The sequence below is a fragment of the Williamsia sp. D3 genome (genome assembly GCF_000506245.1).
Classification (GTDB): domain Bacteria; phylum Actinomycetota; class Actinomycetes; order Mycobacteriales; family Mycobacteriaceae; genus Williamsia; species Williamsia muralis.
Window position 1 is genome coordinate 1 of the sequence record NZ_AYTE01000032.1, and the last position, 57671, is coordinate 57671.

General features: G+C 64.6%; 51 protein-coding genes and 10 pseudogenes (1 of these 61 running past the window's edge). 38 read left to right on the plus strand and 23 right to left on the minus strand.

Translation table 11 applies throughout. The features are described 5' to 3' along the window. The first annotated feature begins 101 nt into the window (after positions 1–101). The 12 genes and pseudogenes from folB to W823_RS50310 all read left to right on the plus strand — a co-directional run bounded on the left by folB (position 102) and on the right by W823_RS50310 (position 8767). Positions 102–476 (plus strand): dihydroneopterin aldolase, encoded by a 375-nt coding sequence (folB, locus tag W823_RS50260; protein ID WP_023961129.1) that lies wholly within the window; start codon positions 102–104, stop codon positions 474–476. Continuing rightward, entirely contained in the window at positions 473–1015 is a 543-nt protein-coding gene (folK, locus tag W823_RS50265; RefSeq protein WP_023961132.1) for a 2-amino-4-hydroxy-6-hydroxymethyldihydropteridine diphosphokinase, read from the plus strand. Before folB ends, folK begins: the two co-directional genes overlap by 4 nt. A 101-nt stretch (positions 1016–1116) precedes the next feature. Then, positions 1117–1517: pseudogene (locus tag W823_RS50270) on the plus strand (DUF3180 domain-containing protein). A gap of 113 nt (positions 1518–1630) precedes the next feature. Further along, positions 1631–2395: a DUF6779 domain-containing protein gene (locus W823_RS59020; protein WP_235189629.1), complete on the plus strand. Its 765-nt coding sequence runs from the start codon at positions 1631–1633 to the stop codon at positions 2393–2395. Further along, the gene (locus W823_RS59025) at positions 2392–2811 is read left to right on the plus strand and encodes a hypothetical protein (RefSeq protein WP_235189630.1); all 420 of its coding nucleotides are present in this window, start codon (positions 2392–2394) and stop codon (positions 2809–2811) included. The genes W823_RS59020 and W823_RS59025 overlap by 4 nt, the downstream gene beginning before the upstream one ends. A gap of 170 nt (positions 2812–2981) precedes the next feature. Further along, the gene (locus W823_RS50280) at positions 2982–3905 is read left to right on the plus strand and encodes a Rossmann-like and DUF2520 domain-containing protein (protein WP_023961134.1); all 924 of its coding nucleotides are present in this window, start codon (positions 2982–2984) and stop codon (positions 3903–3905) included. Next, a complete protein-coding gene (panC, locus tag W823_RS50285) occupies positions 3902–4819 on the plus strand; it encodes a pantoate--beta-alanine ligase (protein ID WP_023961136.1) in 918 nt (305 codons plus the stop codon). The genes W823_RS50280 and panC overlap by 4 nt, the downstream gene beginning before the upstream one ends. Beyond that, a complete protein-coding gene (gene panD, locus W823_RS50290) occupies positions 4816–5247 on the plus strand; it encodes an aspartate 1-decarboxylase (RefSeq protein WP_023961138.1) in 432 nt (143 codons plus the stop codon). The genes panC and panD overlap by 4 nt, the downstream gene beginning before the upstream one ends. 1 nt (position 5248) lies before the next feature. Further along, positions 5249–6073, plus strand: a complete 825-nt coding sequence (locus W823_RS50295; RefSeq protein WP_023961140.1) for a type III pantothenate kinase — start codon at positions 5249–5251, stop codon at positions 6071–6073. Positions 6074–6243: 170 nt separating this feature from the next. Beyond that, a complete protein-coding gene (locus tag W823_RS50300; RefSeq protein WP_023961142.1) occupies positions 6244–6684 on the plus strand; it encodes a hypothetical protein in 441 nt (146 codons plus the stop codon). Between the two features lie 29 nt (positions 6685–6713). Then, the gene (lysS, locus tag W823_RS50305; RefSeq protein WP_023961144.1) at positions 6714–8285 is read left to right on the plus strand and encodes a lysine--tRNA ligase; all 1572 of its coding nucleotides are present in this window, start codon (positions 6714–6716) and stop codon (positions 8283–8285) included. 149 nt (positions 8286–8434) lie between these two features. After that, positions 8435–8767, plus strand: coding sequence for an Lsr2 family protein (locus W823_RS50310; RefSeq protein ID WP_023961146.1), 333 nt, complete (start codon positions 8435–8437; stop codon positions 8765–8767). A 256-nt stretch (positions 8768–9023) separates the two neighbouring features. Here W823_RS50310 and W823_RS50315 read toward each other — a convergent pair whose 3' ends face one another. Continuing rightward, the gene (locus W823_RS50315; RefSeq protein ID WP_023961148.1) at positions 9024–10628 is read right to left on the minus strand and encodes a FadD3 family acyl-CoA ligase; all 1605 of its coding nucleotides are present in this window, start codon (positions 10626–10628) and stop codon (positions 9024–9026) included. Between the two features lie 131 nt (positions 10629–10759). On the opposite strand from W823_RS50315, the gene W823_RS50320 reads away from it, so the two are divergent. The 6 genes and pseudogenes from W823_RS50320 to W823_RS59030 all read left to right on the plus strand — a co-directional run bounded on the left by W823_RS50320 (position 10760) and on the right by W823_RS59030 (position 17393). After that, positions 10760–12013, plus strand: coding sequence for an acyl-CoA dehydrogenase family protein (locus W823_RS50320; protein WP_023961150.1), 1254 nt, complete (start codon positions 10760–10762; stop codon positions 12011–12013). Then, a complete protein-coding gene (locus tag W823_RS50325) occupies positions 12010–12822 on the plus strand; it encodes an SDR family oxidoreductase (RefSeq protein ID WP_023961152.1) in 813 nt (270 codons plus the stop codon). The genes W823_RS50320 and W823_RS50325 overlap by 4 nt, the downstream gene beginning before the upstream one ends. Before the next feature lie 45 nt (positions 12823–12867). Beyond that, positions 12868–14022 (plus strand): acetyl-CoA C-acetyltransferase, encoded by a 1155-nt coding sequence (locus tag W823_RS50330; protein WP_023961154.1) that lies wholly within the window; start codon positions 12868–12870, stop codon positions 14020–14022. 137 nt (positions 14023–14159) lie between these two features. After that, complete coding sequence (locus W823_RS50335) at positions 14160–15668, plus strand: aldehyde dehydrogenase family protein (RefSeq protein ID WP_023961156.1); 1509 nt, start codon at positions 14160–14162, stop codon at positions 15666–15668. Positions 15669–15762: 94 nt separating this feature from the next. Then, positions 15763–16395, plus strand: a complete 633-nt coding sequence (locus W823_RS50340; protein WP_051406656.1) for a TetR/AcrR family transcriptional regulator — start codon at positions 15763–15765, stop codon at positions 16393–16395. A gap of 450 nt (positions 16396–16845) precedes the next feature. After that, positions 16846–17393, plus strand: a pseudogene (locus tag W823_RS59030) (DUF389 domain-containing protein). On the opposite strand, the gene W823_RS57850 reads toward W823_RS59030, so the two are convergent. From W823_RS57850 to echA20, 6 genes and pseudogenes are all read right to left on the minus strand, one after another. Continuing rightward, positions 17365–17958 (minus strand): HNH endonuclease signature motif containing protein, encoded by a 594-nt coding sequence (locus tag W823_RS57850; RefSeq protein ID WP_023961160.1) that lies wholly within the window; start codon positions 17956–17958, stop codon positions 17365–17367. The pseudogene W823_RS59030 and the gene W823_RS57850 sit on opposite strands and share 29 nt — an antisense overlap. A gap of 88 nt (positions 17959–18046) precedes the next feature. Continuing rightward, a pseudogene (locus W823_RS59710) lies at positions 18047–18721 on the minus strand (DUF222 domain-containing protein); the annotation flags it as partial. 140 nt (positions 18722–18861) lie between these two features. After that, positions 18862–19950, minus strand: coding sequence for a nitronate monooxygenase family protein (locus tag W823_RS50360; RefSeq protein ID WP_023961164.1), 1089 nt, complete (start codon positions 19948–19950; stop codon positions 18862–18864). Continuing rightward, a complete protein-coding gene (locus tag W823_RS50365; RefSeq protein ID WP_023961166.1) occupies positions 19947–20771 on the minus strand; it encodes a CoA-transferase in 825 nt (274 codons plus the stop codon). The genes W823_RS50360 and W823_RS50365 overlap by 4 nt, the downstream gene beginning before the upstream one ends. Further along, on the minus strand, positions 20768–21658 hold the full coding sequence (locus tag W823_RS50370; protein ID WP_023961168.1) for a CoA transferase subunit A: 891 nt from the start codon (positions 21656–21658) through the stop codon (positions 20768–20770). Before W823_RS50370 ends, W823_RS50365 begins: the two co-directional genes overlap by 4 nt. 5 nt (positions 21659–21663) lie before the next feature. Then, a pseudogene (gene echA20, locus W823_RS50375) lies at positions 21664–22436 on the minus strand ((7aS)-7a-methyl-1,5-dioxo-2,3,5,6,7,7a-hexahydro-1H-indene-carboxyl-CoA hydrolase). A gap of 91 nt (positions 22437–22527) precedes the next feature. Here echA20 and W823_RS50380 point away from each other — a divergent pair. The 3 genes from W823_RS50380 to W823_RS50390 are packed head-to-tail and all read left to right on the plus strand — an operon-like array spanning position 22528 to position 24650. Next, positions 22528–23313, plus strand: coding sequence for an SDR family oxidoreductase (locus W823_RS50380; RefSeq protein ID WP_023961170.1), 786 nt, complete (start codon positions 22528–22530; stop codon positions 23311–23313). A gap of 40 nt (positions 23314–23353) precedes the next feature. Continuing rightward, on the plus strand, positions 23354–24274 hold the full coding sequence (locus W823_RS50385; RefSeq protein ID WP_023961172.1) for an SDR family oxidoreductase: 921 nt from the start codon (positions 23354–23356) through the stop codon (positions 24272–24274). Between the two features lie 16 nt (positions 24275–24290). Further along, positions 24291–24650, plus strand: a complete 360-nt coding sequence (locus W823_RS50390) for a nuclear transport factor 2 family protein (protein WP_023961174.1) — start codon at positions 24291–24293, stop codon at positions 24648–24650. A gap of 15 nt (positions 24651–24665) precedes the next feature. Here W823_RS50390 and W823_RS50395 read toward each other — a convergent pair whose 3' ends face one another. The 5 genes and pseudogenes from W823_RS50395 to W823_RS50415 form a co-directional block, all read right to left on the minus strand. After that, positions 24666–25319 (minus strand): GNAT family N-acetyltransferase, encoded by a 654-nt coding sequence (locus W823_RS50395; protein ID WP_023961176.1) that lies wholly within the window; start codon positions 25317–25319, stop codon positions 24666–24668. 32 nt (positions 25320–25351) lie between these two features. Continuing rightward, a pseudogene (locus tag W823_RS50400) lies at positions 25352–26430 on the minus strand (metallophosphoesterase). Between the two features lie 25 nt (positions 26431–26455). Beyond that, positions 26456–28191: pseudogene (locus W823_RS50405) on the minus strand (alkaline phosphatase). 136 nt (positions 28192–28327) lie between these two features. Continuing rightward, positions 28328–28807, minus strand: coding sequence for a nitroreductase family deazaflavin-dependent oxidoreductase (locus W823_RS50410; RefSeq protein ID WP_023961178.1), 480 nt, complete (start codon positions 28805–28807; stop codon positions 28328–28330). Between the two features lie 6 nt (positions 28808–28813). Then, entirely contained in the window at positions 28814–29980 is a 1167-nt protein-coding gene (locus W823_RS50415) for a steroid 3-ketoacyl-CoA thiolase (protein WP_023961180.1), read from the minus strand. Between the two features lie 153 nt (positions 29981–30133). Between W823_RS50415 and W823_RS50420 the strand changes: the two genes are divergently transcribed. Further along, positions 30134–31405, plus strand: a complete 1272-nt coding sequence (locus W823_RS50420; protein WP_023961182.1) for a cytochrome P450 — start codon at positions 30134–30136, stop codon at positions 31403–31405. A 69-nt stretch (positions 31406–31474) separates the two neighbouring features. Here the strand turns inward: W823_RS50420 and W823_RS50425 are convergent, their stop codons facing one another. The 5 genes from W823_RS50425 to W823_RS50445 all read right to left on the minus strand — a co-directional run bounded on the left by W823_RS50425 (position 31475) and on the right by W823_RS50445 (position 36087). Continuing rightward, positions 31475–32305, minus strand: coding sequence for a class I SAM-dependent methyltransferase (locus W823_RS50425; RefSeq protein ID WP_023961184.1), 831 nt, complete (start codon positions 32303–32305; stop codon positions 31475–31477). A gap of 71 nt (positions 32306–32376) precedes the next feature. Then, the gene (locus W823_RS50430) at positions 32377–32820 is read right to left on the minus strand and encodes a nuclear transport factor 2 family protein (protein ID WP_023961186.1); all 444 of its coding nucleotides are present in this window, start codon (positions 32818–32820) and stop codon (positions 32377–32379) included. Positions 32821–32855: 35 nt separating this feature from the next. Continuing rightward, positions 32856–34031, minus strand: a complete 1176-nt coding sequence (locus W823_RS50435) for a thiolase domain-containing protein (RefSeq protein ID WP_023961188.1) — start codon at positions 34029–34031, stop codon at positions 32856–32858. Further along, entirely contained in the window at positions 34031–35053 is a 1023-nt protein-coding gene (locus tag W823_RS50440; protein ID WP_031333025.1) for a thiolase domain-containing protein, read from the minus strand. Before W823_RS50440 ends, W823_RS50435 begins: the two co-directional genes overlap by 1 nt. Before the next feature lie 17 nt (positions 35054–35070). Beyond that, positions 35071–36087 carry a Zn-ribbon domain-containing OB-fold protein gene (locus tag W823_RS50445; RefSeq protein WP_081729878.1) on the minus strand — a complete coding sequence of 339 codons (1017 nt, stop codon included), beginning with the start codon at positions 36085–36087 and terminating at the stop codon, positions 35071–35073. 64 nt (positions 36088–36151) lie between these two features. Here W823_RS50445 and W823_RS50450 point away from each other — a divergent pair, with 64 nt between their 5' ends. Then, complete coding sequence (locus tag W823_RS50450) at positions 36152–37189, plus strand: LLM class F420-dependent oxidoreductase (RefSeq protein WP_031333028.1); 1038 nt, start codon at positions 36152–36154, stop codon at positions 37187–37189. 89 nt (positions 37190–37278) lie between these two features. On the opposite strand, the gene W823_RS50455 is transcribed toward W823_RS50450, so the two are convergent. Together W823_RS50455 and W823_RS50460 are read right to left on the minus strand one after the other, a co-directional pair. Continuing rightward, positions 37279–38199: a type IV toxin-antitoxin system AbiEi family antitoxin gene (locus W823_RS50455; protein ID WP_023961196.1), complete on the minus strand. Its 921-nt coding sequence runs from the start codon at positions 38197–38199 to the stop codon at positions 37279–37281. Positions 38200–38344: 145 nt separating this feature from the next. Then, positions 38345–39772 carry a cytochrome P450 gene (locus W823_RS50460; protein WP_023961198.1) on the minus strand — a complete coding sequence of 476 codons (1428 nt, stop codon included), beginning with the start codon at positions 39770–39772 and terminating at the stop codon, positions 38345–38347. Positions 39773–39849: 77 nt separating this feature from the next. Between W823_RS50460 and W823_RS50465 the strand changes: the two genes are divergently transcribed. The 4 genes from W823_RS50465 (at position 39850) to W823_RS58215 (ending at position 42424) form a co-directional block, all read left to right on the plus strand. Beyond that, on the plus strand, positions 39850–40479 hold the full coding sequence (locus W823_RS50465; protein ID WP_023961200.1) for a TetR/AcrR family transcriptional regulator: 630 nt from the start codon (positions 39850–39852) through the stop codon (positions 40477–40479). Positions 40480–40706: 227 nt separating this feature from the next. Further along, on the plus strand, positions 40707–41081 hold the full coding sequence (locus W823_RS0130280; RefSeq protein ID WP_369792656.1) for a hypothetical protein: 375 nt from the start codon (positions 40707–40709) through the stop codon (positions 41079–41081). A gap of 9 nt (positions 41082–41090) precedes the next feature. Further along, entirely contained in the window at positions 41091–41747 is a 657-nt protein-coding gene (locus W823_RS0130285; protein ID WP_031333036.1) for a TetR/AcrR family transcriptional regulator, read from the plus strand. 17 nt (positions 41748–41764) lie between these two features. Next, positions 41765–42424, plus strand: coding sequence for a TetR/AcrR family transcriptional regulator (locus W823_RS58215; RefSeq protein WP_235189632.1), 660 nt, complete (start codon positions 41765–41767; stop codon positions 42422–42424). On the opposite strand, the gene W823_RS50475 is transcribed toward W823_RS58215, so the two are convergent. After that, entirely contained in the window at positions 42411–43205 is a 795-nt protein-coding gene (locus W823_RS50475) for a crotonase/enoyl-CoA hydratase family protein (RefSeq protein WP_023961206.1), read from the minus strand. The two genes, W823_RS58215 and W823_RS50475, sit on opposite strands and share 14 nt — an antisense overlap. A gap of 102 nt (positions 43206–43307) precedes the next feature. Here W823_RS50475 and W823_RS50480 point away from each other — a divergent pair. The 5 genes and pseudogenes from W823_RS50480 (at position 43308) to W823_RS50495 (ending at position 48443) form a co-directional block, all read left to right on the plus strand. Further along, positions 43308–44944: pseudogene (locus tag W823_RS50480) on the plus strand (acyl-CoA synthetase). A gap of 3 nt (positions 44945–44947) precedes the next feature. After that, on the plus strand, positions 44948–46078 hold the full coding sequence (locus tag W823_RS0130295) for a nitronate monooxygenase family protein (RefSeq protein WP_031333038.1): 1131 nt from the start codon (positions 44948–44950) through the stop codon (positions 46076–46078). Between the two features lie 91 nt (positions 46079–46169). Continuing rightward, complete coding sequence (locus W823_RS50485) at positions 46170–46598, plus strand: DUF1810 domain-containing protein (RefSeq protein WP_023961208.1); 429 nt, start codon at positions 46170–46172, stop codon at positions 46596–46598. Positions 46599–46768: 170 nt separating this feature from the next. Next, a complete protein-coding gene (locus tag W823_RS50490; RefSeq protein WP_023961210.1) occupies positions 46769–47566 on the plus strand; it encodes an enoyl-CoA hydratase in 798 nt (265 codons plus the stop codon). A 7-nt stretch (positions 47567–47573) separates the two neighbouring features. Next, complete coding sequence (locus W823_RS50495) at positions 47574–48443, plus strand: SDR family oxidoreductase (protein WP_235189633.1); 870 nt, start codon at positions 47574–47576, stop codon at positions 48441–48443. A 58-nt stretch (positions 48444–48501) separates the two neighbouring features. On the opposite strand, the pseudogene W823_RS50500 reads toward W823_RS50495, so the two are convergent. From W823_RS50500 to W823_RS50510, 3 genes and pseudogenes are all read right to left on the minus strand, one after another. Then, positions 48502–50076 (minus strand): annotated as a pseudogene (locus W823_RS50500) (long-chain-fatty-acid--CoA ligase). 4 nt (positions 50077–50080) lie between these two features. Beyond that, complete coding sequence (locus W823_RS50505; RefSeq protein WP_023961214.1) at positions 50081–51214, minus strand: acyl-CoA dehydrogenase family protein; 1134 nt, start codon at positions 51212–51214, stop codon at positions 50081–50083. Between the two features lie 85 nt (positions 51215–51299). Next, positions 51300–52487, minus strand: a complete 1188-nt coding sequence (locus W823_RS50510) for an acyl-CoA dehydrogenase family protein (RefSeq protein ID WP_023961216.1) — start codon at positions 52485–52487, stop codon at positions 51300–51302. 141 nt (positions 52488–52628) lie between these two features. Here W823_RS50510 and W823_RS50515 point away from each other — a divergent pair. The 6 genes and pseudogenes from W823_RS50515 to W823_RS50540 form a co-directional block, all read left to right on the plus strand. Further along, positions 52629–52821 (plus strand): annotated as a pseudogene (locus W823_RS50515) (ferredoxin). A 160-nt stretch (positions 52822–52981) separates the two neighbouring features. Continuing rightward, the gene (locus W823_RS50520; RefSeq protein WP_023961220.1) at positions 52982–53872 is read left to right on the plus strand and encodes a 3-oxoacyl-ACP reductase; all 891 of its coding nucleotides are present in this window, start codon (positions 52982–52984) and stop codon (positions 53870–53872) included. A gap of 291 nt (positions 53873–54163) precedes the next feature. After that, a complete protein-coding gene (locus W823_RS50525; RefSeq protein WP_031333039.1) occupies positions 54164–54928 on the plus strand; it encodes an ABC transporter permease in 765 nt (254 codons plus the stop codon). Between the two features lie 5 nt (positions 54929–54933). Beyond that, positions 54934–55785, plus strand: coding sequence for an ABC transporter permease (locus tag W823_RS50530; RefSeq protein ID WP_030172703.1), 852 nt, complete (start codon positions 54934–54936; stop codon positions 55783–55785). Positions 55786–55787: 2 nt separating this feature from the next. After that, complete coding sequence (locus tag W823_RS50535; protein WP_023961226.1) at positions 55788–56966, plus strand: MCE family protein; 1179 nt, start codon at positions 55788–55790, stop codon at positions 56964–56966. Between the two features lie 47 nt (positions 56967–57013). Further along, positions 57014–57671, plus strand: a pseudogene (locus W823_RS50540) (MCE family protein); it runs 403 nt beyond the window's last position.

The following is a 57671-nucleotide window of genomic DNA, read 5'->3' on the forward strand; positions in this document are numbered from 1 at the left end:
TGCGGTGCTGGTCGCCGACGCCTGGCAGGCGGGCGGGCCGCGCGGCGCCGACACCGGTCCGACCACGTTCTCCGCTGGGGGCGCTGTAACGAAAGGGCACGATGGCTGATCGAATCGAGTTGCGCGGACTGAAGGTTCGGGGCAATCACGGGGTGTTCGACCACGAGCGGCAGGACGGCCAGGACTTCATCGTCGACATCATCCTGTGGGCCGACCTGCGGGTGGCCGCGGCGACGGACGACCTCGCCGACACCATCGACTACGGGGGACTGGCCCACACCGCCCACGACATCATCGCCGGCACACCGCGCAACCTCATCGAGACGGTCTCGGCCGAGATAGCCGACAAGATCTTGCTCGATCTCGACGCCGTACTGGCGTGTGAGGTGACTTTGCACAAGCCCTCTGCGCCAATCGATCTGGAGTTCGACGACGTGTCGGTCGTCGCTCGCCGATCCCGCAAGGGGATGCAGTGAGCAGTGCGGTGCTCTCGATAGGCTCCAACATCGGAGACCGGCTCGCCCATCTGCAGTCGGTCTGCGACGGTCTCGGTGACCGGGTGGTGGCGGCCTCACGGGTCTACGCCACCGAACCGTGGGGCGGGGTGGAGCAGCAGGATTTTCTGAACGCCACCCTGCTGGTCGACGACGACACCCGGACCGCACGCGATTGGCTGGACGTGGGTCAGCATCTCGAGAACGAGGCGAGGCGGGTACGCGACCAGAGGTGGGGGCCACGAACTCTCGACGTCGACGTGATCTCGGTGTCGGACCACGGGGCAGTTGTCGAGTCGACGGATCCGGTGTTGACCTTGCCCCACCCGCGTGCCGCTGAGCGGGCGTTTGTCCTGATTCCCTGGCTGGACGCCGATCCCGGAGCGGTGCTCCGTCATCGCGGTTCCGACGTTTCGGTGTCGGATCTGCTGGCCGCATTGACGCCGGCCGACCGCGACGGGGTTCGACTCACCGAACACACGCTGACCACCGCCGGTACCGACGCAGGGAAACACACGTGACGAGCCGCAAGCCCGATCCCGGCAGCGACAACGCGATGGGCCCGACCCGTGTCCGGGATCTCGCCATGCTCGCGGTTGTGGTGGCGGTTGTGGTGTTCCTGGTGGTCCGGGTCAGCTACGGATCGCTGCCGCCGCTGCCCCTGTTGGCCGGCATCGTGCTGTATGTGCTTGCCGCACTTGAGGTTGTGATCGCGTTTGTGGTGCGTGCCCGGGTGAATGACCGGCAAATCGGCTCGCACAGCGGCCAATTGCATCCGATCACGCGGCGCGCGTGCTGGCGCTGGCCAAGGCGTCGGCCATTCTCGGTGCTCTCGCCGTCGGCGTGTGGACCGGAACGCTGGCGTATCTGCTCACCCGGCAAGACGATCTCGCGGCGGCAGATCATGATCGCCCGGGCACGATCGTCGGCCTGATCGGTGGCGTGCTGCTTGTCGGTGCGGCACTCTGGCTCGAATACTGCTGCCGCACGCCGGACGATCCCTCAGACGACCTGGCCACCTGAGTAGCCACACATCTCTCGCGAGATGTGCAGATCTCTCGACAAACACGATCGATAACTGGACTTGCCGCACCAGATGGCAAACGCGACACAGTCGGGCAGGTAAGTTTGCCACCATGACCACCTCTGCCGGCCGATCGGCTGATGCCAGAAGAGCCCGCCGTGGTCCTGGTCAGTGGTTGCTCGGTGTGCTGCTGTTGTTTGCGCTCAGCTCCAGCATCTTCATGATCTTCACCTCGGAGATGAGCATCGCCGCCTCGCTGGCCGTCATCACCGCGTTGTGGGCTGCTGTCATCGGCGCCATCCTGGTGACGAAGTATCGCCGGCAGGCCGATTCCGCGGACGCCAAGGCCCGTGACCTCCGACTGGTCTACGAATTGCAGCTCGAGCGTGAGATCTCCGCTCGCCGTCAGTACGAACTGGGCGTCGAGACACAGGTTCGCAAGGAGATCGGCGAACAGTCGGGTGAAGAACTGTCCGCGCTCAAGGCGGAGCTGCAGTCCTTGCGGTCGAGCCTCGAGCAGCTGCTCGGCGAGCTCCCGGACGAACGGATCGCCCTGGTCCGCGAACGTCTGCCGGAACTGGAGAACCGCGCGAACCGCCATGAGGGGTCGGGCAATCCGTACACCCCGGCCGCTTCGCCGATCAGCATTTCCCGCCGGCGCCGCTGGTCCCGGATGATGGAACCGTGGCCGAACGCGATTTTGCGTCCACGGCACCCCCGGCTGATCGCCGGCGCGACGACAACCCGAACGAGAGCACCCAGGTCATCCCGGTGGTGTCCGACGAGGATCCGGTGCCCGTGGAGCCTGCCGAAACACCGGCAGACGACGCGGCCGACACCGAAGAGTCGTCGGACGCCGGTGAGCAGGATGCGGTGACGTCGGACCACTCCGGCGACACCACCAACGCGCAGACACCGTCCGGCCGCCATGCGGGTAGCCGGCGTCGCGCCGATGACGCAGCACCGGAAGTCGTCGCGGCCGGGGACGTGGCCCGTACCGCTGAGCCGCAGGTGGCCGGCGCGCACGAAAAGCGTGCTGAGGAGGCGGACGGAACGCCCGAGGCGCAGGTCGAGTCGTCGGCTCCCGGGCCGTTCGTGGACGAAACCCCCACCGACGAGTGGGAGGTGGCTGTCCCCGCAGAAGGTGGAATCCCCAACGCGCTGCTGGCCGATGACGGCGAGCAGTCCGCGGACCATCCAGGCGCACATGCGTCGGGACGGTCGGTCTCGGAGTTGCTCACCCGATTCGAATCATCGGCACCTGCCGGTGGACGCCGCCGCCGTCGTAGCTGATCGCCCACGTCCTATCGGGTGAGCCCGATCACAGGCATTGGCAATATGTGTCCGCCTGGTTCTATTCTCGCTGCGAGACGTCTGGTACCCGTGCCTGACACATCCCCGGTCGCGTTCGACTCAACGGCCAGGGGAGAAGTCAGAGGGACTGGAACGAATGGAGGACGACGGTGACCTCGACGGGGATTACCAATTGGCCCGCGCCTGCCCGCCTGACGGTGGGCGTCGTGTCGGCGGGTCGAGTGGGAACCACCATCGGTCAGGCCCTCGAACGTGCCGAACACGTGGTCGGCGCCGTCGCCGCATCGTCCCCGGCCTCGCGCGCACGTGCGGCACAGCGGCTCCCCGAGTCCGAGATCCGCGCCGTGGCCGACGTCGCCTCACAGTGCGAGCTCCTTGTTATCGCGGTCCCGGACGACCGATTAGCGTCTGTCATCTCCGATCTGGCGGAGTCGGGATCGGTGCGGCCGGGAACCATCGTCGCCCACACCGCGGGCGCACACGGTGTACGCGTGCTAGATCCGCTCACCGACATCGGAGCGCTCCCGCTGGCGTTGCATCCGGCCATGACGTTCATCGGGACGGAAGAGGACACGGACCGGATCCGCAACTGCTGCTTCGGTGTCACTGCAGCGGACGAGGTGGGTCTGGCCATCGGACAATCGCTGGTACTGGAGATGGGCGCCGAACCGGTCCGCATCGACGAGAAGGACCGCACCCTCTATCACGCTGCCCTGGCTCATGGTGCGAATCATCTTGTCGCGCTTGTGTGTGACGCCGTGGCAGCGCTGCGCAAGGTGGTCGACGGCCAAGACGTGCGGCCGGAACGGATCCTGGGGCCTCTGCTCACCGCGGCGCTCGACAACAGTCTGCAGATCGGCCCGAAGGCGTTGACCGGCCCGGTGGCTCGCGGCGACGCGGCGGCGGTGGCCCGGCATCTGCAGGCGCTGACGGCCGCTGATCCGGGCATCTCGGAGGGATATCGTGCGCTCGCCCGCCGCGCCGCCACGTACACCGATCCACCACCGGACCTGGTCGAGTTGCTCAGGGACGACGACTTGGGAAATGACAGCAGACGGGACGAACATCGATGACCACTGGTGACCTCACGGGCCAGAAACCTTTCACCGCTGGGCAATTGACGGTCCATCATGATCCAGTGCTGCTGAACAAGGTCAGCCGTGCCCTGCGTTCGACGGGTAAGCGGGTGGTGCTGGTTCCCACCATGGGCGCGCTGCACGCGGGCCATCTCGAACTGGTTCGTGCCGCCAAACGCAAGGGCGACGCGGTGGTGATCGCGTCCATCTTCGTCAACCCGTTGCAGTTCGCCGCGGGTGAAGACCTCGACGCCTACCCCCGGACATTCGATGAGGACTGCGATCTCCTGCGGGCGGCCGGCGTCGAATTGGTCTTCGCCCCGAAGGTCTCCGACATGTACCCGACGGGACCGCGCACCACCGTGCACCCGGGACCGCTCGGTGGAGAGCTCGAAGGTGCTTCTCGACCAACGCATTTCGCAGGCATGCTGACCGTGGTGCTCAAGTTGCTGAACATTGCCGCGCCGATGGAGGCCTACTTCGGGGAGAAGGATTACCAGCAGTTGGTGTTGATCCGGCAGATGGTCACCGACCTGAACCTCGACGTACAGATCGTCGGCGTTCCCACCGTGCGCGAAGCCGACGGATTGGCCATGTCGTCGCGCAATCGGTACCTCGATCCCGCTCAGCGTGAGCTGGCGACGACCCTGTCGGCAGCGCTGATCGCGGGCGCCTATGCGGCCGCCGGGGGAGAGCAGGCCATCCTCGACGCGGCCCGCGGCGTTTTCGACCTGCACCCGGACGTCTCGGTCGACTACCTCGAACTGCGCGGCCCCAATCTCGAGGAACCGCCGGCCCGCGGCGACGGCAGGCTGCTCGTCGCCGCGCGAATCGGCTCCACCCGGCTCATTGACAACGTGGGTGTCGCGATCGGCACCGGTTTCGTCGAAAGAGGAGAGAACCCAGCATGATCCGCACCATGATGACCTCGAAGATCCACCGCGCCACGGTGACCCAGGCCGATCTGCACTACGTCGGATCGGTGACGGTCGACCAGGACCTGCTCGACGCCGCCGGTCTGCTCGAGGGTGAGCAGGTGACCATCGTCGACATCAACAACGGCGCCCGGTTGGTCACCTACGCGATCTCGGGTCCCCGCGGGTCCGGGATCATCGGTATCAACGGCGCCGCAGCACATCTGGTGCACCCGGGCGACCTTGTCATCCTGATCGCCTACGGCGGACTCGATGACCGCGAGATCCTCGAGTATCAGCCCAAGGTGGTGTTCGTCGACGAATCGAACCGCATCGTCGAACAGGGTGCCGACCCAGCACACGCACCGGAAGGCTCGGATCTGCTCGACCCCCGCCACCCGGTGCTGTCGAGCAGCCCCGCCTGACATGTTGCTCGCGCTGGACGTCGGCAACACGAACATCCACCTGGGTGTCTATGCCGGCATCGGGACCAATTCGCGGCTGCTGCGCGACTGGCGGATGAGGACCGAGTCGCGCATGACCGCCGACGAGTTGGCGCTGACCATCCGTGGCCTGCTGGGGCCGGACGTGGAACAGGTCACGGCCGTTGTCGGGCTGTCGACGGTGCCGTCTCTGCTGCGCGAGATGCGGGTGATGGTCGGGAAGTACTTCGGGGCCGGACCGCACGTGCTGCTCGAACCCGGTGTGCGAACCGGGGTTCCGCTGTTGGTCGACAACCCCAAAGAGGTCGGGACCGACCGCGTCGCCAATGCGCTCGCCGCCTACTCGGCCTACGGTCGCGGCTGCATCGTCGTCGATTTCGGAACCACCACCCTCGTCGACGTGGTGTCGGCGAAGGGCGAGTTCCTCGGTGGGGCGATCGCCCCGGGTATCGATCTGGCGGTCGAGGCCCTCGCCGTCCGGACGGTGACGCTACGCAAGGTCGAGCTGTTGCCGCCGCGCTCTGTGGTGGGCAAGAACACCGTCGAAGCACTGCAGTCGGGCATCCTGTACGGATTCGCAGGTCAGGTGGACGGGCTCGTGTCCCGGGTACGGCGTGAAGTGCCGGGTTTCGACGGCGACGACATCGCGGTGATCGCCACCGGCTACCTCGCCCCGCTGGTCTTCGATGAGTGTGTGACGTTGCAGCACCACGAGCCAACTCTGACGCTCGACGGGTTGCGGCTGGTGTACGAGCGGCAACGCGATGCCCGGGCAAAGGGGCGTTCGGCGGGCTCGCGTCCGGACTGAGGTGTTGCCGCGGTCGGGTGACGGTGGTGCGATCGTGATCGCTGTGGCACAATCTCCACCGTGATCACGCGGAGCTGTCAGGAGTGTTGTCGGGGCTGAAACGCCTCTTGATGACCCCTACGCCCGTTCTTCGGCCGATCTGCTGCCGATCATTCACGAAAGCGCCAGCCATGTCTGTGCTCATCGCACCCGCACCTTCTCTGTCCAGTCGGCCCACGTCGGCATACCCCGTTGCTCCGCTGTCCGTCGCGGCGCACGACGTCGATTCCCTGCTCCGCAGCGGTGCTGTGGCCATCGACATCCGTAGCCAGCAGGAACGTGATCGGGACGGAATCGTCCTCGGCGCGTTGGCAATTCCCGCCGAACAGATTCTCGACCGCCTGATCCCGGGCTCGGGGGAGACACTGCGTCGCGCTGACGCCTCCAGCCGTTGGCTTCTCATCGGGGTGGACGGTCACGACGCCGAGATGCTCACCTGGCACCTGCAGGCCGCGGGGGTGCCCGGCGCCCGGTTTGTTGCCGGTGGCCAGATGGCGCTCGCCCGTTCGGCCGACCGGCGTCCGGTCGCCGGTCACACCGAGCGCGAGTGGAGCATGTTCTCCGCGCACTGATCACGCGCCGACCTGGCGACCCGTCGAATATGGCCAACCCAGGTTCGGCCGCTAGGGTCGTTGGCGTGAATGAAGCCCGTGGCCAAGGCCGGAAAAATGCAGCAGACGACAACACCGAGGATCAGACCCCGGAGCAGTTGCGAGTTCGGCGCGAGAAGCGCGATCGCATCCTCGCCGAGGGTGGTCAGGCCTATCCCGTGTCGGTTCCGCGCACCCATTCACTGGCCGAGCTCCGCGCGAAGTACCCAGACCTCGAGCCCGACACCCAGACAGGTGAGGTCGTCGGCATCGCCGGCCGGGTGATCTTCATCCGCAACACCGGGAAGCTGTGCTTCGCAACACTTCAAGAAGGCGATGGCACGCAGCTGCAGGCCATGATCAGCCTGAACGGCGTGGGTGAGGAGTCGCTGGCCGCCTGGAAGTCCGACGTGGACCTCGGTGACTTCGTGTTCGTACACGGCGAGGTGATCAGCTCGCGACGCGGAGAACTGAGCGTGCTCGCCGACACGTGGCAGATGGCGAGCAAGGCGCTGCGCCCACTTCCGGTGGCGCACAAGGAGATGAACGAGGAAACGCGTGTCCGCCAGCGGTACGTCGACCTCATCGTGCGACCCCAGGCCCGCGAGATGGCGCGAACACGCGTCGCGGTCCTGCGGGAACTGCGCGCGGCGCTGGAGCGGCGGGGATTCCTGGAGATCGAGACACCGATGCTGCAGACGCTGCACGGTGGTGCGGCCGCCAGGCCGTTCGTCACCCATTCCAACGCCCTCGACATCGACCTCTACCTGCGCATCGCCCCAGAGCTGTTCCTCAAGCGGGCTGTGGTCGGCGGTATCGAGCGGGTCTTCGAGATCAACCGCAACTTCCGCAACGAGGGCGCCGACAGCACCCATTCGCCCGAGTTCGCGATGCTCGAGACGTACCAGGCGTACGGCACCTACGACGACTCGGCGACGATGACCCGTGAGGTGATTCAGGAAGTGGCGATGGCCGCCCTCGGCACCCTGACCCCGGAGATGGCCGACGGATCGATCAACGATCTGAGCGGGGAATGGAAGTCGGTGGAGATGTATCCCTCGCTCTCCGAGTCGCTCGGGATCGAGATCACGCCGGCCACGACGGTCGAGAAACTGCTCTCCATCAGCGCCGATGTGGGGCTCGAGATCCCGGCAGGCAAGGGCTACGGCCACGGCAAGCTCGTCGAGGAACTCTGGGAACACCAGGTGGGCGACGGGTTGTCGGGGCCGGTATTCGTCCGCGATTTCCCGGTCGAGACATCACCCCTGGTGCGTGAGCACCGCGACAAGCCGGGTGTGAGTGAAAAGTGGGATCTCTATGTCCGCGGGTTCGAATTGGCTACCGGTTATTCCGAATTGGTCGATCCGGTGATTCAGCGGGAGCGGTTCGTCGACCAGGCCCGTTTGGCTCGTGCCGGTGATGATGAGGCAATGGTGCTCGATGAAGAGTTTCTTGCGGCCATGGAGCAGGGCATGCCGCCGACGACCGGTACCGGAATGGGCATTGACCGACTTCTGATGGCTCTTACGGGTCTCGGCATTCGCGAAACCATCCTCTTTCCACTCGTCAAGCCGCAGCAATGACGTTACTGGAAAACGCTTCCTCTTATTAGCGTTGACGGTTCATTCGCGCTATGCTGGCGGCCGATAGGCGGCCACCATGAATATTGTTCGTTTGCGTTGTGTGCCGGAACTGTCAAAGTTGGATCCGGGAGCCATCAGAATGGAGCATTATGGCTAAGAAGGTAACCGTCACACTCGTAGATGATGTTGATGACAGCAAGACAGCGGACGAGACCGTGGAGTTCGGCGTCGATGGCGTCACCTACGAGATCGACCTGTCCAGCAAGAACGCTGACAAGCTGCGTGACGACGTGGCGAAATGGGCTGAGCATGCCCGACGTGTGAGTGGCCGTAAGCGCGCGAAAGGGATCGCCACCAAGGCATCTGTGGATCGCGAGCAGACCGCGGCAATCCGTGACTGGGCCCGTCGTAACGGCCACCAGGTGTCATCGCGCGGGCGTATTGCCGCGGATGTCGTCGAGGCTTACAACGAGGCGCACTGACGCATTGAACTGACCACAACTGTAGTCAAAATGACGGGCGGCCCGAGGAATCGGGCCGCCCGTCATTTGTTTCTCCGGCGGTTCTCTTCGAATTGTATTAGTGCGCATTCAGAAAAGAATCGAAAACATTTATGACCGTCGCGATCATTTGTGAACTTGTGTGACAAACCGTTGTCCCTTTCGAGTTGCGGATAGTCGAAGTGAGACAAACTGTTCATCAGCGGAACAAAGCTCGCGAAGACAGGCATGGCCGGGTTCAGTGCAGTTCGCGCTTGAGGATCTTGCCGCCGGCATTGCGTGGGAACTCGTCGATGATGATGACCGAACGCGGGGTCTTGAAGTTCGCGAGTTTCTGACGGCAGTACTCGATGACCGACTTTTCGTCAACGGACGCGCCCGGTGACAACGTGAGGTAAGCGCGCCCCACTTCTCCCAATCGCTCATCAGGTACCCCGACGACGGCAGCCTCGGCCACCCCTTCGATTCTGGCGAGAACCTGCTCGACTTCTGCGGGGTACACATTGAATCCGCCGCTGATGTACATGTCTTTCAGGCGGTCCGTGATGGAGAGATTTCCGCGCTCGTCAATAGTTCCGATGTCGCCGGTGTGCAGCCAGCCGTCGGCGTCGATCGCCTCTGCGGTGGCCTTGGGGTCGTCGAGATAACCGCGCATGACCATCTTGCCGCGGGCCAGCACCTCGCCGTTCTCCGAGAGCTTGATCTCCATGCCCGTGAACGGGCGGCCGCACGTGTTGGCCACGGTCTGATCGTCGTCGTCGGGTGTGCAGGTGGTGACGAAGCCGCTCGCCTCGGTCAGGCCGTAGGCGGTGATGACGGTCTCGATGCCGAGGTCGCGTTGCATCCGCTCGACGAGCACCACGGGCACGATCGCGGCGCCGGTGACTGCCAGCCGCAGTGACGAGAGGTCGAACTCGGGGCGCTGCGGAGCGTCGAGGATCGTCTGGAAGATGGTCGGGGCGCCGGGGAACACGGTGGCCCTGCGTTGCTCGATCAGCCGCATCGCGGCATCGGTGGAGTACACCGCCAGAGGGATCATCGTGGTGCCCATCAGGGTGCACACGAGGATTCCGGCCTTGTATCCAAAGGTGTGGAAGTAGGGATTCACCATCAGGTAGCGGTCGTCGGTCCCCAGTTTCCCGTTGGTGGCCCACGCTCGAGCGCCGGCGACCGTCTGCTGATGCTCGGCGAGGGCTCCCTTTGACCTGCCGGTGGTCCCCGAGGTGAACAGCACGTCGGAGATGTCGGTGGGTGCGACCGCAGATGCACGTGCGTCGGCTTCGGCCCTCCCCTCGTCGGTTGCTGCACAGAGGAAGTCGTTCCAGTCGACAGCGACCGCACCCCGATGGTCATCCGCCTCGAGGCGTACGCGGATGGCCACGGCCAGGTCCGATGCTGCAGCGAGGTCACCGCCTGCCTCGGCGCACAATTGTTCGACCCGGTCGGTGCCGAGGAATCGGCCGACCACGACGATCGCCCGGGCCTTGGTGCGCTGAACGATCTCCAGCGCCTCCGCCGCGGTGTAACGGGTGTTGAGTGGGACGAGGGTGGCGCCGGCGAAATGGGCGCCGAGCGCAGCGATGGGCCAGTGAAAGCTGTTCGGTGCCCAGATGGCGACCCGGTCGCCGGCCTCGATGCCCTCCGCGATCAGGCCGGCCGCGAAAGTACGCACGGCGCCGAGGAGGTCGGACCAGGTCAGTTCGACCGTCTCGCCCCACTGGTCGTCGATGATCGCCAGACCGTCCGGCCACAATTCCGCGGCTCGGCGCAAGGCCTGCGGTGTGGTGATGACGGCGTCGACGTCGAGCCGGTCTGGGGTGGGCTGATCTGCTGAAATGGACACGATTCCTCCCGGAGCTCACACCTGCGTAAAAGGCTAGTACCACCTGGTACAGCGCAGGTTCCGAAGCCAAAACCTAGCACTTGCTTGGGTGCGCTAACCGAGCAAGTGCTTGGTCGGTTACGCTGGTTCACATGACGGCGATCAACCTCGCTGACCGAGGCGTGGACCTGGGTGAATGGGATGGTTCGGCGGCCGATTTCGCGGCTGCCGTACGACAGTGGCTCGACGACAATCTGACCGGCGAGTTCGCGGATCTGAAGTCACGCGGCGGCCCGGGCAGCGAACACGAGTTCTACGGGCCGCGGCTCGCGTGGGACCGGCTGCTGGCCGCCTCGGGGTGGACGTGCCTCGGTTGGCCTGTGGAACACGGCGGCCGAGGCGCGTCCATCGAGCAGCGCATCATCTTTCATCAGGAGTACGCCCGGGCAGGCGCGCCGGCCCGGGTCAGCCACGTGGGCGAGGAACTGCTCGGCCCGACGCTGATCGCCTTCGGGACCGAGGAACAGAAGAAGCGTTTCCTGCCGGGCATCACCACGGTCGACGAGTTGTGGGCGCAGGGTTACTCCGAACCGGGCGCGGGGTCGGACCTGGCGAACATCTCCACCACCGCCACACTCGACGGCGACAAGTGGGTCATCAACGGCCAGAAGATCTGGACGTCGCTGGCACACGTCGCCCAATGGGCATTTGTGCTGTGCCGCACCGAGCCGGGGTCCTCGCGTCACAAGGGACTGAGTTTTCTCCTCGTGCCGCTCGATCAACCCGGCGTCACCGTCCGGCCGATCCAGCAGCTCACCGGTACCTCCGAGTTCAACGAGGTGTTCTTCGACGACGCCACCACCGAGGCCGGCCTTGTCGTCGGCGAACCCGGTGAGGGCTGGAAAGTGGCGATGGGTCTGCTCGAGTTCGAGCGGGGTGTGTCCACGCTCGGTCAGCAGGTGGGCTTCTCGCGCGAACTCGAACACATCGTGGAGATGGCAAAGGCCAACGGGTCGTCGAACAGCCCGGTGATCCGGGAGCGGATCGCCCGGGCATGGCTCGAGCTCCGGGTGATGCGTGCCCACGCACAACGCACACTTGCCGTGGTGGACACCGGCGGCGCCGGGGGAGCGGCCTCGGTGTCGAAGTTGTTGTGGGCCAACTGGCATCGTGACCTCGGCGAGCTCGCAATGGCGGTCCAGGGGGCCCCGTCGCTCATCGCACCCGATCGCACCAGCGAGGGTGAACCCAACAACATCTTCGAGCCGGACAAGGTGGAACTCGATCAGTGGCAGCGGCTGTTCTTGTTCACCCGCGCCGACACGATCTATGGCGGCTCGAATGAAGTGCAGCGCAACATCATTGCCGAGCGGGTGCTCGGACTACCTCGAGAGGCACGACCGTGACAGTTCAGCAAGGTTCCAGTCCGCTGGCGACGCCGCCTGAAGAGATCCCAGGTCACGGCCTGCTCGCCGGCCGCAAGGTCGTGGTGACGGCCGCCGCGGGCACCGGGATCGGGTTCGCCTCCGCGCGCAGGGCTTTGGCCGAAGGCGCCGATGTGCTGGTCAGCGATTGGCACGAACGCAGGCTCGGCGAGACCGTGGACAAACTCAAGGGTGAGTTCGCCGATCAGACCGTGGCGTCCGTGGTGTGCAACGTGCAGAAGACCTCAGAGGTCAATGCCCTGATCGAGTCCGCGGCCTCCGAACTCGGCCGTATCGACGTGCTGATCAACAATGCCGGACTCGGTGGTGAGACCCCGGTCGTCGACATGGACGACGACGAGTGGGACCGCGTCATCGACATCACGTTGAACGGTACCTTCCGCGCGACTCGCGCGGCGTTGCGTTACTTCCGCGACGCCCCCCACGGCGGCGTGATCGTGAACAATGCGTCGGTTCTGGGCTGGCGTGCACAGCACAGCCAATCCCATTACGCCGCAGCAAAAGCCGGGGTGATGGCCCTGACCCGGTGTGCGGCGATCGAAGCCGCCGAGTACGGCGTGCGAATCAACGCGGTGGCTCCCTCCATCGCCCGCCATCCCTTCCTCGCGAAGGTCACCAGCGAAGAGCTGCTCGCCGACCTCGCCTCGCGCGAGGCCTACGGACGCGCCGCCGAGGTCTGGGAGATCGCGGCGACCATCGCAATGCTCGCCAGCGACTACACCACCTACCTCACCGGTGAAGTGGTCTCCATCTCCAGCCAGCGGGCCTGACCCACCAGATCGAACCGCCACGTTTTTTGATCGAAGGAGCACACAATGTCCAAACCTCAGGCGTACATCGTCGATGCCGTACGCACGCCGGTCGGCAAGCGCAACGGCTCACTGGCCAAGGTGCACCCTGCCGATCTCGGCGCGCACGTCATCAAGGCGACGCTCGAACGCACCGGTATCGACCCGATGGTCGTCGACGACGTCATCTTCGGGTGCGTGGACACCATCGGGCCGCAGGCCGGCAACATCGCCCGAACCGCCTGGCTCACAGCCGGTCTGCCCCTCGACATCCCCGGCACCACCATCGACCGCCAGTGCGGGTCGTCGCAGCAGGCCATCCATTTCGCCGCGCAGGCCGTGATGAGTGGCACGCAGGACGTGGTGCTCGCCGGCGGCGTCCAGAACATGAGCGCCATCCCCATCTCGGCCGCCATGCTGGCCGGCGTCCAGTACGGATTCGAAGGGCCGTTCAAGGGATCGGTCGGCTGGGACGAGCGGTTCGGCGATGCCGAGATCTCTCAGTTCGCCGGCGCCGACATGATGGCCAAGAAGTGGGACATCAGCCGCGAAGACATGGAGCAGTGGGCTCTGCAGTCGCACCAGCGTGCGCGCCGCGCCATCGATGAGGGCCACTTCGCTGCGGAGACCGTGGCGCTCGGCGACTGTGTCGTCGACGAATGCCCTCGCGAGACATCGCTGGAGAAGATGGCCGGACTTCCGGTACTGGCCGAGGGCTCGTCGCTGACGGCTGCTGTCGCCTCCCAGATCTGCGACGGCGCTTCGGCTGCCCTCGTGGTGTCCGAGGATGCACTCAAGCAGTACAACCTCACGCCCCGCGCGCGCATCCACCACATCTCGGTGCGCGGCGACGACCCCGTGATGATGCTGTCTGCGCCGATTCCCGCCACCAAGTACGCACTCGAGAAGAGCGGCCTGAGCATCGATGACATCGACGTCATCGAGATCAACGAAGCATTCGCCCCGGTGGTGCTCGCGTGGCTCAAGGAGACCGGTGCCGACCCGGCCCGGGTCAACCCGAACGGCGGCGGCATCGCCCTCGGACATCCCCTCGGAGCCACCGGCGCCAAGCTGTTCGCCACGTTGCTGCACGAACTCGAGCGCACCGGGGGCCGCTACGGCCTGCAAACGATGTGTGAGGGTGGCGGCACCGCCAACGTCACGATCATCGAGCGGCTGTAGTCGAGCTCGCGTACCTCCTCTTTGCCCCCGGGTCACTGGCGCCCCCGGTGTGAGTTGGCGCATACTGGTTTGCGACATACTTGGAAAATCGTTCCAACGTTTCGTGTGTAACCAAGGGCAATTTGGAGGTCCGCGTTATGACCAAACCGGCAGACGTAGCTAAAAAGCAGGTCACAGAGCACAAATCAGCCGACACGTTGTCGCTGCAGGAGTTGCTCGAGCTGCAGCGGGCCGCGTTCCTGCGTGACGGAATCCCCGACGCGCAGACTCGCATCGACCGGATCGTTCGCCTCCAGGCCCTGTTGCTCGACAACGCCGAAGAGCTTGCCGAGGCGTTGAATGCCGACTTCGGGACTCGACCACGCGAGTTGTCGATGGCCGCCGACATCGCCGGATGCATGATCGACCTCTCGCATCAGAAGAGGTATGTCACCAAGTGGATGGAGACGTCCACGCCGGGCAAGTTGATGGCCCGGGCGGGATTCCGCCAGGAGGTCCGCCACGACCCCAAGGGTGTCGTCGGCATCATGGGCCCCTGGAACTTTCCTCTCAACCTGACTATCGTGCCGGCGGGCTCGGCATTCGCTGCGGGCAATCGAGTGCTGGTGCGTCCGTCGTCCGTCACCGCCAAGACCACCGCGGTCCTCGCCAAGCACGCGCCGAGGTACTTCAGCCTCGAGGAGTTCGCTGTGCTGACCAGCGCTCACGGCGGCGGTTCAGATTTTGCCAAGCTCGAGGTCGACCACATGTTCTTCACCGGCTCGCCGGATGTGGGTCGATCGGTGGCCGCTGAGGCCGGCAAGAACCTTGTGCCCGTCACGCTCGAGCTCGGCGGCAAGAACCCGGTGATCGTCGACATCGACGCCGACATCGATCAGGCGGCCCAGCGCATCGCCGACGCCCGCCTGGTCAACGGCGGTCAGGTCTGCCTGTGCCCCGACTACGTGTGGGTGCCCGAAGCCAAGCTGGGAGAGTTCACCGACAAGGTGCTGGCCCGCTGGCGCAGCAACCTCCCGTCGATCAAGGACAATCCGCAGTACACCTCGACCATCAACGAGAAGAACTTCAACCGGATCGTCGACCTCATCGACGATGCCGTCTCACTCGGTGCCACCAAGCACCAGGTGATCCCGGCAGGCGAAAGTCTTCCGGACGCGGAAGCTCGGAAGATTCCGCCAACCCTGCTCACCGGAGTGAAGGCCGGGATGAAGATCGAAGAGGACGAGGTCTTCGGCCCCGTGCTCACTGTCTATCCCTACCGCGATCTCGGCGAGGTGATCGCCCACGTCACAAGTCATCCGAACCCGTTGACCATGTACTGGCACGGTGACCGCAATGAGCGATTCGCGAAGATAGCCGACGCCACCCGGTCGGGTTCGATCAACGGAAACGACTTCGCCATCAACATGTTCGGGCCAGACCTGCCGTTCGGCGGCTCCGGCCAGAGTGGCATGGGCAGCTATCACGGCAAGTATGGTTTTGACACCTTCTCCCATACCCGGGCGGTGGCATTCTCGACGTTGAAGATCGCGGTGTCCGAGATGATGTCGGCGCCGTTCACGGCCAAAGACACCAAGAACGCCAACACGCAGTTGAAGTTGTGGAAGTTCTTCAACGCGCGGGCCCGTAAGAAGCTGGGACACTAGCTCTACCGACGGATCGCATGCCACCCGCTTCGTGCAGGTGGGACGCCTGAACAACCAAGCGCTTGCTAGGCTTGAGCTCTTGGAGGTGAGGCGGGTGGCTGCGACCCGAAAGCGGATTGAATCAGACTCAGGCCTGGCGGACAGCCGGACCAGAACGTCGCGGCGCGACGAGTTGCTGACGGTGGCAAGTTCGTTGTTCGCCGAGCGCGGGCTGCGCACAACCACAGTGCGCGACATCGCCGACAGCGCGGGCATCCTCTCCGGCAGTCTGTACCACCACTTCGATTCCAAGGAATCGATGGTCGACGAGATCCTGCGTAGTTTCCTGGACTCGCTCTTCGACACCTACCACGAGGTTGTCGCGGCGGGCATGCCCGCGCGAGAGACGCTGCGCGCGTTGGTTGTTGCCTCGTTCGAGAGCATCGACCGCGACCATTACGCCGTCGCCATCTATCAAGACGAAGCCAAGCGATTGTCCACGCAGGACCGCTTCGCCTACATACGCGACCGCAATGTCGAGTTCCGCACCCTCTGGAAAGACGTTCTCAATCGTGGTGTCGCCGACGGTAGTTTCCGCAGCGATCTCGACGTCGAGCTGGTCTACCGGTTCATGCGTGACACCGTGTGGGTTGCGGTGCGCTGGTATCGGCCCGGTGGCGAGCTGACCGCGCATCAGGTGGCCGAGCAGTACCTCAGTGTGGTGCTCGATGGGATCATTCCCCGCTGACGTGGCACTCTTGTTGCGATGCTGCACATGCGGGTGGTCACGCCGACCGAGCTCACCGAGCAGATCGTGGAGATGCTTGTCCATGACTCGGCGGTCAGCAACGTCGCCGTGTTCGCCGGTTCGTCGGTCAAACCGGCGGGCGATGTGCTCGAGGTCGAAGTAGCCCGCGAGGGCGTGAACGAGATCATCAACGAACTGCGGGATCTGGGAGTGCATCGGGTCGGTTCGGTGCAGATCGCTCGAGTGCCCACTTGGATGTCGCAGAAGGCTTTCGACGCGGAGCGCGTCACCCCTGGCGCGAGTGCGGACGCGGTGGTCTGGACTGAGGTCACCCAGCAGGCGTACGAGGATTCCGAGTTCAACTGGACGTTCTCGATGTTCATGTTTCTCGCGACGCTGCTGTGCGCGATTGCGATTGTGCTGAACTCGACGATTCTCCTAATCGGCGCGATGGTGCTCGGCCCCGAGTTCGGTGCGGTTGCTGCTTTGGGAGTTGCGCTGGTGCGCCGGAGGTTCGGGTTGCTGCGGCGCGCGGTGGCCACGTTGAGTGGCGGCTTTGTGATCGCGATCGTGGCCACCACCGTCTTTGCGTTGATCGCCCGCGCACTGGGGTGGATCACGGTGATCGACGTGGTGGAGGCGCGGCCGGACACCGAGTTCATCTACTCGCCTGACAAGTGGTCGTTCATAGTGGCGATGCTCGCGGGCGCGCTGGTGTGCTGTCGCTGACGTCGGCAAGGCTTGGTGGCTTGTCGGGGGTGTTCATCTCGGTCACCACGATTCCGGCCGCCGGCAACATGGCGTTGGGTATTACGTTCGGTCTCGGCGGCACCGTGGTGGGCAGTCTGGCGCAGTTGCTGATCAACTTGGCGGGGATGGCCGTTGCGGGGTGGCTCACCTTGGCGCTGCAGCAGGCGAGTTGGCAGAGGTTGTCGGCCTACCGCGCGAGGGTGTTGAAGAACCGGTCACTCAGGCAGCCTCGACCGCCGGAGATGTGACCGTTCTTGCGTCGTCGAATCCGTGGGGCCGTGTGGTGAATGTTTGCCCGTATTGGGTTGTCCAGGTGATGGTTCCGTCGGTGTGCATACGCGTCATCCAGTAGCCGAGTGTTTTGCGTTTGTGGTCGGGGCGGCAGATGGCGCCGAGGTTTTGTTCGATGGTCCAGCCGCCTGATCGGGGGTCGGCGTGGTTGAACGGGATGATGTGGTCGATCTCGCATTCGGATGCCGGGGTGGAGCATCCTGGGGTGCGGCAGGTGCCGTCGCGGGCGATGATCGCTTCGCGTAGTGCTTGTGATGGTTGGTAGGTGAGTGCGCCTGGTGGTGGTTCGGGGAATCCGCCGTGGCCGTCGGGTGGCAGCAGCCCCGGTGGTGGAGCGGTGACGCCTGGTTGCCGATGACGACCTCGGGCGAATTGGTCGGCTTCTTTGTAGAGGCCTTGCCAGGTGGCGTCGGCGGCGAGTTCGCGTGCGAGTGCGGGGTCGATGACGCCGTATCCGTCGATGGTGGGGACTTGTCCGGTCAGGCCGGCCAGGGTTGCTGCGTCGGTGTGGATTTTGACCATTGGCTTGGGTGGGGCGGGTAGGGGTTCGCGGTGCTTTTCGGGGCATTGGTCGCGTTTTGCAGGTGCAGTCGAGGTGCGTGTGTCCGCGCATGACGGCGACGAAGGCGTCGGCGCGTTGTTGGTGGGGTTGGCGGCGGTCGCGGGTGCATACGGTGCCGGTGACTGCGGTGATTTGTGCGTCGAGTTCGGCGGCTTCGGCTGCGGTGATGGTCGCGGAGATGTGGGCGAGGCCGTTGAGGTCGCGGGAGGAGCGGTAGTCGCGGTGCGGTTGCATTGCTGTGCGTCGTTCTGCTGCCCCGTCGGGGTCGGCGGCGATGACCATGCGGTCGAGTTCGTTGCGCAGGGTTGAGCGTGAGAGGCCCTGTTGGGCAATCAGTAGGGCTTCGGTTTCGACGCGGTCGAGTAGCTCGTCGTCGAGACCCTGCAGTGCGGTGACGATCTCGCGGACATGGGTGAATCCGATGTCGCCGGCTTCGAACGCTGCACGTGTCTGATGGAATCGGTCGCGCAGTTGTAGGCCGTTGTCGATGTAGATGCCGGCCATCGTGCGTGAAACATTCAGCAGCATAGACACTTCGACGACTGGGATGCGTGCGCCCTTGTCCAGATCACCGGAGATGGCCAGTTCTTCCTGGACTCGCAGTGTCGCCAGTTCGACGACGTCGGCGATCGTCTGCGCGAACCGGCGGTTCTCCTCGCGCGGAACAGTTCTCAATCCCTCGGCCAACTGTGTGACTCGAGTTCCCCCCTCGATCAACAACATACGACTACTTTAGCGACGGGGTCTGACATCGCCTGAGGCGTTCCCTTGCGACCCTAAAAACCGCCAAATACAAAGCCGCCGAGGGAACATGCCCCTCGGCGGCCCGCTACCCGACAGTTCTCAGGGTGATAGTGCCTCACTCAGACCCCCGGAGTGAACTTCCCCAGACGTTCAAGATTGGTCCACGCCGACAACATGATCGACTGAACCAACTCGTCGCAGCTGGGGAGGTCGTCGATCATCCCGACCACCTGACCCGACGCCAGCACACCGGCTTCGGTGTTGCCCTCGACGAGCCCGGCGCGCAACAACATCGGGGTATTGCCGGCCATGATGATCTGCTGCCAGGTGCGTTCGCCCGACTTGCGCATGGTGCGCCCGTCTTTGAGCATCACCGACCACTTCATGCCGGTCATCTGCTTGAACTTGTTGGCGTTCTTCGCTGCGGCCGCAAGGGCTGTGGGAGCGCTGCCAGATTCGAGCTTGTCGACCAACTCGGTCCGCAGAACCCGGTGCGGCATCCCGTCGACCTTCTTCGACACCACCGTGTCGCTGAGCCCGCGGGCCAGGTATTCCTTCTTCACCGCATCCGGCACAGCGGAATCCGAGGTCAGAAGGAAGCGGGTGCCCATCGCGACACCCTCGGCGCCGTATGACAGCGCGGCGACAAGTCCGCGACCGTCGAAGAAGCCACCCGCTGCGATCACCGGAATACCGTTGGGGCCCAGAGCATCGAGCACACTGGGGAGCAGAAGGGTCGTGGCCACGGGTCCGGTGTGTCCGCCGCCTTCACCGCCTTGCACGATGACCGCGTCGGCACCCCAAGACGCCACCTTCACAGCGTGCTTGGCCGCACCAATGGACGGGATGACCACAACACCGTTGTCTTTTAGCTTGGCGATGAGATCAGGCTTGGGCGCCAACGCGAACGACGCAACCTTCACCTTCTCGCGGATAAGCAGGTCGATCCGCTCTGGCGCGTCGGTGGCGTCGGCGCGGATGTTGACGCCAAACGGCTTGTCGGTCAACGATTTCGTCTTTGCGACAGCGGTTTCGAGTTCCTCGTATGTCATCGTCGCCGATGCCAGGATGCCCAAACCGCCGGCGTTCGAGGTCGCCGACGTCAACGACGGCCCCGACACCCAGCCCATTCCGGTCTGCACGATCGGGTACTTGATTCCGACAAGCTCGGTGAACCGCGTGGCGAGCCCGGGCGCAGGCGCGCTCACTTCGCGGCCGATTCGGTCGAGCTCCGCTTCGCTGCGTCTCCGGCCTCGACAGGCTTGACTTCTTTCTCCCGTAGCCCCTTCGGGTCGAGGACCTCGCGGATCAGACGCAATTCCTCGTCGGACGGGGTGCGGGTGACGCCGGCCTCGGCGAGACCCGCGACCTCGAAGCCGGTGTTCTCGGCGACCTCATCGGCACTCACCCCGGGGTGCAGGCTCAACGCACGCATCGTGTGGCCGGGACCGTTGAAGTCGAAGACCCCGAGGTTGGTGACCACGCGATGGATGTCGAGGAACCGGTACGCCGGATTGGCCGGGTCGACCTTGTCGTATCCGACACCCGACACCACGTCGACAACCCCGCCGAACACTCTGGCCGAATGCTTGGCCACCCAGTAGCTCGTCGGGTGGTTGATGGTGTTCCCGGGCGCCCCGCGTACACCGAACATCTGGCGGGTGGGCTGCTGCAGTGGACCGAACGCCGACAGGTTCTGGTTGCCGTAGCGGTCGATCTGGTTGGCGCCCATCACAACATGGCGGCGACCCGACGCGACCACGTCGAAGACTTTGCGGAACGGCATCCAGCCCTCGATCGGGCCACTGGCACCCACAGCGGGGGTGTCGGCAAAGATCAACGCCTCGCCGTCGGTGATGAGCAGGTCGGGCTCGCTCGTCAGGCGGGCCAGGCGGGCGCCGATGAGCGGGGTGGTGGCCATCGGGGAGGCCATCGTCTCGCCGGCGCCGGAAAAGATCTCGGCACAGGCGATCACACAGATCTCGGCCCGGGTGACGGTCGATTCGGTGGAATTCGCGGGTGATGTCACTGTGCGGCCTTTCGTTCGGCGTTCCATGCCTCGACCTCTTTTTGGTACTGCTCTTCGTCGACGGCGAGGAATCGGTCGGAGAACTCTTGCCAACTGGCAGGGTCTTTGGCGGACTCGGCGTAGAAACGCTGGAACGCCTCGTCGCGTTTGTAGTCACCGGCGAAGGTGAAGTGAGCGCCGTTCGGCGTGTGCACCACCCGGTCGACGTTCAGCCGGTTGAGCAGAAGTCGTTGCACGGGAACGGTTGCCACCAGCTCCTCGGTGCTCACCAGCTTGTCGGTCTCGAGGTAGCGGCGCTTCGCCGCACCGCAGTACAGGTCGTCGAAGTAGGGGTCGACGCCGGTGTAGGCGGCATTGCCGTGTTTGTCGGCGATGTCGAGATGCACAAACGCCGCATCCAGTTTCAGGGCCGGCATCGCGACAAGGGTCTCGCTGCGTCCGTCGGCGTCCGGGTACGGCGAGGTGACGGTTTCGAGTTCACCTTCCCAGAACTTCAACACGTCTGATCCGAGTCCGGCGCGGATGGGCAGGAACGGAAGGCGCGATGCGGCGGCTTCGAGTCCGCACTTCACCATTCCCTCATCCATCTCACGCACGGTGATGGCGCCGGTGGTACGGGCGTGGGCGAACCACGGGTCGTAGAACGGCGGCGAGTCGAGCGAGACGAAACCGTAGTATGCCTTGGTCACTTTGCCTGCGGCACAGAGCAACCCGAGGTCAGGGCCACCGTAGGTGACCACGGTGAGGTCTTTGACGTTCGATCGGGCCAGGGCCCGCACGAGTGCCATCGGCTTGCGTCGCGAACCCCAGCCACCGATTCCGATGGTCATGCCGCTCTCGATCTCGCCGACGATGTCGTCGAGACTGCTGGTCTTGTCGGTTGCCACTGTGTTCAGGCCCCTTTACTCGTTGCGCTTTTGGGCTTTCCGGTCTCCACGAATGCGTCGCGGTGTTCGTCGGCGACACCGGCGAGGTTCAGCTCGAACGTGAATCCCTGTTCCAGGCGGTAACTCGTCTTCACATCGACCGGGTCGATGCCGTTGATCGCTTCCTTCGCCGCGCGGATCACGCGGGTGTCCTTCGCAGCGATCTTGCGGGCGATCTCCAGTGCGGCTTCGTCGAGCTCGGCACGCGGCACCACCCTCTGCACCGACCCGAAGTGCTCGAGCTGTTGAGCGGTGACGTTCTGCGCCGTGAAGTACAGGGTCCGCATGGTGTGCTGCGGGACGAGGCGCGCGAGATGGGTGGCGGCGCCGAGTGCACCGCGGTCGACCTCAGGAAGTCCGAACACCGCGTCGTCCGAGGCGACGATCACGTCGCATTGCCGACCAGGCCGATGCCGCCGCCGACGCAGAAACCGTTGACCGCGACGATGACCGGCACCTCGCAGTCGTAGACCGCGGCGAAGGCGACCGCACATCCCCGGTTGGCGGCGATGAGGGCGTCGTATCCCTCGGTGGCCTGCATCTCCTTGATGTCGACTCCGGCGTTGAAGCCCCGACCCTCGGCCCGAAGGATCACCACATGGGTGGCGCGGTCTCGGCCCGCGGCCGTGATGGCCTCGCCGAGTTCGAACCAGGCCGCCGATGGCAAGGCGTTGACCGGGGGAAAGTCGACCGTGACCGTGACTATCCCCGGTTCGACCGTGGTGGTGGTGATGGGCATCGATGCTCCTCGCGTACCGTCGGGCTGTAGACCAACCAAGCAATTGCTTGGTACTTTAACACCGAACGAACCGAGCGAAGCGGGAGACTGAATGGACCTGGAGCTGTCCGGGCGGGTTGTGCTGGTCACCGGTGGTGTCCGGGGAGTGGGTGCAGGCATCAGCTCGGTCCTCACCGAGCTGGGTGCCACGGTCGTCGCGTGCGCCAGGCGACCTGCCGACGATCCCGATTCCACCCCGTATAGCGAATTCGTGAGCTGCGACATCCGGGACGCCGAGGCGGTGGCCGCGATGCTCGACGACATCGTCTCCCGGCACGGCGCACTCGACGCCGTGGTCAACAACGCCGGCGGGTCACCCTTCGCCCTTGCGGCCGACGCATCCCCGCGTTTCCACTCGAAGATCGTCGAATTGAACCTGCTGGCCCCGTTGATCATCGCGCAGGCGGCCCACCGGATCATGCTCGGTCAGGAGCGCGGCGGGTCGATCGTCAACGTCTCCAGCCTGAGCGGACACCGCCCCTCACCGGGAACCGCCGCGTATGGCGCGGCCAAAGCCGGGCTCGATTCACTGACCGGATCGCTCGCCATGGAATGGGCGCCGCGGGTGCGGGTGAACTCGGTTGTGGTGGGCGCTGTCCAGACCGAACTGGCAGAGCTGCATTACGGAGACGAGGAGGGCATCGCCGCAGTGGGACGCACAATCCCGATGGGGCGCATGGCAGTACCCACCGATGTGGGCAACGCGGTGGCATTCCTGATCTCCGCGCTCGCCGAGTACGTCACCGGGTCGACAGTGGCCGTGCACGGCGGCGGCGAAAGACTGGCTTTCCTGGACGCCGCGACCGCGGACAACTCTGTCCACGCGCCGACGTCCTGACTTATTCACCGACACAACAAGAACTTCGAGGAGCGAATTGATGAGTGGAATCGTGGCCGGCCGAGTGGTCATCGTGACCGGTGCCGGACGGGGGATCGGTCGCGAACATGCGCTCGCCTACGCGCGCGAAGGCGCCAAGGTCGTGGTGAACGACATCGGCGCGGGGCTCGACGGGTCGACCACCGGCGAGAGCCCGGCCGAACAGGTTGTCGCAGAGATCAAGTCGTCGGGTGGCGAGGCAGTTGTCAACGGTGACGACGTGGCCGACTGGGCCGGCGCGCAGAACCTGGTGAACACAGCCATCGAAACCTTCGGGGCACTGGACATCCTGGTCAACAACGCCGGTTTCCTGCGCGACAAGATGCTGGTCTCCATGAGTGAGGAAGACTGGGACAACGTCATCCGGGTGCACCTCAAAGGTCACTTCGCGATGTTGCGTCATGCCGCCGCGTACTGGCGCGCCGAGTCGAAAGCAGGCAATCCGCGGGCCGCTCGCGTGATCAACACGTCGTCGGGCGCCGGTCTGTACGGCTCTGTGGGACAGGGGAATTACGCGGCCGCAAAGGCTGCCATCGCCGAACTGACGATTCAGGCCGCCGCCGAGATGAAGGCATACGGCGTGACGGTGAACGCCATCGCGCCATCGGCCCGCACCCGCATGACCACCAGCGCAGGTGACGCGATGGCCGCGCAGATGGCGCCGCCCGAGGACGGCTCCTTCGACACGATGGATCCGGCCAACGTGTCCCCCCTGGTGGTGTGGCTCGGCTCCGAGGAGGCAGGCAGTGTCAGCGGGCGGGTGTTCGAGGTCGAGGGCGGGACCGTCTCCGTCACCGACGGGTGGCAGCGCAGCGTCAAGCGGGACAAGGGCGCTCGATGGGATCCGGCGGAACTCGGACCGGTTGTCACCGACATCCTGGCCGAGGCACCGACACCGATGCCGGTCTACGGTGCCCGATGATTTTGGGGCCCAAGCTATGAGCTCCGACGCCGACCTGATCGCCGGCGCGAGAGCCTATGTGGACGCTCTGGCAAGCCACGACCCGTCCGCCGTACCGTTTCACCCCGACTGCGTTCGTATCGAGATGGGCGTGAAGACGGGGCGCAGCGGTGATCATCTGCGCCGCAGCCTCAGTCGAGGACCTCAGTACAAGGTCATCCACGCGATCACCGAGTTCCAGGCTCGGGTGGAAGGCCGGACCGTGCACGTCACGTTCTACGTGAACGTCCAGCCCAAACCGCTCGGCCTGCGCTCCAAGGTCATCGAGAGCTTCGAGTTCGACGAGTCCGGACAGATCAAGAAGATCGTTGCCAAGTTCGGCGTCCCGCGCCGCTGAGACACCGCCTGCGGGTCAGGAGCTGGGGGCCCGGACGACCATGGGGACGCCGGGGAAGTACGCGGCCAGCTCAGAGCGTGAACGACGAAGAGCTGCCGTGCCGAATCCGCGCTTGCGGTGCTCGGGTGCAATCCAGATCCGGACATCCACCTCGCCGCCGGACAGCTCACCGAACACGATGCCCACCTTGTCGTCGCCTTCGACCGCCACGAGCCACACGGCTTCCTCTGCCTTCATGCGACTGCGGGCGGCGGCGATCTCGTCGTCGATGCCCGATGCGGGAGTGCCGCTTCCGTCGCCCGCGGCCCCGACGTCGGAGGTGCGTGCGGCGAAGAGGTCGGCATCGCTGTCATCAAAAGGTCGCAGCGTCAACGTTTCTGCGGTGGCCGCCGGCCGTTCGGTCTGTGTGAACGTGAGCTTGCTGTTCAGATCTTCGAGCTCGGCGGCGTTGGCCCGCCGTGCCGACACGGTCAGGCGGTCGAACGACATCCCCAGCACTGCTTCGGCGCCGATGGTGGGCACGGAGAGGAGGTTCGCGATGGCCGAGACGGCCGCGGACCGGTCCTCCGCCTCCACGATGGCATCGAGCACTTCGTGGCGGCGTTCGAAGGCGGCCTCGAGGGCAGCGGTGATGTCACGGCGGGTGGCGGCACGGTCTGGATCAGTCATGCCCCGATCCTATTAGGGATCGGCCGGTGCGGTCAGCCGGAGTACGACTTCGTGAAGACCTGAGTGGGAGTTCCCGTTGCCAGGTCCACCGTGAACACCCGCAGATCCACTCCCGAGGCCGTGATGTCCATCGTCATGAACCCGCGGTCACGGAAGTTCTCGTACAATGCCGGATGCTCTTTGGAAGAGTGGTCTTCGACCGTCTTGGCCGCCGCACCCGACACCAGCTGGCGTGTTCCCTTGGAGGCGATGGTGGGGTCGAAGACCTGCAACGAATGGTCGTGACCGGACATGAAGAAGTGGAACCGTCCGGCGATCTCCTGCTCGAAGAACTCCTTGACCAGCACGCCGTTGATGGGAGGTATGGGGATCCCGTCGTATCCACCGGCACTGCCGTGCGGCCCGTTGTTGATGTACGGGTGGTGGGTGCACGCGATCTTCCACGTCGCGGTCGATGCCGCGACAGCCTCGCGCAGCCACGTGCGTTGCGCCGTCATGTAGGTGCCGTTCGGTTCCCAGTAGGGCGCCAAGAACGGCGGGATATAGGCGGCGATCGGATTGAGGTCGAGGACAAAGAACTCGACGACCGGCGCCTGCTCGGGAACGGCCACCGAGTAGTAGCGTCGCGGCATGTACCAGCGGCTCGACCGCGAGTGGTACGCAACCTCCGCATCGCCGCGCAGCAGCCAGCCACCGTCACCCGGGAAGACCGCGGTGGTGTCGTGGTTGCCCAACGCCATCACCCATGGGAAGTCGAGGCCGGTGTTCGGCTTCTCGAACTTCTCCTCGAACTGTTTGTCGTCGGTCCGTTCGGACCCGACTCGTAGATGTTGTCGCCCAGTCCGATTGCCAATCCGAACGGATCCTGCGCGTGCAGCGCGCGAGCGGCTTTGGTGACCGCGTACTGCGGGGCTTCGCCGGTACCGGCATCGCCGGTGATCAGCACCCGCACCGACGAACCGGTCTGGGGAAAACCCGGCCGACCCGACGGGAGGCCACCAGCTCGCGCAGGTCCGGACAGGACCAGGCCTGCGCCTGCGGCAGCGGCCGATCCGGCGAGGAATGTACGCCGGCGGATGCCGTTGTTCGGCGAGGACGGGGTGGTGGTCATCAAGGAATCCTAGGTCGGGCCGGTACTACTGGGCTGGTGAACCAGAGGGCTGCACGCGCTGCGTGCCGCTCGGCACCCGCCACGACTGACCGTGGCGCTGCCCGGACCGCGGGTCGGCGCGGTTGTTCACGAAGAACCAATCCATCTGTGTGGCAGCCGGAGTCACCGTCAGGACTGCGTAACCGTGCGCGTCGGTGTCGACCCAGCGGATGTGCCGGTTGATGTTGGTCATCGCCACGGCTGCGGCTGCTCCCACCGTGTACTCGGGCGCGCCGACGATGTCGTCGATGTTGTTCGACGTCACCGAGGTCACCACGAGTTCGGTGCCGACCGTGCCCGCCCCTGGGTAGTTCGCGGCGTCCACGGGCACGTCGCAGGCAAACGACATGTGGATGTCACCGGTGATGAACACGGTGTTCTCGACGTTGTTGTCGCGCAACGCCTTGTGCAGACGATCGCGGTCGGCGGTGTAGCCGTCCCACGCGTCGGAGTTCAGTGGGATGCCACCCTTGGGCACCCCGAGCAGGTCGGTCAGCGCTGCCGTGGTGGCCGGCTCCAGCGGGGGGATCAGGATCGGACTGATCATCACCGGGTTGCCGACGATCTTCCACCGCGTGGGGGAGGACACCACGCCGTTGGTGAGCCACGACATCTGTGCCGAACCGGTGATGCTCGCCGAGGTGCTGTCGACCTTGTTGGACAGCATGGACTGCTGTTCGGTGCGGTAGGTGCGCAGATCCAGCATCGAGATCTCGAGCAGATTGCCGTACCGCAGGCGCCGGTACAGATGGCGACCACCGGCGTCGACCTCCGGACGCACCGGCATCCACTCGAAGTAGGCCTGCTCGGAGGCTGCCTTGCGCGCGGGCCAGTCGCCTTCACTGGCGTCGTGGTTCTCGGCGCCGCCGGCGTAGGCGTCGTTGGCCGACTCATGGTCGTCCCAGGTGCAGATCCACGGCAGGTTGAGATGCGCGGCCTGCAGGTCAGGGTCGGACTTGTACTGGCCGTGGCGGGTCCGGTAGTCGGCCAGCGACACGATCTCGTGCAGAGGGTCGTGGGGGCGCACGACGCCGGTGCCCCCACCGAATTCTGCGGTGCCGTACTCGTAGATGTAGTCGCCCAGGTGCACGATGGCGTCGAGCCTGGCTGAGCCGCCAGGTGCCGGTAGGCGCTGAAGTAGCCGGCTTCCCAGTTGGAGCACGACACCACGCCGAAGCGGACCTTTGCCACGTCCGCGGCAGTGGCGGGAGCGGTCTTCGTCTGACCCACCGGCGACGTCGAACCGGCGGCCGGCCCGCCGGTGACGTGGAACCGGAAGTGGTAGTTGGTGTTCGGGGCCAGGCCGCCGGCATCGACCTTCACGGTGAGGTCTTGCTCGGGGCCGGTGGTGGTGACGCCGGACGAGACCACGGATCCGAAGTCGGGTGAGGTGGCGACTTCCCAGCGGACGGTGGTGGATGCCCCCTTGCCCGATCCGGGGACGGCATCGGGCGTGGGGGTGACGCGGGTCCAGAGGATCACCCGGTCGGGCAGTGGATCGCCGGACGCCACACCGTGACGAAAGACGTTGGCGCTCGGAGCCTTCGTTCCGTCGGCGGCCGCACTGCCGGCGTAGACCGTACCCAGGACGCCGACCGCGCCGATCGCGGCTCCGCCCAGGAATGTTCGTCGGGAGGGGCCGCTGACGGCTGGGCCTGAGGTCAGGTGGTCAGCCGATGAGGCGGGGGCACTGGAGCGTGAAGACTCTGGAATCGCAGACATGTCGCCTCGAATCCTGACACACCAGTTCCACCGACCATCGCGCTTCTTCGAGAATTTCAGGCGCCCCCGGGATGAATTCTTGTTCGCCCGGCCGCGCCGCTGCGCGACACCGGGCTCATTTTTTGTTCGCAGATGATCACCGTGGTTCGCAGATGATCACCGGGATCTTGCGTTCGGTCCAGGCCGCGTAGTTGTCGAAGTCGGCGTACACCTCGACGAGTTTGGGCCACAGGCGCGCCCGTTCCTGGTCGTCGGCCTCACGCGCTCGCATGGCGACTGTCTTGCGTCCCTCTTGGACGCTCACATCGGGATTGGCCGTGACGTTGTGGTACCAGGCCGGGTTCGAAGCCATCCCACCCTGCGAGGCAACGACCACCACGTTGGCACCGTCACGCAGATAGAGAAGCGGCACCGTGCGCGGTTTGCCCGATTTGCGGCCCATCGCGGTCAGCAGGATGACCGGCGCAGGCTCCTTGAACCCGGCGCCCACCCGCCACTTCGACCCGATACGACCACCGGTCAACTTGTAGATCTTGGTGTTCGCCCGTGACCCGAGTTTGACGATGGTGCTGACGGCCTTGCTGTTGAGCGCTTTGGGAGCTTCTTGTTGTGGCACGCGATCTCAGATCCGCTCGATGATGGTTCCGGTGGAGAGCGCCCCACCCGCGCACATCGTAATCAGAGCCGTCGAGGTGTCGGACCGCTCCAGCTCGTGCAATGCGGTGGTGATCAGTCGCGACCCGGTGGATCCGACGGGATGGCCCAGCGCGATCGCGCCGCCGTTGACGTTGACCTTGTCCATGTCGGGTCCGTGGACCGCAGCCCATGAGAGCAGGACAGACGCGAACGCCTCGTTGACCTCGAAGCGGTCGATGTCGTTGATGCTCATCCCGGCCTTCGCCAGCACCTTCTCGGTGGACTGCACGGGCCCGTCGAGGTGGTAATACGGCTCGGCGCCAACGAGGGCCTGGGCGACAAAACGTGCGCGCGGCTTGAGGCCGAGTGCCTTCGCCTTGTCCTCGTCCATGATCAGGACCGCGGCTGCGCCGTCGGAGACCTGCGACGACGTGCCGGCCGTGTGGATTCCGCCTTCGATGACCGGGCGGAGCTTGCCGAGCGACTCGAGCGTGGTGTCGCGCATGCCCTGATCGCGGTTCACGTCCAGGATGTTGCCGGTGAACTCGCCCTCCTTGGTCCGTTCGGGAGCCTTGACGCCGAACACCTCGCGGTCGAACCGGCCCTCGTCCCATGCCTGCTTGGCGAGCCGCTGGCTGCGCTCACCGAGTGCGTCGACGTCGGCGCGGGTGATGCCCCGCCGGGTGGCGATGCGTTCGGCCGCCTCGAACTGGTTGGGCATGTCGATGTCCCAGGACTCCGGGCGTCGTTCGCCTGCGCCTTCGAGCATGACGTTCGCGCCCAGCGGCACCGTGGTCATCGATTCGACACCGCACGCGATGCCGACGTCGATGGTGTCGGTGGCGATGAGGCCGGCGATCAGGTGATTGGCCTGCTGAGCCGATCCGCACTGGCAGTCGATGGTGGTCGCGCCCACCTGCCACGGCAGCCCGGCGTGCAGCCAGGCCGTGCGCGTGACGTTGTTGGACTGCGCGCCCACCTGCATCACACATCCGCCGATGACCTGCTCGATCTCCGACGGGTCGATCCCGGCCCGTTCGATGACGGCCCGTTGGGTGAGGCCCAGGAGTTCGGCCGGATGCAATCCGGACAGCCAACCGGCCCTCTTCCCGATCGGGCTGCGAGTAGCCTCGACAATCACCGGTTTTCCCATGTCAAATCCCTTCGAATGCAGATGTCTGATTCCAAAACTAGAACAAGTTGCCAACTGGACACAAGTCCTATTTCACCAGGTAGTAGCCACTGTGACGCATCTTGCTCTACCATCGACTAGAACACGTTCATGTCTAGCATTTAGGTGGTTGCAATGACGCAGGCCGAGAAGGTTTGCCCTTTCGCGGAAGGGTTCGACTTCACCAGCCCAGACCTGTTGGAACAAGGCATCCCGGTCAAGGAATTCGCGGAGCTGCGTAAGACAGCGCCGGTGTGGTGGAACGCCCAGGAAGAAGGAAAGGGCGGCGGTTTCCACGACGGTGGGTACTGGGTCGTCAGCAAGCACGAAGATGTGCGCGCGATCTCGAAGAACAACGAGAACTGGTCCACCGCCGAGAACGGCGTGATCATGCGTTTCGAGGACTCGATGACGCAGGAGCAGCTCGACGTCACCAAGGCGCTGCTGATCAACCACGATCCGCCCGAGCACACCCGCCTGCGCAAGCTGGTGGCGAAGATGTTCACCCCGAAAGCGGTGCACGCGCTCGAGGAGAAGCTCGAGGATGCGTCACAGAAGATCGTCAAGGACGCAGCTGCCAAGGGAACCGGCGATTTCGTCGACGACGTCGCGGTCAACCTGCCGCTGATGGCGATCGCAGATCTGCTCGGTGTCCCAGAAGATGACCGCGAGAAGCTCTTCCACTGGTCGAACAACATGATGAACGCCGACGACCCGGAGTTCAACGAGGTGGACCCTGAGTCAGGGCTCACCCCGGCTCAGCTCTCTTCGGCCGAGATCCTCGGCTACGCGTACACGATGGCCGAAGAGCGCAAGAAGTGTCCGGCCGATGACATCGTCACCGCACTCGTCAACGCCGACATCGACGGCCAGTCACTCGACGAGATCGAGTTCGGCTACTTCGTCATCCTGCTGACCGTCGCCGGTAACGAGACCACCCGTAATGCCATCAGCCATGGCATGAACGCGTTCCTCGACAACCCGGAGCAGTGGGAGATCTTCAAGCGTGATCGCCCCGCGACCGCCGCAGACGAGATCGTTCGCTGGGCCACACCGGTCAACGCGTTCCAGCGCACGGCCCGCCACGACGTCGAACTCGGTGGTGTGACCATCAAGAAGGGTCAGCGCGTCGGCATGTTCTACGGCTCAGCCAATTACGACGAGGATGTGTTCGAGAACCCCTTCGAGTTCAACATCCTTCGTGACCCGAACCCGCACGTCGGATTCGGTGGCCACGGCGCGCACTACTGCGTGGGCGCGAACCTGGCCCGCATGGAGATCAACCTGATCTTCAACGCGATCGCCGACCACATGCCCGACATCACCAAGCTCGCCGAGCCGCGCCGTCTGCGCCACGGCTGGATCAACGGCGTGAAGGAATTGTCGGTCAACTACGGCAACGCCTGAGTCACACGACATCTACGAGAAGCCCCGGACGACACGTCCGGGGCTTCTTGTGTTCTGGCAGAGCGACATTCACGGACGAACGCCGGGCGCCGTGACCCGCGCGATGACCTGTTCGTGACTGGCTGTGTAGCCGAGGTATTCGAACTCGATTCCGGTGCGACTCACGAACTCGTGCCATGCCCGATACTCGTGCTGCTGCCAGCCCGGGTAGTTGAAGAACTCGTCGAACACGATGATCGTGCCTGCCATCAGTCGCCGGCCGACGAGACCGAGCACCGTTGCGGTGGACGAATAGAGGTCTGCGTCCAGGTGCAGGAATGACACCGGCTCGCGATGTTCGGTGAGGAAATCGGGCAGCGTGTCCTCGAACAATCCCGGTATCAACTCCGCCCCGGGAACGTCCGGGAGGGTGTCCTGCGCGAACTCGCCGGCAGCGAAGCCACTCCGCCACGTGTCCGGCAGTCCTGAGAAGACGTCGAATCCAAAAATGCGGTGCTCTGTTTTCAGTTCTGCGGCAATGATGTTCAGGGTGGTGCCGGTCGCGACCCCGAATTCCAGTGCCATACCAGGAATGTGAACCTGGGAGAGCGCGTATCGCAGTGTGTCGTGAGGATGCCAGAACTGCGGAGCTTTGGGCATGTGCGCGAGGACGAAGTCACCTGACTGGCGAGCGGCATCTGTGTCCATCACGTGGGTGAGGTCGCGGCGGACCTGCTGCTCGAGGTGATTCACCCGGCGATGCAGAGCAACGACTTCCTCTCGGGTCTCCGAGAGCAAGTCCATTGTCTGCCTGTGAAACTGTTCGACGAGTGCGTTTGTCTCCCGGCTCGAGTCGTCGACCACCTCGGACACAGCACGCTGAAGTTTTTGTCTGGCACCACGCCGCACACGTTCGAACATGAGCCCATGGTGCCAGCCATCAGGCGCAGGCCGGCACCACTGGACCTTCGGGCGTTTCCGGGGTGCGGACTTCAGGCCTTGCGCACCGAATTGATCGTCTTCTCCACTTCCCAGAACGCGCGCAGAGCGGCCAGCGAGCCATCCGGGTTGGCGCGGTAGGTGAAGACGCCACGTGCCTCGGAGATGTGGCCGTGGATGTGGGTGACGATCTTGCCGATGTAGGCAACCTCGTTGCCACAGATGATCTCTTCGTCGAAGACGAACTCGATGCTCTCGGTGGTGCCGATCGAAAGATCCCAGAAGTGACTGATCCGGTCGTGGCCGGTGAAGCCGATGCCCTCTTCGTCGAACATCGAGGGACCCACCGGGTCTTGCACGATGCCGTCGGGTGCAAAGAGCTTCACCCAGGCGTCCTTGTCGCGCGAGGCGACGTATTCGCGCGAGCGCCGTCCGGCGACAACCGCGGGGTTGTTCTCCCGATCGATGTTGAGGTACGCCGGTTCTGCTTTGGTCACGAGATCTCCGTAGGTTGGTCCAGCAGGCGGTCGGGTCAGTGGGTGGGCTTGTCCGCGCCCACGAGCCACATCGAGAAGTACTGCGAGCCACCGCCGTACGCGTGGCCGAGTGCCTTACGCGCGCCCACCACCTGATGGTCGCCGCCCTTGCCCTGCACCTGGATGGCCGCCTCGGCGAAGCGGATCATGCCCGAGGCCCCGATCGGGTTGGACGAGAGCACCCCGCCGGACGGGTTGACCGGCAGTTTGCCGCCGATCGCGGTCTCGCCTGCCTCGGTGAGCTTCCAGCCTTCGTTCTCGGGCATGAACCCGAGGTTCTCGAGCCACATCGGCTCGAACCAGGAGAACGGCACGTAGATCTCCGCGGCGTCGATCTCCTCGAGGGGATTGGAGATGCCGCCCGCCTTCCACAATGCGGCGGCGGCGTCGCGGCCTGCCTGTGGACTGACGGTGTCGCGATGCGAGTAGGACAGCGGTTCGGTGCGCATCGCCGACGCGTGAATCCACGCAACGGGGATACCGCCGGCCGCCTTGGCGTCGGAGGTCTCCTCGTCGCCGATCACCACGGCACAGGCGCCGTCGGACGACGGGCACGTCTCGTCGTAGCGGATGGGATCCCACAGCATCTGCGAGCTCATCACCTTCTCCACGGTGAGGTCGGGCTGATGCAGGTGTGCCAGCGGATTGAGTGCACCGTTCTGGCGGTCCTTGGCTGCGACGATCGCGCCGATGTGCTCGGGTGCACCGGAGCGGCGGATGTAGGAGCGCACGTGCGGGGCGAAGAACCCGCCTGCGCCTGCGCCGACAGGCATGGTGAAGGGAACCGGAATCGACAACGCCCACATGGCATTCGACTCGGACTGCTTCTCCCACGCGATGGCGAGGACTCGGCGGTGAACACCCGAGGTGACGAGGCTGGCTGCGACGTTCGCCGTCGAGCCGCCGACCGATCCGGCGGTGTGCACGCGGATCAGCCGTTTGCCCTCGGCGCCGAGCGCCTGGGCCATGGCGAGTTCGGGCATCATCGTGCCCTCGAAGAGGTCGGGGGCCTTACCGACGACAACGGCGTCGATGTCGTCCATCGTCACCTGCGCATCGGCCAGCGCTTTGTCGATCGCTTCGCGGCACATCCCGGCCATCGACACGTCGTGGCGCTTGGCCACGTACTTGGTCTGCCCGGTGCCCTGCACCGCAGCCCGATACCGGCCCATCAGTTCTTGCCTTCCATCTTGACGACCATGTTCTGCTGCAGCAGCGGTCCGCTGCTTGCGTGGGCCAATGCGGTGTCGGCGTTGCCGGCGAGAATCGTGCTCGCGGCGAAGCCGATGCGCTCGAGGCCCGCGGAGAACAGCGGGTTGGCTGCCAGTGCGCCGCCCGACGGATTGATGATCGTCGAATCGTCGAGTCCCAGCTCTTTTTTGAGAATCAGTTCCTGATGTGTGTAGGACGCGTGGAGCTCGGCGACGTCGACCTTGCGGTTGTCGCCGAGGACGGCATCGCCGGCGAGCTTGGTCGACGGTGACTTGGTGAGGTCCCGTGCACCGAAGTTCGGAGTGTCGATCCGGTGGTCCCAGCCGGAAATCCATGCGGGACGGGCCACGAGCTGCTTCGCGCGGTGTTCGCTGGCCAGGATGATCGCCGCGGCGCCGTCGGTGTAGCGGCAGACATCATGTGCCCGAAGGGGATCGGAGACGTAATCGGACGCTAGCAGGTCCTCCACCGAGCGGTCGGTGCCACGCGCGGCCACGGCAGCCATGTCCGCTTCGGTCCATGCTCCCGAGTCCAGGCCCGCGCGGGCCTGCAGGGCTGCGAGCGAACGGGCGTCCGGCCACAGCGGGGCGACGGTGTGCGGGTCGGTCTGCAACGCCAGCACCTGGTCGGTGTGTGATGCCGAAGGCTTGCCGAATCCGTAGGCCAGTGCCACATCCACCTCGCCGGTGGCGATCTTCACCCATGCCTCGTACAGAGCCCACGCGGCGTCCATCTCGACGTGCGATTCGTTGATCGGCGGAACGGCACCGATCGAGTCGATCGCAGAGATGAACGAGAACGCGCGCCCGGCAAGGTAATCCGAGGACCCCGAGCACCAGAAGTCAATGTCGGTGCGGGTGATGCCCAGCTCGGCGTAGAGCTTCTGGAAACAGGGCACCAGCATCTCGACGCCGTTGGTGGTGCCGAATGTCTCGTCGACGTGTGGACTGTGCGCGAATCCGATCACTGCGATCGGCGGCATGTCGCGGTATGTGCTGCTCACAGGTGGTCCTTGTACGAGTCGTAGTCGGCGTCGGGTTCGCCCGTCGGCCGGAAGTGGCTGATGTTTCGCAACGTGTAATCCCATTCCTCGCGTGGTCGCCACACGGCTTCCACACGAAGACCCATGTGCACCTCGCTGGCCTCGATGTCGAGGATCAGGTGCAGGAACGGGATGTCCGAACCGTCGAGGAGAACGTAGGCGGCAACGTACGGCGGTTTGATCTGCTGACCGAGGAACGGCACGTTGACGATGCAGAACGTGGTGACTGTGCCCTTGTCCGACACCTCGACGACCTCGCCGGTCGGGTTGCCGTCGGTGGGGTCGGCGCCGCGGGGCGGGAAGTACACGGGCGCTTCGGGACCGGTGCGGCCACCGTACAGCTTGCCCTCTTTGAGTCCCTGCAGATACCAGGTCTCTTCGATCGAGGCGGTGTGGTTCATGGTCAGGGCGATCGGCGTGGTGATCATCACGCCGGGGTGCGGCACCTCGGCGGTGTTGTCCGGTACCGATGCCACCTCGTCGCCGGGGGCGAAGTGCGCGATGTCGTCGATGCGGCCGGTGCGCTCGGTGTTCCAGACGGCGTGCACCCGCATCCCGGTGCTCAGTTCGTCGGGGGAGTCGACGGCGACTGCATGGAGCAGGCTGGTGTCCGCTCCGTCGAGCTGGATCAGAGCCCATCCGAAGGGCTTGGAAAGAGGTTGTCCCTCAAACGGTTCGGCCATCCAGGTCCATGACTTCACGGTTCCGGTCGGCGACACCTCGACGAAGTCTTCGATCCGTTTGTGCGTACCGGGGTCGAACTCGACCGGGGGTACGTAGACGGTCCCGTCGGCGGCTCGACCACCGATGACCTTGCCGTCGAGCAACCCCTGGGCGAACCGCCCGAGTACCGGCCCGAGGGACCGGGTGTAATCAAAGGAGTTGCTCAACGGTGCGGACAGAACTGGATCGTCTGGATCTTCGATCGGGGCGACTAGGGCTGCGAATCCGGCAGATATCTGGTTCACGCTCACGGAATCGAGTAGAACAGGTTCTAGTTATTCTCGCAAGGAGTTGACCGAACAGGAGGTCGCGGCCATGAAGCTCGGTCTGCAATTGGGGTACTGGGGGGCCGCGCCGATCCCGGACGCGCCGGCTCTCATCGCAGCGGCGGAGGCCGCCGGATACGAGGCGGTGTTCACCGCCGAGTCGTGGGGTTCGGATGCCTATACGCCGCTGGCGTGGTGGGGGTCGCAGACGTCCACCATCAAGCTGGGTACGGGCATCGCGCAGCTGTCGGCGCGGCCACCGACATCGGCCGCCATGCACGCGCTGACGCTCGACCATCTCTCGGGTGGCAGGCACATCCTCGGACTGGGTGTGTCGGGTCCGCAGGTGGTCGAGGGGTGGTACGGCGAACCGTTCGCCAAACCACTCGCGCGCACCCGCGAGTACGTCCAAGTGATCCGCGACGTGCTCGCTCGTGAAGACCGCGTGACCAACCCCGGGCCGCACTACCCGCTGCCGTACCCGTCCGATGCGCCGGGCTCGACCGGACTCGGGAAATCGCTCAAGCCGATCACCCATCCTCTGCGCAGTGACCTGCCGATCTGGCTCGGGGCCGAGGGACCCAGGAACGTGGCGTTGTCGGCGGAGATAGCCGACGGTTGGCTGGCCATCTACTACACCCCGCGGCTGTCGGACATGTACGAACAGTGGCTGGCCGAGGGGTTCGCACGGGCGGGCGCGCGGCGCACCCGCGACACCTTCGAGGTCGCGGCCACCGTGCAGGTCGAGATCACCGACAACCCGGCCGCGGTGATCGACGCCTACCGGCCGTCGACGGCGCTGTATGTCGGCGGCATGGGCGCCAAGGAACAGAACTTCCACGCCGAGGTCTACAAGCGGATGGGCTACGAAGACGTGGTCCGGGACATCGGGGAGAAGTTCCTGTCCGGAGCCAAGGAAGAGGCCATCGCCGCGGTTCCCGACGAGATGGTCCTCGAGACGCTGATCGTCGGCGACGAAGACGAGGTGAGGTCGCAGATCAAACGGTGGGAACAAGCCGGCGTCAGCATGCTGATGGTCACCACCCGCGACGTCGACCAGATCACCCGGCTGGGCACCCTCGTCTGAGTGAACATGTTCTAAATTTTGCCGCGCCCGCGCATGTGCGCCACGCCCGTGTTCGAACATGGGCGGCGCGCATTTTCGCGGGCGTGGGTTTATGCGTTCCGGGCATTCGAGAGCGCGTGAAGGATCCGATTCGGGACCCGACCGGGCACGTCGAGGTCCGCCGATGACCAACGGACCACTCGCCAGCCTTGCTCGGTGATCCGGTCACCCCGGTGTTTTTCGCGGCCGAGTACCTGGTGAAGGTTGTCGCCGTTGTACTTGACGAGGCCGTCCGCCTCCCCGACAACCCGCTGGGCGATCCATGCGAAGTCGACCCGGGCGATGAATCGTCCCGATTCGTCGACGATCTCGTGCTGCAAGGTCGGAGCCGCAATACCCGCGGTGTGCATCGAAGCGCGGCTTCGGCTTTCCAGCGCTGACTCGCTGCGGGCATCCATCATCGCAACGGCACGCTTGGCTTGCGGATATCCGGGGAATCCCTCAATGAGTTCCAACTCCTTGTGCAAGTCAGCGACCGTGCACAACCCGCGGTGGAGTGCAGCGTCGCCGGTGACCAACGCCGATGGCAGGGACGAGCGGCGGGCGAGGTCGACGACTGCCCGTGCCGGAGAAGTAACCGGCACACCATCGAGCATCATGGCTGACATCGGTCGGGCGTCGCGATGGATCCGGAGCAGTTTCGAGTTGCGCGATCCGGTTCCCGAGTCGGCGGTGGGTTGGACGAGGTGGACGACCCGCGGGTCCACCCCGAACAGCGGCAGCCCGTGCAGAGCGGCTGCGGACGCCCCACCGAGCAGGTAGTTTCCGCCGAGCTTGCGAACGGTCGCCTTGCCCAGTTCGCTGTGCCGCTTCTCCATCGGCTCGAGCCACAGTGCGGGACCTGCGTAGATTCCTGGCGCGAGGGCTCTGATCTTGCTGGTGTGAAGGGCGGTTCGGATCTCCGAAGGGGTATATCCGTGTGCGATCAGGTCTGCGCGCAGGAATGCATCCCGCCGGCTCTCGATGTCCATGGGTAGATGGTGGTCTACCTGCGACCGCCCTGACCCCCGTCGAGGGGGCTTGTTGTGGATGGCTGGTGGTCTGGGGACAAGTCCACGCCCGCTCTGGTGCGTGACGCCCATGTTTCGACATGGGCGTCACGCACTGCGGAGGGCGTCAGCGACGACGGATACGCAGGCGCAGACCGTCGGGCATGAGGGTGAGGCGTTCGGTGATCGACAACTCGTAGTCGGGGTCGGCGGGTTCGAAGTCGTATCGTGCGATGAATCGCGCGAGCATCAGGACCGACTCGTGGAGGGCGAACTGCCTTCCGATGCAGGCACGTTCGCCGGTGCCGAACGGCTTGTAGGAGTGGGCGGGACGCTTCTTGACCTCGGAGGCCGCGAACCTGTCGGGGTCGAAACCCAACGGGTCGGTCCAGACCTCGGGGTCGCGATGCACCTTGGGCAGGTGGACCACGGCCCAGTCGCCGGGCGACATCTCGTACCGGCCGCCGACAACCGTTGGCTCGATCGGCCCGCGGGTGAACCCCGGAGCCGTCGGCCACAATCGCAAGGCTTCGTCGACCACCCGCCGGACGAAACGGAACTTGGCGACCTGCGCGAACTCGGGCACGGCTTCACTGTCGCCGAGGATCTCGTCGACCTCGGCCTGTGCGCGCTCGAGGAGCTCGCGATCTCGGGCCAGGTAGTGCAGTGCGAATGACAATGTTCCCGAGGTGGTTTCGTGACCAGCCACCAAGAATGTGACGATCTGGTGGCGGATGTTCTCGTCGTCGAGTGCGGTCTCGCCTCGATCGCGGTTGGCACGCAACATGATCGCCAGCAGATCCACCTCGCCTTCGTCGGCGCGGCTGCGGCGTTCGGCGATGAGGTCGTCGAGCATGGCGTCGACATAACGTTTGTGCCGTGCGTTCGCCCGATGGAGCAGCGAGACAATCGGTTTGGATCCCGGTAGCCCCGACAACCCGCCCGTGCGCCTGCCGGTCTTGAGGCCGGCGACCATGGCCAACACGAAGTCGTGAGGGGTTTCGCGTTCGAATGAGCCGAGGTCTTTGCCGAATGCGGCTCGGCTGATCGTTTCGAGCGTCAGGCGGGTCATGTCCGGGGCGACGTCGATGATGTCGCCCCGACCTTCCCAGAAGTCGAAGAGTTCGTCGATGGCCGACACCATCAGCGGGTGGTAGTTCTGCATGGCGGTCTTGCTGAATGCGGGCATCAGGAGGTCGTGTGCCAGACGCCAGCTGGGCTCATCGGTTGCCGCCGTGAACAATCCGTCGCCGGCGAAATCTCGAAGCGCTGCGATTGCCGGCGTGAGTACCTTCTCGAACCGGGATTCGTCGCACAGCTCCTTGGTGAGTTCGGCGGACCCGACCATGACAAAGCGGTGGCGGAAGACCCGGAACTGCGCGATCGGCCACACCTCGGCGGGCCAGTCGAGCATGCTGACGACGGGACCCTCGGGGTCGACCGAACGAAGATCGCCGACCACGGGCAGTCGGCCCGGGGGATGCGGGAATTGATCTGCCCACGTGTTGGGCCCCACCAAATCGTTCAGCGTGCCGAGATCGGTGCTGGTCACCATGTCCGCCCCCTATTGAATCAAAATCCAATAGCCATGGTGGTCCGCTACTGAACCCGTGTCAAGTAGTATTCGGCTGCATGGGTGTGAGAACGCGGATGACGCCGCAACAGCGGCGTGCCCAACTACTCGACCTCGGCGCCGAGTTGTTTGCCGAGCAGCACTACGACGACGTCCACATCGAACGGGTCGCGGAGCTGGCGGGTGTCTCCCGCGGGTTGCTCTACCACTACTTCCCGACCAAGCGTGCCTTCTTTGCCGAGCTGGTTCGACGCGCCACCGAGCGGATGCTTGCCGACACCGCACCCGATCCGCAGCTGCCGCTCCTTGAGCAACTCCGCCACGGAATCGACGCCTATCTGGCGAGTTGCCGAGCCAATCGGCATGGCTCCCAGGCCATCTATTCGGGGGCGGCGAGTTCGGATCCCGCGGTGATCGAGCTGATCGAGAAAGCGACCAGGGGACAGGAGGATCGAATACTGGCTGTGATCGATCCCGGACGCGACCACCCGGAGCTCCTGCGCATCGCCGTGCACAGCTGGCTGGTGATGCTGAGGTCCGCGTGTCACGCATGGCTGGCGAGTGAGGACATCTCCGCAAGCGACGTCCGGCAGATGGCCGAGCACGCCCTCCTCGGTGCCCTGGCCGGCCTGCCCGACCATGCTCGCGCCGGCGCGATGGCACAGTTGCTCGACATCAACGGGGCGTGAGCCAGGCGGTCCTGCGCTGATTTTCGCAGGGCCTATTGCCGGCCCGCCGAAATCGGGGTGACAATGCGACATCGCGTATTTTTCTGACCGGGCATTTTGCGGCCCGATGCCAGGTTGCCGATCGACGGCGGCGTATTTGAGAGACAAAAGTACATGTGTGTAGCGCCACGTCTCCGGTGAGCGATAGAGAGGCTTAGATACTGTGATCGCGACGAAAGGTGCGGCAATTGAAAATTGTTGAAAATCAGCGGAGCAAGAAGTCGAAGGCGGCGCATGTGGTTGCGGCCGTTGCGTCTAAGAGCCCGGCGGTGGTGACGGCGAAAACCGCCTACAAGACCGGAAAGACGACGACGTCGGTGTTGCCGAAGTTGATCGGTTTCGGAATCGCCGGTACCGGATTGGCGCACTTTGTTGTTCCGCAGGCTTTCGAATCGATCACAAAGCCTGCATTTCCCGAGAACACTCGTGAATGGATTTACGCGAATGGTGCGAGCGAGACGCTGATCGGCCTCGCCATCTCCGACAGCCGGTCCCGCGTTTACGGTTTGGTCGGGTTGGCCGCATACGTCGGATTCCTCGGTAGTCGAGTCGTGCGGGCCTGAACCACGTCCATGAACGCTGACGCTCCAGTACGTAGATCCAGAGGGCGCCCCAAAGTCGCAGGTCTGGCCGATCGGCGGCGTACCCAGATCATCGAAGCTGCTTTCCGGGTGCTGACCGAGCGCGGCTACGAGGGCACGAGTATCGCCGAGATCGCGCAGGAAGCGGGTATCGGCCAGGGCACCGTCTATCGGTACGTGAGCAGCAAACGTGAACTGCTGGACCACGTGTTCGATTGGGCGGTCGAGCGGTTGTTCCACTCGGTGGATCCGTACTCGATGCTCCAGGACGAGCCGACCTCTCCGACCGAGCTGCTCCGACGGTTCCAGATCATCGCCGATCGGCTGTACGACCTCATCGACGAAGATCCCGCGATGCTGAGGCTGATCGGGGTGCAGGCCAGCGCCATCGACAAAGAACTCAAGGCCAGGGTCGTCGGCCTCGAGGGAATGCTGAATGCCGTTGTACTGCAATCGCTCACGCAGGCGATCGAGCACGGTTGGCTGGTGTTGTCCACGGCTCAGAAGCCGGTGGTCGCCCGGATGTTGATGATGATGTCGCTTCCCGGCGTCGTGATGTCGCTGCGTCGCGGCATCGATGTGGCACAACGCGGCCGGTACGTCGACGGCGCAGCCGAAATTGCTCTGCACGGAATTCTGAAACGATAGAAAGGCTGGATGGAACAGTGGTGCAGCCTACGGTGCGGTCGGATACCCGACGCACCCGGAAGCGTCGGATCCAACTGCTGGACGCGGCACTGGAGACGTTCGTCGAGCGGGGATACAGCGATGTCGGGGTCGCTGAGATAGTTGCCCGGATCGGTTGCAGCCACGGCACTTTCTACAACTACTTCGACAACAAGCGCGACGCTCTCGATGCACTGCTGTCACGCGAACTCGCCGAGATGGTCGCCGTGGCCGAGTTGCACCGTCCGCGCCCGCGCACGCGCGAAGAGTTCGTCACCGGGCTCGGTGAGCTGGTCGGACGTCTGCTCGAGTATGCGCTCGAGCGCCCCCACGTCTTGACGTTCCTCGCCATGGAGGCCCCGGGCATCGACTCGGCTGCGATGGAGACGTTGGCAGGCAGCTATGCCCAACTGGGACATCTGTGTGGGCAGTACATCCGCCACGGCATCGAGGACGGCTATCTCCGGGACGGACTCGACATCGACATCGCAGGCGAAGCGGTGCTGTCGTGCCTGATGGGCGCGGTTCTGCCGATCATCTTGGACAACAGTGCGGTGGTCGACATCGATGCCACCGCCGAGACGGTGGTCGAGTTCGTCTGTTACGGGCTGAACGGACTGGACGCGACCACCGCGGCAGGTATCGCTACTGGCCGGTGAACTCGGGGGTTCGCTTCTCCGCGAACGCTTTCGGCCCGATCTTGGCGTCCTTGCTCATGAACACCTTGACGCCGAGTTCGGCGTCGATCTTGAACGCGTCCTTCTCGTGCATGCCCTCGGTGTCGCGGATGGCCTTGAGGATTGCCTGCACGGCGAGTGGCCCGTTCGCGGCGATCTGCGCGGCGATGTCGAGGGCTTTGTCGAGTGCGGTGCCATCGGGCACCACGTGGCCGATCAGCCCGTAGTCCAACGCTTCCTGGGCGGTGATGTGCCGGCCGGTGAGCAGTATCTCGGCGGCGACGGTGTACGGGATCTGCCGGACCAGGCGAACTGCACTGCCGCCGAGTGGGTACAGGCCCCATTTGGCCTCGGACACACCGAATTTCGCGCTCTCTCCGGCAACCCGGATGTCGGTGCCCTGCAGGATCTCGGTGCCACCGGCGATCGCGGGGCCCTCGACGGCCGCGATGACGGGCTTGGTCACCCTGCGGCCCTTGAGCAGGGAGTCGAGCATGTTCGGATTGAAGCCGCCGCTCTTGAACGAGTCACCGGGAGCGGACTTGTTCATGTTCTTCAGGTCGGCGCCGGCACAGAAGTAGCCACCCGCGCCGGTCAGGATCACGGTGCGGATCTCGTTGTCCTCATCGGCCTGGTCCCAGGCCTCTCCCATGATGGCCAACATGTCGCCCGACAGGGCGTTGCGGACTTCGGGCCTGTTCATCGTGACGATCAACGTGTGATCGCGCTTCTCGACGAGACAGTGGGGGGCGGAATCAGACATCTGGGCTCCTGAACGATGGCATGACGACGTGACGAAGGCCGTGTGATGCGGATCTCGCCCCGGCCTTGCCACCGAACGGTAACACGTTCTAGTTTTGGGGGTATGGCTTACAACATCGCCGACCTGATCGAGCATGCCGTCGACCTGATGGGCGACCGCGTGGCTCTCGAGACCGACGGCCGCAGCGAGACCTACACAGAACTGGAACAGCGGGCCAACGGGCTGGCGCACACCCTTCGGGCGCTCGGGGTGGCACCCGGCGAGTCGGTGGGCCTGTACAGCAGAAACGGTATCGAGGCCGTCGAGTCGATGGTCGCGATCTTCAAGGCGAGGGCCGTGATGGTCAACGTCAACTTCCGGTACGTCGAGAGCGAACTCGAACACATCCTCACCGACTCCGACACCAAGGTGCTCATCGTCGAGCGCCAGTACGTCGACAAGGTGGCGAACGTGTTGTCGAAGGCGCCGAAGCTGCGGGCCGTCATCGTCATCGAAGACGGGTCAGATCTCGACATCTCCGCCGTCGACGGGCTGCCCTATGAGAAGGCGGTTGCCGACGGCGGAACCGAGCGCGACTTCGAAGCGCGGTCGGACGACGACATCTACATGCTCTACACCGGCGGAACCACCGGCAACCCCAAAGGCGTCGTCTGGCGCCAGGAAGACGTGTTCCGGGTGCTCGGTGGTGGGATCGACTGGTACTCCGGTGAACCCATCAACGACGAGTGGCACTTCGCGAAGACGGGTGCCGAAGGTGGGCAGCTCGTCCGATTCCCGATCCCGCCGTTCATCCACGGTGGGTCCCAATGGGCTGTGTTCCAGGCGCTGTTCGGTGGCGGCAAGGCAATCGTCTACCCGGAGTTCGGGGCGCACCAGACCTGGGAGATCGTCGAACGCCACAAGGTGAACGTCATCTTCATCACCGGAGATGCCATGGGACGCCCCATGATCGACGCTCTCGGCGAGAAGGACTACGACCTCAGCTCGGTGGTGTCGGTGGCATCGTCGGCCGCGTTGTTCTCGGCATCGGTCAAGGATCAGTTCATCGACAAGTTCCCGAATGCGATCATCATCGACGCGATCGGATCGTCGGAGACCGGGTTCTCGGGAATGGGGATCATCTCCAAGGAGACCTCACACAGCGGCGGCGGTCCGCGCGCAAGGCCGACCTGTCGACAGTTGTTCTGCGCGAGGACGGTTCGATCATCGAACCCGGCAGTGGCGAGATCGGCATCCTGGCCCGAACCGGGCACATCCCGCTGCGGTACTACAACGATCCAGTGAAGTCGGACAAGACGTTCAAGGTCTACAACGGTGTCCGGTACTCCATTCCGGGTGACCAGGCCCGTGTGGAGGACGACGGCACCGTGACGATGCTCGGCCGCGGGTCGGTGTGCATCAACTCCGGTGGCGAGAAGATCCATCCAGAAGAGGTCGAATCGGCCCTCAAGGCCCACCCCGACGTCTTCGACACCGTTGTGGTGGGTGTGCCCGACGAACGGTACGGGCAGCGGGTCGCCGCGGTGGTGGCCACCCGCGACGGCGTTCGCCCGTCGCTCGAAGACATCAACAAGATCGCCCGCCAGGACATCGCCGGGTACAAATGCCCGCGCTCGGTGTGGTTCGTCGACGAGATCAAGCGGTCGCCTGCCGGAAAGCCGAACTACCGGTGGGGTACCGAGATCACCGAGTCGCGACCTGCCGACGAAAACCTCTCCACTTCTTCACGAAAGGCCTAACCGGTGCGTACCTCCCTGTCAGACGAGTTCGGGATCGAATACCCGATCTTCGGTTTCACACCGTCGGAGCATGTCGCCGCTGCGATCAGCCGGGCCGGCGGAATGGGCGTGCTCGGTTGCGTCCGGTTCAACGAGGCGGAAGAACTCGACGCCACCCTGGACTGGATGCGCGAAAACACCGACGGCAAACCGTTCGGCGTAGATGTGGTGATGCCGGCGAAGATCCCCACCGAGGGGTCGCAGGTGGACCTCGATTCCATGATCCCGCCGGAGCATCGTGCATTCGTCGAGCGCACTCTGGACGATCTGGGCGTGCCCCCGTTGCCGGACGGTGACCGGGTGAGTGCAGGCGTTCTGGGCTGGCTGCATTCGGTGGCGCGTTCGCACGTCGATGTCGCTATGACGCATGCCGACAAGTACGGGCAGATCAAGCTCATCGCCAATGCGCTGGGCTCGCCGCCCGAGGATGTCATCTCGAATGTGCACTCCCACGGGGTGAAAGTCGCCGCGCTCGCCGGCGCCAAAGAGCATGCCCTGCGCCATGTCTCGGCCGGGGTCGACCTGGTGATCGCGCAAGGGCACGAGGCGGGCGGTCACACCGGTGAGGTGACGTCCATGGTGTTGTGGCCAGAAATCGTTGACGCCGTAGGGGATGCGGCGCACGTGTTGGCAGCCGGAGGGGTCGGCAGCGGTCGTCAGATCGCTGCCGCGCTGGCCATGGGCGCCACCGGGGTGTGGATGGGCACCTACTGGTTGACCGCCGCGGAGTACCAGCTCGGCGTGCGGGGCGCCGGGCCGTCGGTGATCCAGCAGGCGATCCTGAACGCGACGTCACGCGACACCGTGCGCCGCCGCATCTACTCGGGCAAGCCCGCTCGACTGCTCAAGACGAAGTGGACCGACGCCTGGGATGCCGAGAACGCGCCCGAGCCGTTGCCCATGCCGCTGCAGAACATCTTGGTGGCCGAGGCACACGCCCGGATCTCGGGTGCCGACGACCCCGGTGTCGTCGCCATGCCCGCGGGCCAGATCGTCGGCCGGATGAATGCCATCACCCCGACCGAAGAACTGATCAACGGCCTCGTCGACGAGTACGACGCCGCCGTCGACCGTCTGGAGAAGGCCCGCCACTGACCGAACCGCAGACGTTTGCCGAAGGGGCGATTCGCGCATCCATCTCATGGAGCGAGAGTCGCCCCTTCGACATCCGACGAGAGGTGAGTCCATGACCCGTGACGCCGATCTGAGCCGTTTCATCGAAGCCCAGGAGCCTGTCTACGACCAGGTGGTCGAGCAATTGCGGTCGGGGCGTAAACGCACACACTGGATGTGGTTCGTCTTCCCTCAGATCGACGGGCTCGCGCACAGTGCCACCGCAGTGCACTACGCCATCGCCGATCTGCGCGAGGCGCGGGCATACCTCGCGGACGAGGTGCTCGGACCGCGTCTGTACGAATGCACCCAGTTGGTCGCCGACATCGACGGGCGGTCTGCCGAGGAGATCTTCGGCCACCCGGACAACCTGAAACTGCGTTCGTCCATGACCCTGTTCGCTCAGGCGAGCGGTACCAACGACGTCTTCACGGCCGTCCTGCACAAGTACTTCGGTGGAGAACCCGATACCCGCACCCTCGAGCTGCTGGGCCGAGTCTGATCTTCGCGAATCTCTCCGCACGGCCATCGCTGACCTGCACATATGTGCCGAAGTGCGACCTGAGATCGGGGTGAGGACGCCGACCCTTTTCTGGGGACGGGTGTGATCAGATATGGTTCCAGCCATCGGCTCACCGAGTTCCGGGAGTCGTCGGCGCAGGAGGAACAACCATGGCTGCACAGGATCCACCGCTGGTGCTCTCCGAGCGCGTCGAGACCGAGTCCGGCGCCACAGCGCTGATCACACTCAACCGGCCTGACGCGCGCAATGCGCTGACCGGGACGTTGATCGTCGCACTTCGTGAAGCACTTGCCGACGCAGACGCCGACGATTCCGTGCATGCCGTCGTGCTCACGGGTGCCGACCCGGCGTTCTGTGCCGGTGTCGATCTCCGGATGCTCGGAACCGAGGGCGGCTGGGACGAGGTCAACGTTCCTGGCGTGCCACTGGGATTTCCGTGGATACCGTTACACAAACCCGTCATCGGCGCGATCAACGGCGCCACCGTCACCGGCGGCCTCGAACTCGCACTTGCGTGCGACATCCTCGTCGCCTCCGAGCGTGCCAGGTTCGCCGACACGCATGCCCGAGTCGGGATGATGCCCGCCTGGGGACTGACTGCTCGGCTGCCCGCAGCGGTGGGCTGGGGCTTCGCCCGCCGAATGAGCCTGAGCGGCAACTTCGTCGACGCACCGACGGCCCTGCGGGTCGGTCTGGTCACCGACGTGGTCGCACACGAAGACCTGATGCCGTCTGCGTTGTCGCTCGCGGCCGACATCGGCAACAACAACCAGCGTGCGGTGTCGGCGCTTCTCTCGTCGTATCGCGAAGCGCAGCAACACGAACTCGACGCCCAGCTGGCCACCGAGGAACGCAACTCGGCGGCGTGGATGGCAAGTTTCGACCCGGCCCAGGTGGCCGCGGCACGCGACCAGGTGATGAGTCGCGGCCGTCAGCAGATGAATTGAGGAGATCATGGGCAGTCCCATCCAGCGAATGGTGTCGGTGAAACGCGGTCGTACCGGTCACGCGATCACGTTGCGCGACAAGGTTGTCGTCATCACGGGCGGTGGCCGGGGAATCGGTCTCGCCACGGCAGAACTGCTGCAGGAACGCGGGGCCAGGGTTGTCCTTGGTGACATCGACGAGGAGGTCGTCGGCAAGGCGGCGGCAAACCTCGGCTGCGAGGGTTACCCGCTCGACGTCACCAGCGACGAGTCGTTTGCCGCATTCCTCGACCGGGTCGACAAGGAGTTCGGCCGGTTCGACGTGCTGATCAACAACGCCGGTATCATGCCCACCGGTCCGTTTCTGGAGTTCTCCGACTCCCTGATCAAGCGCAACTTCGAGATCGATCTGCTCGCCGTTGTCCGTGGCAGCCGACTCGCGGCGCGCCGGATGGTCGAGCGCGGAGACGGCCAGATCGTCAACGTGGCGTCGGTTGCCGGACTGGTGCCGCTGCCCGGACTCAGCATCTACAGCGCCGCCAAGGCCGGCGTCATCGCGTTCTCCGAGGCCCTCGACGGGGAATTGAGCATGCAGGGCGTCCGGGTGCTCACGGTGATGCCGAACTTCACCAAGACCGGCCTCATCGACGGGTTGCAGACCACCGCCCTGATGCCGCCCATCGAGCCCGATGACGTTGCGCGCCAAATAGTCCAGAGTATCGAGACCAACCGCGACCGCGTGGTGATCCCGAAGCAGAGCATGGCCACCCTGGGGTGGATGGTGACCCCGCGGTTCCTCAAGAACATCTACGGTCGACGCTTCGGTTTCGATTCCATGTTCATGGCCTACGACCAGGACAAGCGATCCAAGTACCTCGAGCGGGTCACCCGCAGCTAGCCGATGATGGTGGCTTCGGGTGAGGCCCACCTGGGCAAATGCTCACCCGAACCCACCACTATCGGGGGTTGGCGGCGACGTACTTGAGATCACGGCCTTCGCGCACCCAGGTGGGGGGTGCATCGTCGGAGGCAACGTGCGCTTGAGGACCTTGAAGGTGTCGGTGCGGGGAAGGTCGTCCACCAGCCGAACGCGGGTGGGCCACTGCTTGGGACCGAGGTCCGACTGTGTGGCCAGAAAACCGGTCAATTGGTCGGCGGTGAGTCCCGGCGCCACCAGCGCCGCCGCGAGTTCGTCACCGACGTCGGCCCGCACTCCGTACACGGCGGCCATGGCGATCGATTCGTGGCGTAGCAGCACCCGTTCGATCGGGCCGGTACCCATGTTCTCACCGTCCACGCGGACCCAATCACCCAGTCGCCCTGCGAAATACACGTATCCGCGGTCGTCGACGTAACCGAGGTCGCCGGTGTGATAGATGCCGTCGCGCATGCGTTCGGCGTCGGCGTCGGGATTTCGGTAGTAGCCGGTGAAAAGTCCGCCACCTGAGCTGTTGACGATCTCTCCGACGGCTCGGTCCGGGTTCAACAGCTCCCCGTGCTCACCGAATCGTGCTGTCTCGCATACCTTGCCTGTGTCCGGGTGCCGAACCTCGGTGGGCGGGACCAGGGGCCCGAGCGCCTCGGGCGGAGTGTCAGGGGTACGGGTGATCGAGACCCCGCCCTCGGTGGAACCGAATCCATCGATCACCGTGACGTCGAAACGCTTTGTCACCGCAGTGATGTCAGCAGGCGACGCCTCGTTGCCGTACAGGATTCGGAGCGGGTTCTTTTTTGTCGTCCGGACGTGGTCCGGTAGCCAGGACGTACGACAGTGGTTTGCCGACATAGTTCGCGTAGGTCGCGCCGAAGCGGCGGATGTCATCCAGGAACGCGCTGGCCGAGAACCGTCGGCGCAGGGCAACCGACGATCCGCCCGCCACCGCGACCATCCACCCGGCGATGATCGCGTTCGAGTGGAACATCGGCATGGACAGATAGGCAACGTCTTTCGGTCCCAACCCGAACCTGGCGGACAACATGGAACCGCCGACAGCGAACTTGCGGTGACTGCACTGCACCGCTTTGGGGTCCCCGCTGGTCCCGGAGGTGAAGATGAGCATGAGCACCGTGTCGGGGTCGCAGTCGCCGAACGTCACGGGTGCATCCACGTGGGGCTCGAGCAGCCGGGACCATTGCGGGGAGTCGACGTCCAGAACGTGAACTCCGTCCAGATCGACATCCGCCAGCAGACCCGCGGTTGCGTCCTCGACGATGACAACCTGACAGTCCGCGGTGGCGATGTCCCCGGCGAGGGCGGCGCCGCGCCGAGTGGGATTGAGGCCCACGATCACGATATCGCCCATCACAGCGGCCGCGAGCAGGTAGCTGAACTCGGGGATGTTCTCGAGCAGAAGCGCAACATGCCGTGGCTTACCCGGTTCGAGCAACCCGTCGAGCGCGGCCGCCCTTGCCGCCGACAGGCGCAGATGGTCACGCCAACTGATGAATTCGTTCTCGAAGTACAGCCCCGCATCGTCGACGTTCGCGAGCGGCGCCAGCATTTCCCCTACCGTGCCGGGACCATCTGCCATCGTCTCAGGCGGGTTCGGCGGCCAGAGCCGCGCCGATGCGCCGCAATTGGACAGGCGCCGATCCGAGCGCGAACTCGTTCTGCTTGGCGTGCAGGAAGTAGCGGTGCAGCGGATGGTCGACATCGATACCGACGCCACCGTGCACGTGGACAGCTGTGTGTGCCACCCGGTGGCCGGCATCGGCGGCCCAGAACTTGGCCGTGGCAAGCTCTTTGCCCGCTTCGAGGTGTTCGGACACCATCCAGGCGGCTTGCAGGGTGGTCAGCTTGAGTCCACGGACATCGATGTAGGCGTCGGCGAGCCGCTGCGCGACAGCCTGGAACGATCCGATCGCGCGGCCGAACTGTTCCCGCTCGCGACCGTAGTCCGCCGTGAGTTCCAGAGCCCGTTCGAGCACCCCGGTTTGTTCGGCACACAGGGCCAGCGTCATCCGGTCGCGGAGAAAGGCGACCGCAGCGGTGCCGGCGGATCCGAGCACGCGGGAGCGATCGACCCGGACCCCGTCGAGTTCCACTGCGGCGCTGGGCGTCAACCCGGTGGACGGGGTGGGCGTGATGGTGACACCCGGGGTCGTGGCATCCACCACGAACACCGAAACCCCATCGGGGCCCTGAGCGTTGACCATCACGGCATCGGCGACCTCGGCGTACGGCACGTTCACCTTGAGGCCTCGAAGAATCCAGTCGTCGCCCTCGGCGGTGGCCGTGGCGACCGGCTCGAGTGGGTCGTCGGCGAGATCCTCGTCGAGCGCCACCGTGATCAGCTTCTGACCCGCCACCAGATCCGACAGCCACTGCTGCTTGAGGGCGTCGGTCCCGAACTCGGCGACGGCGGGGATCGCGGCGATGGCAACCGGACCGAACGGAACCGGGGCCAGGACTCTGCCGAGTTCCTCGGCCACCGCCACGTTGTCGACGATGGTGAGCCCCGCGCCACCGACCTCTTCGGCGAGTTCGACCCCGAGGAGCCCGGAGGACGCCAGCTGCGACCACAACTCTCGGTCGAAGGCGACCGTGGTGGCCCCAGCCGAGGTGTCACCCTGCAGTTGGACGAGGCGGTCGGTGGTCACCAGCTTCTTGGCGATGTCGCGGGTGAGCCCGGCGAGATCGGTGGTCTGTTCACTGCGATGAAAATCCATGGTGTGCTTCCTGATTCCTCGGTGAGACGGTGGCGCCGCCGGAAGTGGTGCCTGCCAGGGTCGGTTCGGTGGCGATCCGGACCGGTCAGCGGCGGGCGGGGGGCTGGCCGAGGGCGAGCATCGCGATGATGTCGCGCTGGATCTCGTTGGTGCCGCCGCCGAAGGTCAGGATCAGCGATGAGCGGTGGAAACGTTCGAGTCGACCACGCAGATGTGTGCCTGCGCTGCCCTGACGCAGTGTCGCCGAAGGCCCCAGGACCTCCATCAGCAAACGGTAGGCCTCGGTGGCGAACTCGGTGCCGAAGACCTTGGTGGCCGAGGCGTCCGCGGGCGAAGGTGATCCGCCCCCGGTGGCCTCGGAGGCGATGTTCCAGTTGATCAGCTTGAGGAACTCCACCTTGGCGTGCACCTTGGCGAGATTCATCTGGACCCACTCGTTGTCGATGACCCGCTGGCCGCGAGCATCTTTGGTGTTCTGCGCCCATTCGACCGTCTCGCGCAAGGCGGTTTGGATGGGCGCGGCGCTACAGAGTGACACCCGTTCGTTGTTGAGTTGATTGGTCACCAGCGGCCAACCGCCGTTGAGTTCACCCACCAGGGCGTCGGCGGGTACCCGGACGTTCTCGTAGTAGGTGGCGCTGGTGTCCACACCGGACATGGTGTGCACAGGTGTGTAGGAGAAGCCCTCGACGTCGGTCGGGACGATGAGCATCGAGATGCCCTTGTGCTTCTTCGCCTCCGGGTCGGTACGGCAGGCCAGCCAGATGTAGTCGGCGTACTGGATGAGGCTGGTCCACATCTTCTGGCCGTTGATGACGAAGTCATCGCCGTCGCGGACGGCGGTGGTGCGCAGCGACGCGAGGTCGGTGCCTGCGCCAGGTTCGGAGTAGCCGATGGAGAAGTGCACGTCGCCGGACGCGATCGGCGGCAGGTACTTGGCCTTCTGCTCTTCGGTGCCGAAATGCATGATCGTCGGCGCTACCGAGTTGATGGTCAGGAACGGCACCGGTGCTCCGGCTATCGCCGCCTCGTCGGTGAAAATCAGCTGATCCATCATCGAACGATCCTGGCCGCCGTACTCTTTGGGCCAGCCCAGCGCCAGCCAGCCGTCGCGGCCCATCTCGCTGACGACCTCGCGGTAGACGTTACCCTCGCCGAACTCGCCAGATGTCGATGAGAGTGCCGCTCGCCGCTCCGGCGTGATCAACTTGGAGAAGTACGCCCGGAGTTCGCGCCGAAGTTCCTGTTGCTGGTCGGTGTAGGCAATACGCATCGGTGCTCCAAGGTTTCGGGTGCGCGTGGGAGCCGACCGGACCAATCCGGTCGCACTCTTCTATAACACGTTCTAACCTGTAAGTTGGCTGCCCGTCAACAAGTGGCCACCGTGGCCAGGCGATGGAAGGAAACTCATCTCATGAAGATCAAAGCCGATTTCGATCTCTGCGAGTCCAACGGTGTGTGCGTGGGGATGGCGCCGGACGTTTTTCGATCTCGACGACGACGATTACCTGGTGATTCTTCAAGAGGACGTTCCCGAAGAGCGGCGCGAGGAGATGCGCCAGGTGGTCGGCAGTTGCCCCAAGTCGGCCCTGTCGATCGAGGAATGACCGGTGGTTCGGGGCGGGTGTCGGATCGCTCGCAACTTGTGAATATCTTCAAACATTTGGCACAGAGTGAGAACACGTTCTACATTTGCGAGCAGACGTAGCCGGGAACCGCGGCCTGTGAGTGCGGTCCCGCGCAGCAACGCCGAGATGGAGGACGTTCGTGAGTGATCTGGATGGTCGCGTAGTCGTTGTGACCGGAGCTGGTGCGGGCCTGGGTCGCGCCGAGGCGATCGGCCTCGGTGCACTCGGCGCCACGGTGATCGTGAACGACCTCGCCGGCGCCCTGGACAAGAGCGACGTGCTCGACGAGATCAAGGCCGCCGGCGGGGTGGGAGTGCCTGTCGCCGGCGACATCTCGGATTCTGCGACGACCACCGAGATCATGCGGGTCGCCACCGAGGAACACGGTGGCCTGCACGTCGTGATGAACAACGCCGGTCTCGTCCGGGACAAGATGTTGTTCAACATGACCGACGACGACTGGGATCTGGTGATCCGCGTGCACCTGCGTGGTCACTTCCTGATGAGCCGCAACGCAGGCGCGTACTGGCGCGGTGAGTCCAAGAAGACCGGCGAGCCGGTGTTCGGCCGGCTGATCAACACCTCGAGCGAAGCCGGACTGACCGGTCCTGTCGGACAGGCCAATTACGGTGCGGCAAAAGCCGGTATCACCTCGCTGACCTTGACGGCCGCGCGCGGACTGTCCGCCTACGGCGTGCGTTCCAACGCCATCTGCCCCCGTGCCCGTACGGCCATGACCGAGGGCACCTTCGGTGAGGCGCCCGACGGCACCGTCGATCCTCTGTCGACCGACCATGTGGTCACCCTCGTGCAGTACCTTGCCGGTCCGGACTCCGACGGGGTCAATGGTCAGGTGTTCGTCGTCTACGGTCCAAAGGTCACCCTGATGGCGGCGCCCACGGTGGAGCAGACGTTCGAGGCGGGCGGCGACGCCTGGGACCGATCGGATCTCTCCAAGACGATGTCCGAGTACTTCGTCGGACGCGATCCGGACGCCACGTTCTCGGCCGGCAAAGCGCTGTTCGGTTAGCGCCGCAAACCTTCTTGACCGGGGGTTTCGACACTCCCTGTGAACGCTTCGAATAAGCCGATTCGAGCAACTGGACATGTGATAAGTTCGCGACGAACCACCCGGAACTGCAGAAATTGCTCACGGATCGGACCGGTGGAACGTGTTATAAAACGAAGGCGTCGGGGATGGCTTCGAAGGGGAAAACTTCCTAATTGACAGTCTGACGATTCGTCCACATCAGAACTAGAACACGTTATGATCGAGCAGCCTCGTTCGATCCGGGTCTTTGCTGCAGTTAAAGGAGAGTTGGTGAACCGTAGACTGGCTGTCCCGTTCGAGAGCGTGGGCGATTTCGTGGCGATGAGCGTCAGCGCGGCCCGTGAACTCTTCCGCCCGCCGTTCCAGTGGCGCGAGACAATCGAACAGTCGTGGGCGATCGCCCGGGTGTCGATGGTCCCCACTGTCCTCGTGGCGATCCCGTTCACCGTTCTGGTGAGTTTCACCCTCAACATCTTGCTTCGCGAGCTCGGCGCACAGGACCTCTCCGGCGCGGGCGCGGCACTGGGCACCATCACCCAGATCGGCCCGATCGTCACCGTGCTGATCGTGGCAGGCGCCGGCGCCACGGCCATCTGCGCCGACCTCGGAGCCCGCACGATCCGCGAGGAGATCGACGCGCTCCAGGTTCTGGGCATCGACCCGATCCACCGCCTCGTCGTTCCCCGCGTGATCGCCTCCACGATGGTGGCCATCCTGCTCAACAGCCTGGTGTGCACCATCGGCATCGGCGGTGGATTCGTCTTCTCGGTGTACCTCCAGGACGTGAACCCGGGTGCGTTCATCGCGAACCTCACTCTGCTCACCGGTTTTCCGGAACTGATGATCTCGATGGTGAAGGCGGCGCTCTTCGGACTCGCGGCCGGACTCGTCGGCTGTTACCGCGGTCTGCACGTTGCCGGTGGCGCCAAAGGCGTCGGTGACGCGGTCAACGAAACCGTGGTCTATTCATTCATGGCGTTGTTCGTGGTGAACGTGGTCGTCACCGCCGTGGGCCTCAAAGCGACGGCAGGGTAGCAGCGATGATTCTTCCGGAAACCGTCCGACTACGCTCAACACGCGTGGCGTTCAAACGAGCCAGCGGTGGTTGGGACCGAATCGGCGACCAGGCGTTCTTCTACTGGGACAGCCTGATCAGCATCCCCCGTGCCGTCCGCGGCTACAAGAAGGAGACGCTCCGGCTGATCGCCGAGATCAGCATGGGTTCAGGCGCTCTCGCGATGATCGGCGGCACCGTTGTCGTCGTCGGGTTCCTCACCCTATTCACCGGCGGAACCATCGCGGTGCAGGGTTACAGCTCGCTGTCGAACATCGGTGTCGAAGCCCTCACCGGATTCTTCTCGGCGTTCATCAACGTCCGTATCGCCGTCCCGGTCATCGCCGGCATCGGTCTGGCCGCCACGATCGGCGCCGGCGCCACGGCCCAGCTCGGCGCAATGCGGGTCAGCGAAGAGATCGACGCCCTCGAGGCGATGTCCATCGCATCCATCCCGTACCTGGTCAGCACGCGCATCGTCGCCGGACTGATCGCGATCATCCCGCTGTACTCACTGGCATCGGTGGCCTCGTTCCTGGCAAGCCGATTCGCAACGGTCTTCTTGTACGGGCAGTCCTCTGGCGTCTATGACCATTACTTCTCGACATTCCTCATATCCACCGACATCCTCTGGTCGTTTGTGCAGGCGATCTGTATGGCCGTGGCTGTCATGATGATTCACACCTACTACGGCTTCAACGCCTCCGGCGGACCGGTCGGGGTCGGCATCGCGGTCGGTAACGCGGTGCGCGCCTCACTCGTGGTCGTCGTGGTCATCACATTGCTGACCTCACTGGCGATCTACGGCATCGACGGAAAGTTCAACCTTTCGGGGTAGCCATGTCACAGAGAATCGAACGACCCCAATGGGCCAAGAAGCTCGCGGCCACCTCGATGGTGGTGGCGTTGATCGCCGTCTGCGCGCTGGCCGGTCTCCAGTTCCTGGGCAGCTTCTCCTCGACAGTTCCGGTGACGTTGACTTCTGATCGCGCCGGCCTGGTGATGAACCCCGACGCCAAGGTGCGGCTTCGCGGCGTGGTGGTCGGCCGGGTGGGTGACATCAGTGAATCAGCTGACGGCGTGACACTGAAGCTGAACATGAACCCCGACCAGCTGAAGTACATTCCGGCGAACGTTCATGCGGACATCAAGTCCAACACGGTCTTCGGTGCGAAGTCGGTCAACCTCGAGATCCCCGAGGACCCGTCCAAAGCGCGGCTTTCCGGTGGCTCGACGATCGAGACCGACCACGTCGTGGTGGAACTGAACACCATCTACCAGCGACTGGTCGACGTGCTCGCCGAGGTGCAGCCGGAGAAGCTGAACGCCACCATCGGGGCCATCGACACTGCGCTGTCCGGCCGGGGCGAAGAAATCGGCCAAGGATTCGCCGACCTCTCCGATCTGCTCCGCAAGACCAACCCGCACCTCGATGCCCTCAGCCGCGACATCGAGGCCGGCGCCGAGTTCACCAACGTCTATGCCGATGTGATGCCTGATCTGCTCAAGGTCGTCGAGAACTTCACATTCACCGGAAACACGTTGCTGGACAAGTCGTCCGACCTCGACGCGCTCCTGATGAACGTCACCGGAATGGCAGACACGATCAACGGGGTGATCGCACCGTCGAAGGCGACGATCATCTCCACCCTGTCCAACCTGAACCCCACTGCCGCTCTGCTCGGCTACCAGGCACCCGGCCTGGCCTGCTTCATCACCTCCACCGCGGCAGCAGGACAAAAGGCCCTTCCCGTGTTCGGTATCGAAACCGGCTACGTGGCCTTGAATGCCGGACTGTTGCCGGGCAAAGAACCGTACCGCTACCCCGAAGACCTGCCCCGCGTGAACGTGGACGGCCCGCCGACTTGCCAGGACGGTCTGAGCGACCCGGATTCGGCAGCGCACACCGACTTCTACGTCGGCGACAACGCAGCATTCCCGTATCAGCCCCGTACGACTGCAAAAGCTGATCCCACCAAGCTCTTTCAGGTCATGTTCGGACCGGTGCCCCGTGGTTGAGACATATGAGGTTTCGTCGATGACCCAGCAGAACAGGAAGGTGTGAGGTGGCGGTCTCGAGAGAGCGCGCGTTTCGCGCCACCGTCATCAAGCTGGGCAGCTTCGCCGTTGTGATGGTGCTCATCTTCGTTGTACTCGTCGTGGTGTTCAGCCAGTACCGGGGTGGATCCAGTTTCGGGTACAAGGCCACCTTCACCAGTGCCTCGCAGCTCAAATCAGGCAGCAAGGTCCGCATTGCGGGTGTCGAGGTGGGCAAGGTGGGATCTGTCGGTCTCAACCCGGACAACGAAGCCGTCGTCGAGTTCGATGTGAACGAGAAGTACCGCCTGCCGGAGTCAGCCAGGGCGCTGATCCGTTACGAGAACCTCACCGGTGACCGCTTCCTGGAGATCCAGGAAGGTACCGGGGACCCCTCGGCTCTGATCGGCGACGGCGGATCCATCCCGATCGGTCAGACCGAGCCGGCGCTCGACCTCGACAAACTGCTCGGGGGGTTCAAGCCTCTCTTCCGCACCCTCAATCCCGAAGAAGTGAACGAACTCTCCGCGTCACTCATCCAGGTGTTCCAGGGCCAGGGACCGGCGCTGAGTGAGTTGCTGCGCAACACGGCAACATTCACCGACTCGCTGGCCGATCGGGATCAATTGATCGGGGAGGTGATCGACAACTTGAACACGACGCTGGGCACGATCGATGCCGACAACG

Coding starts and splice junctions, on each gene's coding strand:
- W823_RS50385 (WP_023961172.1), top strand. CDS start 23,354: ATGAGTGGAATCGTGGCCGGCCGAGTGGTCATCGTGACCGGTGCCGGA.
- W823_RS50455 (WP_023961196.1), bottom strand. CDS start 38,199: ATGGACATCGAGAGCCGGCGGGATGCATTCCTGCGCGCAGACCTGATC.
- W823_RS59020 (WP_235189629.1), top strand. CDS start 1,631: ATGACCACCTCTGCCGGCCGATCGGCTGATGCCAGAAGAGCCCGCCGT.
- W823_RS50300 (WP_023961142.1), top strand. CDS start 6,244: ATGTCTGTGCTCATCGCACCCGCACCTTCTCTGTCCAGTCGGCCCACG.
- W823_RS50395 (WP_023961176.1), bottom strand. CDS start 25,319: ATGACTGATCCAGACCGTGCCGCCACCCGCCGTGACATCACCGCTGCC.
- W823_RS50450 (WP_031333028.1), top strand. CDS start 36,152: ATGAAGCTCGGTCTGCAATTGGGGTACTGGGGGGCCGCGCCGATCCCG.
- W823_RS57850 (WP_023961160.1), bottom strand. CDS start 17,958: ATGGTCAAAATCCACACCGACGCAGCAACCCTGGCCGGCCTGACCGGA.
- W823_RS50490 (WP_023961210.1), top strand. CDS start 46,769: ATGGCTGCACAGGATCCACCGCTGGTGCTCTCCGAGCGCGTCGAGACC.
- W823_RS50380 (WP_023961170.1), top strand. CDS start 22,528: ATGGACCTGGAGCTGTCCGGGCGGGTTGTGCTGGTCACCGGTGGTGTC.
- W823_RS50310 (WP_023961146.1), top strand. CDS start 8,435: ATGGCTAAGAAGGTAACCGTCACACTCGTAGATGATGTTGATGACAGC.
- W823_RS50435 (WP_023961188.1), bottom strand. CDS start 34,031: ATGGGCCGGTATCGGGCTGCGGTGCAGGGCACCGGGCAGACCAAGTAC.
- W823_RS50535 (WP_023961226.1), top strand. CDS start 55,788: ATGTCACAGAGAATCGAACGACCCCAATGGGCCAAGAAGCTCGCGGCC.
- W823_RS50295 (WP_023961140.1), top strand. CDS start 5,249: ATGTTGCTCGCGCTGGACGTCGGCAACACGAACATCCACCTGGGTGTC.
- W823_RS50475 (WP_023961206.1), bottom strand. CDS start 43,205: ATGTCTGATTCCGCCCCCCACTGTCTCGTCGAGAAGCGCGATCACACG.
- W823_RS50495 (WP_235189633.1), top strand. CDS start 47,574: ATGGGCAGTCCCATCCAGCGAATGGTGTCGGTGAAACGCGGTCGTACC.
- W823_RS50440 (WP_031333025.1), bottom strand. CDS start 35,053: ATGCCGCCGATCGCAGTGATCGGATTCGCGCACAGTCCACACGTCGAC.
- W823_RS50505 (WP_023961214.1), bottom strand. CDS start 51,214: ATGGATTTTCATCGCAGTGAACAGACCACCGATCTCGCCGGGCTCACC.
- W823_RS50335 (WP_023961156.1), top strand. CDS start 14,160: ATGACCAAACCGGCAGACGTAGCTAAAAAGCAGGTCACAGAGCACAAA.
- lysS (WP_023961144.1), top strand. CDS start 6,714: ATGGCCAACCCAGGTTCGGCCGCTAGGGTCGTTGGCGTGAATGAAGCC.
- panC (WP_023961136.1), top strand. CDS start 3,902: ATGACCACTGGTGACCTCACGGGCCAGAAACCTTTCACCGCTGGGCAA.
- W823_RS0130285 (WP_031333036.1), top strand. CDS start 41,091: ATGAACGCTGACGCTCCAGTACGTAGATCCAGAGGGCGCCCCAAAGTC.
- W823_RS50420 (WP_023961182.1), top strand. CDS start 30,134: ATGACGCAGGCCGAGAAGGTTTGCCCTTTCGCGGAAGGGTTCGACTTC.
- W823_RS50390 (WP_023961174.1), top strand. CDS start 24,291: ATGAGCTCCGACGCCGACCTGATCGCCGGCGCGAGAGCCTATGTGGAC.
- W823_RS50415 (WP_023961180.1), bottom strand. CDS start 29,980: ATGGGAAAACCGGTGATTGTCGAGGCTACTCGCAGCCCGATCGGGAAG.
- W823_RS50485 (WP_023961208.1), top strand. CDS start 46,170: ATGACCCGTGACGCCGATCTGAGCCGTTTCATCGAAGCCCAGGAGCCT.
- panD (WP_023961138.1), top strand. CDS start 4,816: ATGATCCGCACCATGATGACCTCGAAGATCCACCGCGCCACGGTGACC.
- W823_RS50320 (WP_023961150.1), top strand. CDS start 10,760: ATGACGGCGATCAACCTCGCTGACCGAGGCGTGGACCTGGGTGAATGG.
- W823_RS50460 (WP_023961198.1), bottom strand. CDS start 39,772: ATGGTGACCAGCACCGATCTCGGCACGCTGAACGATTTGGTGGGGCCC.
- W823_RS50425 (WP_023961184.1), bottom strand. CDS start 32,305: ATGTTCGAACGTGTGCGGCGTGGTGCCAGACAAAAACTTCAGCGTGCT.
- W823_RS50465 (WP_023961200.1), top strand. CDS start 39,850: ATGGGTGTGAGAACGCGGATGACGCCGCAACAGCGGCGTGCCCAACTA.
- W823_RS50530 (WP_030172703.1), top strand. CDS start 54,934: ATGATTCTTCCGGAAACCGTCCGACTACGCTCAACACGCGTGGCGTTC.
- W823_RS50330 (WP_023961154.1), top strand. CDS start 12,868: ATGTCCAAACCTCAGGCGTACATCGTCGATGCCGTACGCACGCCGGTC.
- W823_RS50510 (WP_023961216.1), bottom strand. CDS start 52,487: ATGCGTATTGCCTACACCGACCAGCAACAGGAACTTCGGCGCGAACTC.
- folB (WP_023961129.1), top strand. CDS start 102: ATGGCTGATCGAATCGAGTTGCGCGGACTGAAGGTTCGGGGCAATCAC.